This window comes from Coleofasciculus sp. A1-SPW-01 (genome assembly GCF_040217205.1).
GTDB classification, from domain to species: domain Bacteria; phylum Cyanobacteriota; class Cyanobacteriia; order Cyanobacteriales; family Coleofasciculaceae; genus Coleofasciculus; species Coleofasciculus chthonoplastes_A.
In genome coordinates this window covers 1-57671 of the sequence record NZ_JAVJNP010000174.1, presented here as the reverse complement: position 1 = coordinate 57671, position 57671 = coordinate 1, and the positions used below count along the sequence as shown (strand labels likewise).

The 57671-nt window shown below is 46.4% G+C and carries 50 protein-coding genes (1 of these 50 running past the window's edge); 29 read left to right on the top strand and 21 right to left on the bottom strand.

Annotation, left to right across the window (positions count from 1 at the left end):
• The 3 genes from rimO to thrC form a co-directional block, all read left to right on the top strand.
• Positions 1-777 carry the 3' portion of a 30S ribosomal protein S12 methylthiotransferase RimO gene (gene rimO, locus RH949_RS25885; RefSeq protein WP_446357181.1) on the top strand. The gene continues 561 nt to the left of window position 1, outside the view, so only the last 777 of its 1338 coding nucleotides appear in the window; the start codon falls outside the window, past its left edge; the stop codon is at positions 775-777.
• 115 nt (positions 778-892) lie between these two features.
• The gene (locus RH949_RS25880) at positions 893-2287 is read left to right on the top strand and encodes a DEAD/DEAH box helicase (RefSeq protein ID WP_006102098.1); all 1395 of its coding nucleotides are present in this window, start codon (positions 893-895) and stop codon (positions 2285-2287) included.
• Between the two features lie 291 nt (positions 2288-2578).
• Positions 2579-3697 carry a threonine synthase gene (gene thrC, locus RH949_RS25875; RefSeq protein WP_446357209.1) on the top strand — a complete coding sequence of 373 codons (1119 nt, stop codon included), beginning with the start codon at positions 2579-2581 and terminating at the stop codon, positions 3695-3697.
• A gap of 393 nt (positions 3698-4090) precedes the next feature.
• Here the strand turns inward: thrC and RH949_RS25870 are convergent, their stop codons facing one another.
• On the bottom strand, positions 4091-4864 hold the full coding sequence (locus tag RH949_RS25870) for an HAD-IIA family hydrolase (protein ID WP_044208019.1): 774 nt from the start codon (positions 4862-4864) through the stop codon (positions 4091-4093).
• A 387-nt stretch (positions 4865-5251) separates the two neighbouring features.
• Between RH949_RS25870 and RH949_RS25865 the strand changes: the two genes are divergently transcribed.
• The 5 genes from RH949_RS25865 to RH949_RS25845 all read left to right on the top strand — a co-directional run bounded on the left by RH949_RS25865 (position 5252) and on the right by RH949_RS25845 (position 12150).
• Positions 5252-6328, top strand: coding sequence for an ATP-dependent 6-phosphofructokinase (locus RH949_RS25865; protein WP_446357178.1), 1077 nt, complete (start codon positions 5252-5254; stop codon positions 6326-6328).
• A 196-nt stretch (positions 6329-6524) separates the two neighbouring features.
• The gene (locus RH949_RS25860; protein WP_446357176.1) at positions 6525-7250 is read left to right on the top strand and encodes a toll/interleukin-1 receptor domain-containing protein; all 726 of its coding nucleotides are present in this window, start codon (positions 6525-6527) and stop codon (positions 7248-7250) included.
• A gap of 739 nt (positions 7251-7989) precedes the next feature.
• Positions 7990-10944 (top strand): AAA family ATPase, encoded by a 2955-nt coding sequence (locus tag RH949_RS25855; protein WP_446357174.1) that lies wholly within the window; start codon positions 7990-7992, stop codon positions 10942-10944.
• Between the two features lie 31 nt (positions 10945-10975).
• Positions 10976-11473: a hypothetical protein gene (locus tag RH949_RS25850; protein ID WP_446357172.1), complete on the top strand. Its 498-nt coding sequence runs from the start codon at positions 10976-10978 to the stop codon at positions 11471-11473.
• A 422-nt stretch (positions 11474-11895) separates the two neighbouring features.
• Positions 11896-12150, top strand: coding sequence for a DUF2283 domain-containing protein (locus tag RH949_RS25845; protein WP_006101881.1), 255 nt, complete (start codon positions 11896-11898; stop codon positions 12148-12150).
• Positions 12151-12366: 216 nt separating this feature from the next.
• Here RH949_RS25845 and RH949_RS25840 read toward each other — a convergent pair whose 3' ends face one another.
• Positions 12367-12897 carry an NUDIX hydrolase gene (locus RH949_RS25840; protein WP_446357170.1) on the bottom strand — a complete coding sequence of 177 codons (531 nt, stop codon included), beginning with the start codon at positions 12895-12897 and terminating at the stop codon, positions 12367-12369.
• Positions 12898-13090: 193 nt separating this feature from the next.
• Between RH949_RS25840 and RH949_RS25835 the strand changes: the two genes are divergently transcribed.
• Both RH949_RS25835 and RH949_RS25830 read left to right on the top strand, forming a co-directional pair.
• A complete protein-coding gene (locus RH949_RS25835) occupies positions 13091-13378 on the top strand; it encodes a hypothetical protein (RefSeq protein WP_446357168.1) in 288 nt (95 codons plus the stop codon).
• Between the two features lie 3 nt (positions 13379-13381).
• Positions 13382-13594: a hypothetical protein gene (locus RH949_RS25830; RefSeq protein ID WP_446357166.1), complete on the top strand. Its 213-nt coding sequence runs from the start codon at positions 13382-13384 to the stop codon at positions 13592-13594.
• Positions 13595-13917: 323 nt separating this feature from the next.
• On the opposite strand, the gene ftsH3 is transcribed toward RH949_RS25830, so the two are convergent.
• The 7 genes from ftsH3 to larC all read right to left on the bottom strand — a co-directional run bounded on the left by ftsH3 (position 13918) and on the right by larC (position 22575).
• Positions 13918-15756 (bottom strand): ATP-dependent zinc metalloprotease FtsH3, encoded by a 1839-nt coding sequence (gene ftsH3 / locus RH949_RS25825; protein ID WP_446357164.1) that lies wholly within the window; start codon positions 15754-15756, stop codon positions 13918-13920.
• A gap of 163 nt (positions 15757-15919) precedes the next feature.
• Positions 15920-16735, bottom strand: a complete 816-nt coding sequence (locus RH949_RS25820; RefSeq protein ID WP_446357162.1) for an aminotransferase class IV — start codon at positions 16733-16735, stop codon at positions 15920-15922.
• 556 nt (positions 16736-17291) lie between these two features.
• Positions 17292-18902: an Hsp70 family protein gene (locus tag RH949_RS25815; protein ID WP_446357160.1), complete on the bottom strand. Its 1611-nt coding sequence runs from the start codon at positions 18900-18902 to the stop codon at positions 17292-17294.
• A gap of 116 nt (positions 18903-19018) precedes the next feature.
• Complete coding sequence (locus RH949_RS25810; RefSeq protein WP_006101868.1) at positions 19019-19561, bottom strand: nucleotide exchange factor GrpE; 543 nt, start codon at positions 19559-19561, stop codon at positions 19019-19021.
• Positions 19562-19574: 13 nt separating this feature from the next.
• Positions 19575-19787: a DUF2997 domain-containing protein gene (locus RH949_RS25805; protein WP_044207907.1), complete on the bottom strand. Its 213-nt coding sequence runs from the start codon at positions 19785-19787 to the stop codon at positions 19575-19577.
• A gap of 175 nt (positions 19788-19962) precedes the next feature.
• A complete protein-coding gene (locus tag RH949_RS25800; RefSeq protein ID WP_006101990.1) occupies positions 19963-21147 on the bottom strand; it encodes an AAA family ATPase in 1185 nt (394 codons plus the stop codon).
• A 138-nt stretch (positions 21148-21285) separates the two neighbouring features.
• On the bottom strand, positions 21286-22575 hold the full coding sequence (gene larC / locus RH949_RS25795; protein WP_446357157.1) for a nickel pincer cofactor biosynthesis protein LarC: 1290 nt from the start codon (positions 22573-22575) through the stop codon (positions 21286-21288).
• Between the two features lie 429 nt (positions 22576-23004).
• On the opposite strand from larC, the gene RH949_RS25790 reads away from it, so the two are divergent.
• From RH949_RS25790 to RH949_RS25750, 9 genes are all read left to right on the top strand, one after another.
• On the top strand, positions 23005-23358 hold the full coding sequence (locus RH949_RS25790; protein WP_006101893.1) for an ATP synthase subunit I: 354 nt from the start codon (positions 23005-23007) through the stop codon (positions 23356-23358).
• Positions 23359-23554: 196 nt separating this feature from the next.
• Positions 23555-24295 carry a F0F1 ATP synthase subunit A gene (atpB, locus tag RH949_RS25785; protein ID WP_006102037.1) on the top strand — a complete coding sequence of 247 codons (741 nt, stop codon included), beginning with the start codon at positions 23555-23557 and terminating at the stop codon, positions 24293-24295.
• 147 nt (positions 24296-24442) lie between these two features.
• The gene (gene atpE, locus RH949_RS25780; protein WP_006102085.1) at positions 24443-24688 is read left to right on the top strand and encodes an ATP synthase F0 subunit C; all 246 of its coding nucleotides are present in this window, start codon (positions 24443-24445) and stop codon (positions 24686-24688) included.
• A 146-nt stretch (positions 24689-24834) separates the two neighbouring features.
• Complete coding sequence (locus RH949_RS25775) at positions 24835-25326, top strand: F0F1 ATP synthase subunit B' (protein WP_006102101.1); 492 nt, start codon at positions 24835-24837, stop codon at positions 25324-25326.
• Between the two features lie 177 nt (positions 25327-25503).
• Positions 25504-26025: a F0F1 ATP synthase subunit B gene (locus tag RH949_RS25770; RefSeq protein ID WP_044207913.1), complete on the top strand. Its 522-nt coding sequence runs from the start codon at positions 25504-25506 to the stop codon at positions 26023-26025.
• A gap of 2 nt (positions 26026-26027) precedes the next feature.
• The gene (gene atpH, locus RH949_RS25765) at positions 26028-26585 is read left to right on the top strand and encodes an ATP synthase F1 subunit delta (RefSeq protein WP_006102020.1); all 558 of its coding nucleotides are present in this window, start codon (positions 26028-26030) and stop codon (positions 26583-26585) included.
• A 128-nt stretch (positions 26586-26713) separates the two neighbouring features.
• Positions 26714-28231 (top strand): F0F1 ATP synthase subunit alpha, encoded by a 1518-nt coding sequence (gene atpA / locus RH949_RS25760; protein ID WP_446357153.1) that lies wholly within the window; start codon positions 26714-26716, stop codon positions 28229-28231.
• A gap of 74 nt (positions 28232-28305) precedes the next feature.
• A complete protein-coding gene (locus RH949_RS25755) occupies positions 28306-29256 on the top strand; it encodes a F0F1 ATP synthase subunit gamma (RefSeq protein ID WP_006101925.1) in 951 nt (316 codons plus the stop codon).
• 129 nt (positions 29257-29385) lie between these two features.
• On the top strand, positions 29386-29850 hold the full coding sequence (locus tag RH949_RS25750) for a DUF29 domain-containing protein (RefSeq protein WP_006101886.1): 465 nt from the start codon (positions 29386-29388) through the stop codon (positions 29848-29850).
• A 192-nt stretch (positions 29851-30042) separates the two neighbouring features.
• Here the strand turns inward: RH949_RS25750 and petJ are convergent, their stop codons facing one another.
• Positions 30043-30375: a cytochrome c6 PetJ gene (gene petJ / locus RH949_RS25745; RefSeq protein ID WP_006102051.1), complete on the bottom strand. Its 333-nt coding sequence runs from the start codon at positions 30373-30375 to the stop codon at positions 30043-30045.
• Positions 30376-30937: 562 nt separating this feature from the next.
• Between petJ and RH949_RS25740 the strand changes: the two genes are divergently transcribed.
• From RH949_RS25740 to RH949_RS25725, 4 genes are all read left to right on the top strand, one after another.
• Entirely contained in the window at positions 30938-32398 is a 1461-nt protein-coding gene (locus RH949_RS25740) for a PAS domain-containing sensor histidine kinase (protein WP_446357149.1), read from the top strand.
• Between the two features lie 303 nt (positions 32399-32701).
• On the top strand, positions 32702-33718 hold the full coding sequence (locus tag RH949_RS25735) for a serine/threonine protein kinase (RefSeq protein WP_446357147.1): 1017 nt from the start codon (positions 32702-32704) through the stop codon (positions 33716-33718).
• 129 nt (positions 33719-33847) lie between these two features.
• Positions 33848-34198 (top strand): DUF6883 domain-containing protein, encoded by a 351-nt coding sequence (locus tag RH949_RS25730; protein ID WP_446357145.1) that lies wholly within the window; start codon positions 33848-33850, stop codon positions 34196-34198.
• Positions 34195-34509, top strand: coding sequence for a DUF4926 domain-containing protein (locus tag RH949_RS25725; protein ID WP_446357143.1), 315 nt, complete (start codon positions 34195-34197; stop codon positions 34507-34509). The genes RH949_RS25730 and RH949_RS25725 overlap by 4 nt, the downstream gene beginning before the upstream one ends.
• Before the next feature lie 158 nt (positions 34510-34667).
• Here RH949_RS25725 and RH949_RS25720 read toward each other — a convergent pair whose 3' ends face one another.
• Together RH949_RS25720 and RH949_RS25715 are read right to left on the bottom strand one after the other, a co-directional pair.
• Entirely contained in the window at positions 34668-37043 is a 2376-nt protein-coding gene (locus tag RH949_RS25720) for a response regulator (RefSeq protein ID WP_446357141.1), read from the bottom strand.
• A gap of 431 nt (positions 37044-37474) precedes the next feature.
• Entirely contained in the window at positions 37475-41428 is a 3954-nt protein-coding gene (locus RH949_RS25715; RefSeq protein ID WP_446357136.1) for a PAS domain S-box protein, read from the bottom strand.
• Positions 41429-41593: 165 nt separating this feature from the next.
• On the opposite strand from RH949_RS25715, the gene RH949_RS25710 reads away from it, so the two are divergent.
• Positions 41594-42262: a histidine phosphatase family protein gene (locus RH949_RS25710; RefSeq protein ID WP_446357134.1), complete on the top strand. Its 669-nt coding sequence runs from the start codon at positions 41594-41596 to the stop codon at positions 42260-42262.
• Between the two features lie 508 nt (positions 42263-42770).
• Positions 42771-43322: a transposase gene (locus RH949_RS25705; protein ID WP_006102025.1), complete on the top strand. Its 552-nt coding sequence runs from the start codon at positions 42771-42773 to the stop codon at positions 43320-43322.
• A gap of 273 nt (positions 43323-43595) precedes the next feature.
• On the opposite strand, the gene RH949_RS25700 is transcribed toward RH949_RS25705, so the two are convergent.
• A complete protein-coding gene (locus tag RH949_RS25700; protein WP_446357131.1) occupies positions 43596-43772 on the bottom strand; it encodes a hypothetical protein in 177 nt (58 codons plus the stop codon).
• Between the two features lie 179 nt (positions 43773-43951).
• Between RH949_RS25700 and RH949_RS25695 the strand changes: the two genes are divergently transcribed.
• On the top strand, positions 43952-44158 hold the full coding sequence (locus RH949_RS25695) for a hypothetical protein (protein WP_157453213.1): 207 nt from the start codon (positions 43952-43954) through the stop codon (positions 44156-44158).
• A 365-nt stretch (positions 44159-44523) separates the two neighbouring features.
• Here the strand turns inward: RH949_RS25695 and RH949_RS25690 are convergent, their stop codons facing one another.
• The 3 genes from RH949_RS25690 to iscB form a co-directional block, all read right to left on the bottom strand.
• Entirely contained in the window at positions 44524-45852 is a 1329-nt protein-coding gene (locus RH949_RS25690; RefSeq protein WP_446357129.1) for an ATP-binding protein, read from the bottom strand.
• A complete protein-coding gene (locus RH949_RS25685) occupies positions 45824-46168 on the bottom strand; it encodes a hypothetical protein (RefSeq protein ID WP_446357127.1) in 345 nt (114 codons plus the stop codon). Before RH949_RS25685 ends, RH949_RS25690 begins: the two co-directional genes overlap by 29 nt.
• Before the next feature lie 413 nt (positions 46169-46581).
• Positions 46582-47865: an RNA-guided endonuclease IscB gene (gene iscB, locus RH949_RS25680; protein ID WP_044207918.1), complete on the bottom strand. Its 1284-nt coding sequence runs from the start codon at positions 47863-47865 to the stop codon at positions 46582-46584.
• A gap of 299 nt (positions 47866-48164) precedes the next feature.
• Here iscB and RH949_RS25675 point away from each other — a divergent pair, with 299 nt between their 5' ends.
• Positions 48165-49121 (top strand): hypothetical protein, encoded by a 957-nt coding sequence (locus RH949_RS25675; protein ID WP_446357124.1) that lies wholly within the window; start codon positions 48165-48167, stop codon positions 49119-49121.
• 400 nt (positions 49122-49521) lie between these two features.
• Here the strand turns inward: RH949_RS25675 and RH949_RS25670 are convergent, their stop codons facing one another.
• From RH949_RS25670 to RH949_RS25655, 4 genes are all read right to left on the bottom strand, one after another.
• Positions 49522-50154, bottom strand: a complete 633-nt coding sequence (locus tag RH949_RS25670) for a restriction endonuclease subunit R (protein WP_446357122.1) — start codon at positions 50152-50154, stop codon at positions 49522-49524.
• Positions 50155-50236: 82 nt separating this feature from the next.
• Positions 50237-52852: a chloride channel protein gene (locus RH949_RS25665; RefSeq protein WP_446357120.1), complete on the bottom strand. Its 2616-nt coding sequence runs from the start codon at positions 52850-52852 to the stop codon at positions 50237-50239.
• Between the two features lie 221 nt (positions 52853-53073).
• Entirely contained in the window at positions 53074-54402 is a 1329-nt protein-coding gene (locus RH949_RS25660; RefSeq protein WP_006101887.1) for a TldD/PmbA family protein, read from the bottom strand.
• Positions 54403-54470: 68 nt separating this feature from the next.
• Positions 54471-55334, bottom strand: coding sequence for a Tab2 family RNA-binding protein (locus tag RH949_RS25655; protein WP_446357118.1), 864 nt, complete (start codon positions 55332-55334; stop codon positions 54471-54473).
• 67 nt (positions 55335-55401) lie between these two features.
• Between RH949_RS25655 and RH949_RS25650 the strand changes: the two genes are divergently transcribed.
• Both RH949_RS25650 and RH949_RS25645 read left to right on the top strand, forming a co-directional pair.
• Positions 55402-55656 (top strand): hypothetical protein, encoded by a 255-nt coding sequence (locus RH949_RS25650; RefSeq protein ID WP_446357116.1) that lies wholly within the window; start codon positions 55402-55404, stop codon positions 55654-55656.
• Positions 55657-55803: 147 nt separating this feature from the next.
• A complete protein-coding gene (locus tag RH949_RS25645; RefSeq protein ID WP_446357114.1) occupies positions 55804-56487 on the top strand; it encodes a hypothetical protein in 684 nt (227 codons plus the stop codon).
• A 526-nt stretch (positions 56488-57013) separates the two neighbouring features.
• Here the strand turns inward: RH949_RS25645 and RH949_RS25640 are convergent.
• Positions 57014-57463, bottom strand: coding sequence for an SRPBCC family protein (locus RH949_RS25640; protein ID WP_446357112.1), 450 nt, complete (start codon positions 57461-57463; stop codon positions 57014-57016).
• Positions 57464-57671: the final 208 nt, after the last annotated feature.

The following is a 57671-nucleotide window of genomic DNA, read 5'->3' as shown; positions in this document are numbered from 1 at the left end:
CAAGGCGTGCAGGAATTAATCCTCATTTCTCAAATCACAACCAACTATGGCGTCGATCTGTATGGAGAACCCAAGTTAGCTGAACTATTGCGGGCATTAGGTAAGGTGGATATCCCCTGGATTCGGATGCACTATGCCTATCCGACGGGTTTAACCGAGCCAGTGATGGCAGCAATTCAGGAAACGCCTAATGTTCTGCCTTACTTGGATTTACCCCTACAGCATTCCCATCCAGAAGTCCTGCGTGCAATGAACCGTCCTTGGCAGGGGCGAGTGAATGATCAGATTATTGATCACATTAAAACCGCCTTGCCGAATGCGGTGCTGAGGACTACCTTTATCGTCGGGTTTCCTGGCGAGACAGAGCAGCACTTTAATCATTTGCTGCAATTTGTCCAGCATCACGAGTTTGACCACGTTGGTGTCTTTACTTTTTCTCCCGAAGAGGGTACACCAGCCTACAACTTGCCCAATTCAGTTCCTCAAGCCGTCATGGAGGAGCGTCGCCAGACGCTGATGGCAGTTCAACAACCGATTACGTTGAAGAAAAACCAAGGTGAAGTGGGCAAGATCGTTGACGTTCTGATTGAGCAAGAGAACCCCTCAACCGGAAAACAGATCGGTCGCTCAGCTCGATTTGCCCCCGAGGTCGATGGATTAGTCTACGTCCAAGGCGAAGCCCCCTTGGGGACCATCGTGGAAGTAGAAATCACCGATGCTGGCATCTATGACCTCTATGGTTCTGTAGTCCCTAGTCCACTGTTAGTTGTCGGTTAACTAGAGTCGATTCAGGGTAAGGGAATGTTGGCGATTGCCAACTCCTTAACCCAGACTCTTGATCACTGACGACTGACCTTAACCATCACGAAAAACTCACAACAACCGTTAAATTATGACCCTTTCATTCAATAATCTGGGCTTATCTGAAGAGTGCCTCCATCAACTGGAAAAATTAGGTTTTGATACACCAACGGAAATTCAATCTCAAGCCATTCCAGAACTGTTGGCAGGGCGAGATGTGGTCGCTCAATCTCAAACCGGTACAGGGAAAACCGCTGCCTTTTCTTTGCCGATGTTGGAACAGATAGATCCTAATGCCCGAGGCGTACAAGCCTTAATTCTTGCCCCAACACGGGAATTAGCCCGACAAGTGGCAGATGCCATTCGGGACTTGACCAGCAATCGCCGTGTCGGTATAGTCACCGTCTACGGAGGACAATCTATTGATCGCCAAATTCGTCTGTTACAACGTAATGCTCAAATGGTTGTCGGGACGCCAGGACGAGTGATCGATTTGCTGGATCGAGGAGATCTCAAATTAGATCAAGTCAAATGGGTGGTCTTAGATGAAGCCGATGAAATGTTGAGCATGGGCTTTATCGATGATGTCAAGAAAATCCTCAAGCAAGCCCCGAAAGAACGCCAGACTGCCTGTTTTTCGGCAACAATGCCGAAGGCAATTCGGGATTTAGTCAACCAGTTCCTCAAATCCCCGGTGACGGTAACCGTGGAACTACCCAAAGCTACCCCAGCACGGATTGAGCAACGGGTTTATATGATTCCCCGTGGGTGTTCAAAGTCCAAAGCCCTACAGCCAATTTTGGCGCTGGAAGACCCGGAAGCCGCCCTAATTTTTGTGCGGACGCGGCGGTCAGCAGCGGAACTCACCAGTCAGTTACAAGCGGCTGGGCATAGCGTGGATGAGTATCATGGCGACCTCAGCCAAAGCCAACGGGAGCGCTTGTTGTCCCGATTCCGCCAGAGTCAGGTGCGCTGGGTGGTGGCGACGGATATTGCCGCACGGGGTCTGGATGTGGATCATCTCACCCATGTGATTAATTATGATCTGCCTGATCAGGTGGAAAGTTATATTCACCGAATTGGTCGTACCGGACGTGCTGGGAAAACCGGAACCGCGATTTCCTTGATTCAACCCTTTGAACGGCGCAAACTGCACCAGATTGAACGGAAAGTCCGGCAGAACTTACAGGTGTCTCGGATTCCCACGCGATCGCAAATCGAAGCGCGGCGCTTGGAGAAATTGCAAGATGAGTTACGAGAGGCACTCACCGGAGAACGTATGGCATCATTCCTGCCTATCGTGCGGGAGTTGAGTGAAGAATACGACCCCCACGCGATCGCTGCCGCCGCCTTGCAAATGGTCTACGACCACACGCAACCGGAGTTAGCCGCCATCGAGGTTGATAACAAAGTAGAACGTCCGAAACTGGTGAAGCGTCGTAATAACAAATCCAAAGAATCGGTCACTCATAACCGTTCTCGGTAATTGATTGAGTTCATCCCATGACCAATAGGTGTGGGATGAATTTGTTATTTGTTATTTGTCTTATGTCATTTGTCTTATGTCATTCGTCTTATGTCATACTCGCTCCCTTGAGAAGCAAGCTACGTCTTATGTCGAAGAGTTCTTGCACTTAGTTAGGGCGGGTTTAGTGACATCTGGGTGGCAAGCAGCGATAATGGTGAAACCCGCCCCTACATATGTGCTATGGCACGTCTGGTCACTCAAACGTTTTTTCGGGTCATTTGTCATGACCAAAATTCAGTAATAAATCACATGACTCTGTCTGCTACCAATACCCCTCAAACTACAGATACTTTTACTAAGCCTTGTCAATGGTCGGGTCTAATTGAGACCTATCGGTCTTATTTACCCGTCACCGCCTCAACTCCCGTAGTGACTCTCTTGGAGGGAAATACGCCTCTGATCCCTACCCCTGCCCTTTCAGAAGCGGTGGGTAAGGGAGTCAAGGTATTGGTTAAATATGATGGTCTTAACCCGACGGGTAGCTTTAAAGATCGAGGTATGACCCTAGCGATTTCTAAGGCAAAGGAAGCTGGGGCAAAAGCCGTGATTTGTGCCAGTACGGGGAATACCTCTGCCTCGGCTGCGGCTTATGCGACTCGGGGAGATATGCAGGCTTTTGTGTTAATTCCGGATGGCTATGTCGCCTTGGGGAAGTTGGCGCAGGCATTGGTGTATGGGGCGCAGGTATTGGCAATTGAGGGAAATTTTGACGACTGCTTGCGGATTGTCCAGGAGTTAGCGGCAAATTATCCGGTAACGTTGGTGAATTCGGTCAATCCCTATCGATTGGAAGGTCAAAAAACGGGCGCGTTTGAAATTGTTGATAATTTAGGAAATGCCCCAGATTGGCTGTGTATTCCGGTGGGAAATGCCGGGAATATTACGGCGTACTGGATGGGCTTTTGCCAGTATCATCAACATGGGAAGTGCGATCGCTTACCTCGGATGATGGGATTCCAAGCGGCTGGCGCGTCACCGTTAATTCTGGGTGAACCAGTGGCGCATCCGGAAACAATCGCCACCGCGATTCGGATTGGTAATCCCGCCAGTTGGCAGAAAGCTGTTGCGGTAAAAGATGCCAGTCAGGGACAGTTTAATAGCGTTACTGATGAGGAAATTCTGGCAGCCTATCGCCTCTTAGCTTCAAAAGAAGGAATATTTTGTGAACCCGCTAGCGCTGCATCGGTGGCGGGGTTATTGAAAGTGAAAGATCAAGTTCCCACGGGAGCAACGGTGGTTTGTGTGCTGACAGGGAATGGGCTAAAAGATCCGGATACGGCGATTCAACACTGCAACAACCAATTACAGCGAGGAATTGAGCCAACCACCACCGCCGTAGCTGAGGTGATGGGATTCAGTTCAAGCTGAATAGTAAGCTACGGCGATTGAAATCGCTGCTACACAAACAAAGTCCGCCTGCGCGGACTGGAACGGGGGTAGCCAACCCTGATTTGGTACTATAGCACTACGAGGTACGGAAAGGACATCAGTTGATCCCAAGAGGGAAGAAGTGAACACCTCGACTTACCTCGACTCCGCTCGGTAACACGCTCGGTGTGTCACAGGGAACAGGGAATAGTACAGAATGTCCTAACCTGTCTTGGTACTGCTATATATCGTGTCCGGTTGATCACTTGCGATATAGGTTTATATCAAATTGCAGTCTAATGTAGAACTTTCTTTTTCTCCCATCTCCCCCTCACCCCCTCACCCCATCTACTCTATCTGCTATCTTTAAACGCAACTTGCTATTAGTCTATGTCAAGGGACTAAATCCCCCACTCCTGGCAAAATATAGTGGGGACGATAGGCAAAATGGATTAAATCCTCTTGGCGGGTGACTCCGGATAACACCAATGCCGTCTCGATTTCTGACTCAATCCCGGCGATGATATCGGTGTCCATGCGATCGCCAATGATGGCTGTATCCTCGCGACGACAGCCTAGCTTCTTCAGAGCATGGCGCATCATTAGGGGATTTGGCTTGCCGACAAAATAGGCTTTCGCCCCCGTCGTCAGTTCCAAGGGTGCAATTAACGCCCCTGTCGCTGGCACAATTCCTTTCTCACTCGGTCCAGTTAAGTCAGGATTTGTGCCAATTAACTTTGCCCCTTTAATCACTAACTGCGCCGCCTGTTCTAATTTCTCAAAGCTATAACTGCGCGTCTCGCCCACCACCACATAATCGGGGTTGGTATCGTTCATGGAAAACCCAGCATCATACAGCGCATTTGTCAACCCGGCTTCCCCAATCACAAAGGCACTTCCTCCGGGACATTGTTGAGCCAAAAATGCCGCCGTTGCCAAGGCGCTGGTGTAGAAATGTTCCTCTGGGACTTCTACGCCCAACCGTTTGAGCTTCTCCCGCAACTCCCGAGGCGATCGCTCACTGCTATTAGTCAAGAACAGAAATTTCTTTTCCGACGCTTTTAACCAGTCCAAAAATGCCTCCACTCCTGGCAGTAAGCGGTTGCCGTGGTAAATCACGCCATCCATATCACAGATAAATGCCTGTTTGCCGCGTAGCTCATTCATGGAAACAAGGGACTCAAAAGCCTGGACGTTAGAATCAACAACGATGATACCAGCCTGGGTGGAGAAAAGATATTGGTCTTGCCCATCACCAATCACGACTTCTCAATCAGCATTTTCTAAAGCCGCAGTGCTGCTTGATACTCTCAGATCAAAGAAAATTGGCTATCTTGGACTAGATGTTTACAGACCAGCAAGGGTTCATGAACCACGCCTTACTTCGTGAAGACGCGGATTGGCAGAGATAACCTGCCAGTAAGCTGTCACGCATTTAAATTGGGAATGGGTAGCGAGCAAGATGCTCGCACTACAAGGATTTCGCAATTCTTGATGCATCAAACAGCCTTCGTTAAAAACTATCCACAATAGAACACAACTTGAGATCGACCTATGGAAACTCGCAAACGGATTGGTCTACTCACCAGTGGCGGTGACTGTCCCGGATTAAACGCGGTCATTCGCGCTGCGGTTAGACATGCTACCCTGAGCTATGATTGGGAAGTTTTAGGTATTCCCTATGCCACCCAAGGTTTATTGGAAGGCAAAGCAGTCTCACTGAATGTTCATGGTTTAGATAGTCGGGGAATCGACCCACTCCTGAGTACTGGTGGTACTATCCTTGGTTCAATTAATAAAGGGGATACCGAGGCTCAAGCCGATCAGATTATCGCTGGTTATCAGAAATTAGGTCTAGACGCCCTAATTGTTATTGGTGGTGACGGGAGTCTGGCGATTATGAACCAGCTTGCCCATAAAGGGAATATGAATATTGTGGGCGTCCCCAAAACGATTGATAATGATGTGGCGTTCACCAATTTAGCCGTTGGTTTCGATACGGCGGTGAACACCATTGTTGATGCTTTATCTCGCCTCTCCTATACAGCCGCCAGTCACGATCGCGTAATGGTGGTTGAGGTGATGGGGCGCGAAGCCGGACATCTCGCTCTAAATGCCGGGATTGCTGGCGGTGCTGATGTAATCCTGATCCCGGAGATTCCCTATTCTATTAGTGGTGTTTGCAAGCATATCACCGAACTGCGCGATCGCTGGAATCGCCGCTTTGCGATCGTGGTTGTAGCTGAGGGGGCGAAAACCATTGAGGGTCAAGAACGCTACTACACAGACTCCCAGGGTGAGATTCGATTACGGGGTATCGGAGATTATGTCGCGGATCAGATTTCTCACTTCAGTGGGGATACAATTGAAGCGCGGGTGACGGTATTAGGTCACGTTCAACGGGGTGGTGCGCCTTCAGCATTAGACCGTTTGCTGGCTACCTCCTTTGGCAAAGCGGCTGTCGATTTAATTGCCAAGGATGACTATCAAAAAATGGTTGCTTGGCAAAATGGAGTGGTTGTGAGTATTCCCATTGATGAGGTTACCAGCAACAGTCCGATTTTAGTGGATAGTCATCATCCTCTAGTGGAAACAGCTAAAGCCCTCGACACCTACGTTGGCGACTTGTAAATGGCATTTTTACGGCGGTACTTAGACTTCATTTTTTGTCTAAGTACCGTTAGGGGAAGCTGGGGGAGATGAGGGAGATGAGTAAGTTTTAGCAGTACCAAGACAGGTTAGGACATTTTTCTCTGTTCCCTGACAAATGACAAATGACAAATGACAAATGACGAATTAATAATCCCAATATTAATAATCTGAAATAATGAAAGCGTTTATCAGTCATAGCAGTATCGACAAACCCTTTGTTGAGCGTCTGGCAACGGATTTACGCACCCGCGAAGGGATTGATGCTTGGTTGGATAAATGGGAGATTCTGCCCGGTGATAGAATACCGGATAAGTTGGAAGAAGGATTAACCAATGCAGGTATTCTAGTTCTGGTTCTCTCCCCGGATAGTGTTAATTCCCAGTGGGTGAGTTATGAGAAAGACGCATGGCTGATGGCACAAGTTGAGGAAGAAAAACGGGCGAAACTTGAGTCACTGACTCCCAGCCGTCGCTTAATTCCGGTTCTCTACAAAGACTGCCAAAAGCCGTTTTTTCTGCAATCTTTTCTCCACATTAGTATTAATGACGATAACTATGAGGCAGGATTTCAACAACTGGTGAATGGGATGCGGGGGGAGTCAGGGAAGCCGCCACTGAAGGGTGAGACGACGCCTGCACCTGTTCCGGCTTCACCCCCAGCCCAGGTGTCATCCGGCGTTGCACCGAGAATCTTGGCGTTTAAGCTGCTCAAATGTCTCCTTCCAGCCCAGTTTGATGAGGTGATTTTCTACTATGAGGTGGATGAGTCGCAACTGCCAATGAATGTGGCACAGGTACAAAAAGCGAAAGAGATTATTAAATTGGCGAGTCAAAAAGAAGGCGAGTCGCTGTCGGCATTGCTAGACTCGATTTATCAAGCGGCTCCACATCTGAAGAGGTAGGGTGATATCATGTCTGGTTAAATACTTACAGTTTGGTAGTGCAGTCTAAGGTAGAAGCTGTCATGCTGAGCGAAACGCAGTGTAGCGAAGCATCTGCCGAAGGAACTCTAGCGAAGCATTTGTCCAGATTCTTCGCTTCGCTCAGAATGACAGGATAGAACGCTCAAAGTGACATGATAGAACGCTCAGAGTGACATGATAGAACACTCAGAATGACAGGATAGAACGCTCAGAATGACAGGATAGAACGCTCAGAGTGACATGATAGAACACTCAGAATGACAGGATAGAACGCTCAGAGTGACATGATAGAACGCTCAGAGTGACAGGATAGAACGCTCAGAATGACAGGATAGAACGCTCAAAGTGACAGGATAGAACGCTCAGAGTGACAGGATAGAACGCTCAGAGTGACAGGATAGAACGCTCAGAGTGACATGATAGAACGCTCAGAATGACAGGATAGAACGCTCAGAATGACAGGATAGAACACTCAAAGTGACAGGATAGAACACTCAGAATGACAGGATAGAACACTCAGAATGACAGGATAGAACACTCAAAGTGACAGGATAGAACACTCAAAGTGACAGGATAGAACGCTCAAAGTGACATGATAGAACGCTCAGAATGACAGGATAGAACGTTCAGCATGACAGGATAGAACGTTCAGCATGACAGGATAGAACGTTCAGCATGACAGGATAGAAGGTAAGTTGGTATCAGGTGGATAGGGTGAATGGATAGTCGAGGCGAGGTACAAAAGCGTCTGAAAACGCTGAATCCGGCTCAATTTGAGGAAGTGCTGTTCCGGTTGAGAATTGATCCGGCGATTATTCCTAGCCCCTTTGCTGAGCAATCGCTGCGGGCAATCCGAGTGATTCAACGGCTGGAGCAAGAGCCAGAGGGATTGGAGTGCCTCAACCAAATCTTAGATGAACCCGCTATCTCGATTATTGGTGAGCAATATAGCGGACACGAGATAGAAGCTCAAGTTAAGCGAATTATCAATGATTATACTCAACAACCCTTGGAAGGGCGGGAGGAAGAGAAGCGTCAGCTTGATGACTTTGTACTGAATAATTCTAAGGGTGTGCTGTTGGTAACGGGGGCGGCAGGTTTTGGCAAATCGGCTCTGTTGTCTCATTGGCAACAGACAAAACAAGACGATTATTTTATCGCCTATCACTGCTTTAGTTATCGTTACCAGAAAACGCGCTCCGTCTCAGAAGCCTATCGTCATCTGCTCAAGCAACTCTATTTGTATTACAACATCCGCAATGGGCAGTTTCCCACTGATGAGAATCAGATGCGGGAGCTGCTGGTGGGGATGTTACGCAAACCTGTCTCCCCAGAGGGTAAGCGTTTGGTAATCGTTTTAGATGGGTTGGATGAGGCTTCTGAAACTTTTGAGCCGTTTTTTCCATTGCTCCCGGATGGCGTGTTTGTGATTGCTTCAGCACGCGCTGAGGAAGAAGAGAAGCCAACCTACCTGCGTAATTGGATAGACGATGCTGATCAGAGACTGTGCCTGAAACGGTTATCCCGTGAGGCAATTCCCAAGTGGCTAGGGGAAATCAGGGAGTTAGCAATTTATGCAAAAGATGATCAGTTTGTTAACAGGCTGGATGAGATAACGAGTGGGTTTCCCCTATACCTGCGTTATCTAATTGATGAGTTGAGACAGGTGGCAACTCAAAATCAGGATGTGCGGGAAGTTTTGGCACAAACGCCCACGGGATTTGAGGAATACGTCGAGCAACAGCTCAATGGTTTAGATGAACTGAAATTACCCGAGCAAACGTTGCAGTTGTTTGCCCTACTAGCGGTAGCGAAAGGGGTACTAGAGAAAGAGGATATCAAAACATTAACCCAAATGCGCGATCGCGACTTGCGACAGCTAGGCAAGTATTGGCAAGTGACGCGCTGGATGCAGATTACCGAGGGCAAGTTCTACGCTTTTGCCCACCCGTTGCTGGCTAAGACGTTTGGCAACCAGCTAGGAGATGAAGCCGAAGATGCCTTGCAGGATTTAATCGGCTACTGTGGCAAATGGCAGGAACACCAGAGTGCTTATGCTCTACAGTATTATGCCGAACACTTGCAGGAGGGGAAGCGGTGGCAGGAGTTGTATGAACTTGCCCATCATCAAGACTATGTTACGGCTCAACGGCAACAGTTACCAGAGCAGCCGGATTTGCCCCTAAAGACGGTGCAGAGAGCGTTGTGGAGTAAAGCCGAAACCGATGATGGGGCTGGGATGGCAGAGTTTCTGCTGCTCCACGCAGGGCGAGTGATACAGATAACTACTCAAGAGTCACCCTTGGAGGCGTTGCGAGTCGGCAATATCACCACAGCTTGGGCGCTGGTGGAGCAGTTTGATATTGAACGCTGTATCTTGTGGTATCTGCTGCTGGCGTGGGAGTTGGTAAAAGATGCTACTCAGGATAAGGGGAAAATGGAGCAAGCGCGGGAAACCTTGGAGCGATTGCAGCAGAAGAACTTGCCCCGTTTTTCAAAAGTTTGGATGGAGGATTGTGCTGTTTACTTGCTGACGCCCCTATTGACAGCGACAAAAGGGACGTTTATAGCGCTGTCAAGGCTAATTTTAGATGATCAGAGGCTTAGAAATCTTTGCCAGAACCTTGTCGAAGGCAGTGACTTCACTACTGCCCTAAACATAGTTAAGCAAATGCAGGATTCAAGGTACAAGGCAGAGGCGCTCATCGAGATTGCTAAAGCACAGCCAACCGCAGAAAACTTCAGAGCCGCTATCGACACAGCTAAAGACATTGACCATTCATACGACAAGGCATGGGCGCTCATCGAGATTGCTAAAGCACAGCTAACCGCAGAAAACTTCAGAGCCGCTATCGACACCGCTAAAGACATTGAGAATTCAACCTACAAGGCATGGGCGCTCATCGAGATTGCTATAGCACAGCCAACCGCAGAAAACTTCAGAGCCGCTATCGACACCGCTAAAGACATTGAGGATTCATACGACAAGGCATTGGCGTTCAGGGAGATTGCTAAAGCACAGGCACAGGCAGAAAACTTCAGAGCCGCTATCGACACGGCTAAAGACATTCAGGATTCATCCTACAAGGCAGAGGCGCTCATCGAGATTGCTAAAGCACAGCCAACCGTAGAAAACTTCAGAGCCGCCATCGACACCGCTAAAGATATTGAGTATTCATACTCCAAGGCAAGGGCGCTCCTTAAGATTGCTAAAGCACAGCCAACCGCAGAAAACTTCAGAGCCGCTATCGACACCGCTAAAGACATTCAGGATTCATACTACAAGGCAGAGGCGCTCATGGAGATTGCTACAGCACAGCCAACCGCAGAAAACTTCAGAGCCGCTATCGACACCGCTAAAGACATTGACCATTCATACTTCAAGGCAAGGGCGCTCATCGAGATTGCTAAAGCACAGGTAAAAGCCAAACGCATTGAACAGGCACTCTTAACAGCCGAGAAAATTCTCATCAACCGCAATGAACACCTTCCCGATATCGCGGCTGCCTTTGTCGAGACAGGTGATAAAGAACACTTCAAGCATCTGTTGATTCCCTGTGCCTACTACCTAGATGCCGCCTATCAAATGTGCGGACATCTCGCCAAACTCTATCCCACTCAAGTAACCGATATCGCCAAGGTTATAAATAACTTTACCTTAAATTCACCCTAAAAACTAATGACTATAAAAAAGGAATAAACTAATGCTCAACCAAGACCCTGCTAAATTAAAAAAAGTATCGGTAAACCTTCCCTTCGGCATCGGTGGCGCAGAATGGGAAGCCGATGAAACCGAACGCAAAGCCGCTTGGTCGCTCTACGTTGAACTCGTCACCCGCATTCCTGTACAATCCCTAGAAGCTGACCAAGGACTCCTGCGAGAAGCCCTCCACTCCCTCCATAGTATGTTTACCATCACCCGCCAAATCCTCAGAGATGCGGGTCCGGATGTGGGTATCTCTTCTAAATCCGTTGGCGGAATTGCCATTGCCGTTCTCAATAAAGGTTTGCGCCCCTTTCTATCAAAATGGCATCCCTTATTACAAACCTGGGAAGCCCAGAAACCGCCTACCGCCAGTCCCAAACAGCATGAGAAAAATTGGTCGTTAGAACCTCAGATGCATGAGGAGTTGCTCGTACTGGGAAAGGAGTTACAGCAATATGCTGAGGCGTTGGCGGCGATTGTGGGAGTGGAGGGATGAGAGATGGGGTTGTAGAGGTTTCTTGGCATTTTCCCCCTCATCCCCTAACCCCTTCTCCCGACCCCCCTTCCCCCTTTTTAGATCCCCCTCCCGTCCCCCTTTTTAGATCCCCCTTCCGTCCCCCTTAAAAAGGGGGAGACCAGCGGATGCTTCGCTTTTTGTTCCATGGGGAAGCCAGCGGATGCTTCGCTTTTGTTGCACGGGAGAAGGGGAACCGGATTTTCTTGCTCTCATAAGGGTAGGTTTTTAAGAGGTTTTTACCCCTTGTTTTCTTTCCTTCCTTGTCCTCCTTGTCTTGTCCCCACCCTAAAATAAAAAACCTACACCTTTCAGATTTTCTTGCTCCCCTCTCCCCGGAGTGGGAGAGGGGCTGGGGGTGAGGGGTTAAGCGTTTATTTTGATCGCAAGCGTAAGGGGACATTATGAGGATAGATTTTGATCAAGAGACTGAAGCCGTTTATTTCCGACTTAAGGATTCAAGAATTGTTGAATCTGAAGAAATCAGCCCCGGCATTGTTTATGACTTTGACGAAAATGATACTATTGTGGGCATTGAGATTTTAAATCTAAGTCAAAAAAACCCAGACTCGATCAAAAATGTGAATTTTCCTTTTACCCAGGAGGAAAAAAAGCGGTTAAGAGATATTTTAGGTTGGCTTAAGCTGTTCGGCATTTAAACCTTAATATCAATAATGGCGCAATCCTTGCTCGCTGCATTGAGCATCTTGCTCGCTACTAATACCCAATTTAAATGCATGACAGCTTACCCTGGTTTAAATCTCTAAAGCTAGGCGTTGAAGCACTAAAGTGCTTACTACAAACAAAGCCCTTTTTTAGCGGGAAAAGGGCGCACGTCGGTGCGCCCCTACGATTTTAATCCACCACCCCGTATCTTATTCAAGAATAGATTTGAGCCGAAAATACCCAATCTGACAGGCTGAATAATCGCATTGATTCAAATAATCAAACGGATGCCATTCATTATGGCTAATCGATTCAAAATAGCTGCCATCTTGCTGGGCAATCCCCGGTTCTACACCCGTTACATCGGCATAGTACAGATAACAAATTTCATTGGTTTGAGTTCCGACAATATATTTTCCTAAGGGTAGAACCTGAACCGAAAATCCCGCTTCTTCATGCACCTCTCTAATCGCCGCTTCCTCTGGCGACTCTCCGGTATCGATACCCCCAGTAATGGGACAAGGATAGAGTTTATGCTCTTGGTTAATATCGGGAATATGGATACAAAGGGGCTGCTGTCTAATCAAAACCTGATAATCGTCTGGGTTATTCTGACTTTTTCTAATCAGAAATATTGCCACAGAATCTCGTCCCTTGCGTTCTAGGTAGTAATACCCCCAAGCTGTTTCCTTAACCGTAATCCAATCGGTACTAAAAATAATTTTCTCTTTATTCATCATAAGTTATACATCAATTATAGAGTTGTAATTATAGGAGCAATTATAAGAGCAATTGTAGGGGCGGGTTTAGCCACTCACTCTACTTGTCACCCCTAAACAAACAACAAAACCCGCCCTACCCCACCAATCAATCCACGAAAAAACGCCCAAAAATCATACATTAGGATGGATAAGTAGAGTTAGCTTGACAGAAATGCAACGTCGTGTAAAAAAGACAATCCACTTCAACGCTATTACCTTGGGTATCTCAGTAGGGTTAGCCCTATTCCCTGGCAAACTTCTTGCCAACGAACTGCCACCCCTACCCCAAACCAACGCTCAAGGTGATTATACCGCCTCCGCGAATACCTGGTGGAGTTGGCAGGTTGTTGATCCTGATCCCAGAGGCTTAAATTGTCGCATCTCGCCAGAATTCCGCCAATTTTGGCGAGAAGACTTTCGCCCTGGTGGTTGGCAAGATGATTTTAATATCGGAGAATAGTCTGTGGTGCGACGTTTTCCTCAACAGACCGTTCTCATTGCTGACAACGCCGTCGCTGGTGCAACAATTATTAGAGATGAACGCGGTTTACCCTGGGTAAAGGTGATCATTGATATGCCAATCGCCAACAACCAAATGAATGATATTTGTTTCGTGCGGGCTAATTCCAAGTACATTCGCCCAGTGAAAACTAGCGTTCCCTATCTTTCATTTTAAAATTAAGTTACTACAAACAGTTCTGTTGGGTCTCGTTCCTCGACCCAACCTACTATTTTGTTCGTTCGTTCGTTCGTAGTAGGCACTTTAGTGCCTCTATAGGGATTGCTGAATCAGGATTGTGGTGAGGGTGAGGGAACAGAGTCGGGGCGGGTTTACTCACTTATGGGTGCAACCGAAAAGATAGTTGTGAAACCCGCCCCTACATAAAACCAGGTTCTCCTGCTTCCAGACAAGCCATGGCACGTCTGGAACATGGTTAGCAAAAAAAAGGACAGCGTATGCTAACGCTGCCTTAAACATTATTATTATCGACCTGAGGATTAAACGATCGCCGCCATCTTCACGTCGTTTTCGGCTAACAGTTCTTGCAGTTCCTCTGCATCGACGGTTTCTTTCTCAATCAGCATGGCAGATAATTTGTCCAAGATGTGTTTATTACCCACCAAGACATCTTTCGCCCGATTATAGGCTTCATCCACCAACTTCCGCACCTCTTCATCAATCGTCGCCGCCGTGGTGTTGGAGAAATCGCGATCAGAGGCAATGTCCCGTCCTAGGAACATATTGCCATTTTGCCGTCCTAATGCCACAGGACCCAAGCGATCGCTCATTCCGAAGCGGGTGATCATTTGTCGGGCGACACGGGCGACTTGCTGTAAGTCGTTAGACGCCCCCGTTGTCACTTCTTCTTCACCGAAGATAATTTCCTCAGCAATTCGACCCCCCAAAGCAACCGCCATTTGGTTTTGCAGGTAGGAACGGGAATACAATCCAGAATCCATCCGGTCTTCACTGGGCGTAAACCAGGTTAATCCACCCGCCCGACCGCGTGGGATAATACTAATTTTCTGCACCGGGTCATAATCGGGCATTAATGCACCCACCAAAGCGTGACCCGCTTCATGATAGGCGACTAACCGCTTGCGCTTCTCGCTCATTACCCGGTCTTTCTTCTCTGGTCCAGCCAATACCCGGTCGATGGCGTCATTCACCTCATCCATGGAGATTTCGGTGAGGTTGCGCCGTGCGGCTAAAATTGCGGCTTCGTTGAGCAAGTTCGATAAATCGGCACCGGTGAAGCCAGGAGTCCGACGGGCAATTTTCTCTAAGTCTACATCCTTGGATAAAGTCTTGCCGCGAGCGTGAACGTTGAGAATTTCCAAGCGTCCGGCGTAGTCGGGGCGATCCACGACCACCTGACGGTCAAACCGACCGGGGCGTAATAATGCTGCATCCAGAACATCAGGACGGTTGGTGGCGGCAATAATAATGATACCCGTATTGCCTTCAAACCCATCCATCTCGGTCAGTAACTGGTTCAGGGTTTGTTCCCGCTCATCGTTACCGCCGCCTAAGCCAGCACCCCGTTGACGACCTACGGCGTCAATTTCATCGATAAATACGATACAGGGAGCACTATTCTTGGCTTGCTCAAACAAGTCGCGGACACGAGACGCACCCACACCGACGAACATTTCCACGAACTCAGACCCGGAAATGGAGAAGAAGGGTACACCAGCTTCCCCAGCAACAGCACGCGCTAAGAGGGTTTTACCCGTTCCCGGAGGTCCAACCAGCAGCACCCCTTTGGGAATTTTCGCACCAATGGCGGTGAAGCGATCGGCGTTTTTGAGGAAGTCAACTACTTCGTTGAGTTCCAGCTTGGCTTGCTCAATCCCGGCGACATCGCCAAACGTGACCTGGGTTTGCGGTTCCATTTGAACTCGGGCTTTGGACTTACCGAAGTTCATCGCCTGAGAACCCGGACCGTTTTGCGCCCGCCGCAGTAAGAAGAATAAACCCACCAGAAGCAGGATCGGGAAGAAGAGTCCGCTCAGCGTTCTGAACCAGAACCCATCATCACTCTGAGGGCGAACTTTAATATCTACGTTATTGTTGGTGAGAATACTGATTAGTTCTGGATCGTTAGGCAGGTTGACCTGGTATTGGGTACCGTCTTGAGCGGTTACCATTGCCTGAGTGCGGTCAGAACTGAGCTGAACGATCTCAACCTTCTTGCTCTTAACGTTATCAATGAACTGGTCGTATCTCCAGGTTTCCCGCGTTTGGGACGGTTGGTCTAAAAATGCTGTTGCCAAGGCGATGACTACTATCGCTAGTAGTGCATAAAGCCCCGCATTTCTCCATTTTTTATTCACTACTGATTTCCTCCTAAGACTTAGGATGTGATGTGATGGCGTCGAATCGGCTGATTATATTAACTAATGTTAACGTCTATCAGATTATTTGGCGAAGTTGGTTCTTGGTAAACTGGGGTAATTCGCAAATTTCCTCTTGATGTGGTATAATGAGAGGCTGTAATTATTTTTGATACTCCCCAAATAAACGCTGCAACGGTGCTAAACCCCCAGCACAGGAACGATACTCAAACCGTTGATCTGCCGTAATAACGGTATGAATCGGGATGATTTCCATCACACTATTGGTATAAGCGATCGCGTCAAACTCCTGCACTAATTTCTGATTCCAGGGAACTTGGCAAATTTTTAATCCTTGTCGTTCGAGACAATGAATTAGATGCGATCGCGCCACTCCCGGTAATATCCCCACATCAATCGGTGGTGTCCACCAGCAGCCGTCTTTAGCGCCCCACAGATTCCCCGTACTCGTTTCCAACCAATTCCCCTGATCATCAACTAATATAGCCTCCTGAGCGCCGAGTTGTTGTGCCGTTTGCAGCGCCAGCCATCCGCCCAAATAATTCCCCGTTTTATAGGTGGGTAAAGAACGGCGCAAGTGTGACGCTTCCGCTAACCAGGCGATTATTCCGTGCTGTTGGCGTTCGCTTAAATCAGCGGGTAGAGGACGCCCCGTAATCCATTCTCGCCCATCCGGGAAAACCACAATTCTCAGCACCGGAAACGAGGGGAGTAATTGTTCTGCACCGTAGCGGATACGTTCCCAGTCGGGGAATTGCCAGCCAAACACCTGTAAACTGTGACGTAAACGCGCACAATGGGCGTCCCAATGGGTTAAGGGGTGGGTGAGGGAAGAGTGATAAACGCGCAGAGTGGTAAACGTTGTCGCGCCGTAAATTAAACCCGGATCATTGATGGCGAGTTCGATGCGATCGCCTAGAATAAGTTTACCGTTATACCAATAACTGAATTTCGTCATTCGTCATTTGTCATACTCGCTTCGCGAGAAGCAAGCTACTGCCGTGGCACACCTAATTTTGTGGATTAGAATTGTAGGGGCATCATCCTTGCGCCCGATTTAACCATAAATCTATCCCACCATTTTAGCTGTGTCAGTCCAGTAGTGGCGTGGCACACCTTATTTGGTGGATTAGAATTGTAGGGGCATCATCCTTGCGCCCGGTTTAACCCTGAGCGAAGTCGAAGGGTTAAACGTCAAATCTATTCCATAATTTTAGCTGTGTCAGTCCACTAGGGCGGGTTTTGTTGTTCATTTATTGGTGAATAGCCGAATTTAGTCCCTAAACCCGCCCCTACAGTATTTCCGCCACGTTGCAGTAGTCCACCTGCGCGGACTGGGTTATAACGGCGGTAGTTAACCCGAATTTGATTCTATAGCACTACGCACTCTAGTTAGGACATATCCAGAAAAATTCAAATCGTTCAATCCCTTAATGAGTAAGTGTTTTTCTTCACTATTGCCCATTGCCTATTGCCTATTGCCTAGCGCGTAGCGCTATATACAAATAAACCCCCTATTGTAATTTCGCGATCGCGCCTTTTTCTACTAACAGTTTCCCCGTTACTAAATCCTTAACTGTTGCTACCAACACCCGCCGTTCATCTACCTCAAACTGGACGGAAATTCGGTCAATTCCCACTTGTCCCGGTGGATCTAAATGTGCTACACAAACCTGTTCGCGATCGCTATCCAAGGAACGATACGCCGCTTGCTTGGATAACTGACTACTGGTCATCCGTCCTAGGGTATCATAGGTCACTTCAGCTTGTGCCATTTCTGCGACTTCGCCAATATCCAAACGAATTTCCCGTTGTCCTTCAAGGGCGACTTGTAAGGTTAACGGTTCTCCCCGTTCACAGGGATATTGCATCCCTTTTTCAAATAATGTGAAATAGGAATAACTTTTAGCATACGGTTCCCATAAGCGAATGGCATAACTGTGGCGCAAATAATCATCCACACTCGCCACTTGATTTAACGCTAACGCCCCGTATGCCACGGCTTCAAAGGGCTTATCTAACTTAACCTTTGTCTTGCCAAAATAAGACCGAATCAACTGCTGGACAGCGGGAATTAAACAACTCCCTCCCACTAACAACACCTGTTCAATATCACTCTTACTAATTCCTTTCCCTAGGGCAATCATCAAAACTTCATCCAACGCTTCCCGCAACTGTTCCAAAAACTGGCGATTTTCCAGAATCTCTTCTAACTTATCCCGATCCAGTTGCAAGTTGTATGAGGTAAATGTCTCCTCATCTAACCAACTTTCCTTCGCCTCTTGAGTATTGGATAAGCGAATTTTCAATCGTTCAGCTAACTCTAATAAATTCTGCCACCCCACCTCACCAATCTCTTCCCTTGACCATCCTTGCTGATGCAAATAGTCTTCAACAATCCAACTATCCACATCTTCACCGCCAACATAAGCATCGGATTTTGCTAACACTTCTGCCCGTAATACCGTTTCGCGATCGCGCTTGGCTGCATCCAATTGGGGTTGACCGTGAGCGAAGCCGAAGGGTGCAGTGCGAACTAAACTTAAATCAAGCGTTCCACCACCAAAATCTACCACTAATACTAAGGAACTAGGACGCTGTACTGCATAGCCTAACGCCGCTGCTGTGGATTCATCCACCAGTTTAATTTGCTCCACATCCAGGCGACGTGCCACCTCACGAAACCAATCTAAATAGCGCTCGAATGCGCCCACAGGTACAGTTAAAATAAGCTGAGAGGGATTAATTTTTTGCGCTTTGAGTTGCTGCCAGATAGATTGGATAAATTGTTCGGAAACCGATTCAGCGGTGTAGGATTCACCATTAATGATACGCGGAGGCGGTTGAAAATCAGCCGCTAGATCTCGTTTAAAGCCTTTGAAAAAGCGAGTCGGTTGAGATTGTCCTAAGCGCTGGGAACGAACTTGTTCTCCCAGAAGTATTTGGTTATTGTCTTTGATAAAAACTAGGGTGGGAATAACGGGGATATCTGGTTCACTTGAGTTAATTTTAAACAGGCGACAGAGTGAACCGAGTCGGACGGTTTTGGGACTATTGGTATCGGCTTCAAGTATACTGACAACTGTGTTGCTTGTACCGAAGTCAATTGCAACTGTATTTGTCATTTGTCATTTGTCATTTGTTAAATAGTTATCGCAATCAAAAGTAGTCAGGGCAGGTTTTGCACAAAAGTTATCATTAACAGCGAAACAAAGTCCCTAAACCCGCCCCTACACACTCATTAATGTGACACTCCCCTCGGTAAGTTACGACTTACTTTAGCGGGACAAAGTATTCGATCATGATCTCGATAACCAACAAATCGAATATAAACCAGTTCTCCTTCTGTGATATCGTCAACATCAGGTTGGTGCAGTTGGGAATTATAAGGAACCTGTTCCCAAGGTTGACCAATGGGTTCATATCCCCAATTCTGAATCAGATTTTCTAATGGAGTAAAGAGTGCGACTAAATTTTTAGCTGGTAAATCCGGGCGTTCTTCAATCATCCGGCAAGCGGTGGGATAATTGGTCAATAGGGGGCGTAGTTGTTCAAAGGTGGTATCTTGGATGTCTGTGGATAGTTGCTGCGATCGCGCTTCGAGTTCATAGCGCAGCCGCTGACATTGTGCCTCTAATTCCTCGATTTGAGTGGAGTCAGCAACTGAAACTGAGGCTGAATGGTTTTCAGGTCTTTTTTTGGGACCAAAGCGACTAATAAGGAAAGTGGTGAAGATAAACCACAGCAGTAAACCAAGCCCCAAGAGGTTAGGATCATGAGCCATGTTACCACTCCTGTTAATATTGATTTAGGCTCGTGGTTTGATCTGTCGTTATGGTTTCGTCACCTTCATAGTATTCTGGCAGCAATTCTTGGCTTTCTACGTCTCCGAGATCCGCTTCAATCCCTTTGGTGGTTTCGGTACAACTTGATCCGGTAGCACCGATGACGGTTTCGGTGATTTTGCCATCTTTGCCGATGCGATATTCGATCTTTTGATACTCTGCCATACTTCTTGCCGAACCCAACAATCAACTACAGTTCACACTTCCCCTATTCTACAGTACACAGCACAGTAAGATATCGATTGGATTAGATTTTTCTCTAACTCCTGTTCACTCTGGGTCATAACTGACTCTCGCTAAAATTTTTTGGATTCCTTTAAAAAAATAATGTTGTAGCTCATCAGGGGGCAACTCCTTTAAACCAACCTTGATTCCATAAATAGCCAGGTAAGTCTCCAGCTTCAACTAAGGCTTTGATTGTTTGGTCATCGCTGGCTTTGTATACTTTGCTTATGCCTTGTTCTTTGATCAGCCCAAAAATACTGTTTAGGGGAACTGCGTTCAAGAAGTCGGGGGAATGGGTAGAAATAAAAACTTGACCACCGCGATCGCTATAGCTGGCAAATTCTTCGGCGAGTGCTTGAAGTAAGGTGGGGTAAAGTTGGTTTTCGGGTTCTTCGACACAAAGTAAAGGGTGAGGTTTGGGGTCAAAGAGTAAAATTAGGTAGGCAAACATTTTCATCGTGCCGTCGGAGACATAGCGATCAATAAAGGGATCTTTGAATGCTTGGTCTTGAAAACGCAGGATTAATCTACCGTCTGCGGTGTTTTTGGCTTCTACTTGGGAAATACCCGGAACGCGATCGCGCATTTTTTCTAGAATTTGCTTAAATATTTCGGGATAGTCTTGATAAATATATTGGGCAACTATGGCTAGGTTGTCTCCGGTGGGAGAGAGGTGTTCGGCGTAGAGCGCATCTTTACTCCCTCTCGCATCGCTAATATGAAAGTCGGATACATGCCAATTTTCGATTAGGGAGCGAAAAGCACTGGCGGCTTTAAAGCGTTGAAATTGCCCTAAGCCTTTGATGGCTAGAATATCGGGGGATTCTAATTGTTGTTCTTCTCGTTTTAGGTTTTCTTCGGTTTGGTCAAAGTTTTCTTCGTTAATGATGGCGTAGCCTTTGCCTTTTTGGAAGTCAAGGAAGTGATAAGGGGAACCGTATTCGCCGCGTTTGTAGCGTAATATTTCTCGTTTGATTACAGGGCGTTTTTTTTCTTGTCCAACGATTAGCACATAAGTGACGAGGCGTTCTGTTTCCACAATCTTCATGCGAAATTTCAATTCTATTTCGATGTCTTCTTGTTCTTTGCCTCTAGTGATGACTTCATTAAACCCACCTCTAACTTGGAGGGCTTGGCGAATGTTATTTTTGAGGGCATCCCGAAGAAAACCAAAAATATCAAACAGGGTAGATTTGCCTGTGCCGTTGGCTCCGATCATGACACAAAACCCTGGAATATCCTTAATTTCTAGGGACTCAAAAAGGCGGTAATTATTGATTTTGATGGAAACAATTTTCATAATGTTATCCTAATAAACCAGCGCCGAACAACCAGGGGTGTTAATCGGATAAGCTCTCAATGTAATTTCTTCTTCCTCAGCTCCCCCAGCTCCCCCAGATCTTCCTATCTACTATGGAAAGAGCGCAACTCGGTATGATCAAGGCAATTGTGGATTATTGGCACGATACCAGGCATCAAGTGCTAGTTGATGCACCTCCCGCCAGGATAAATTATAGTCTCGTGCGATCGCGGCACAGTCTTCATATTCCGGTTGGACATTGGCGATAGCGTTTTGAACTCCTGAAGCGCGACTGGCAACTTTTACCCGCACTTTGCCATATTTTGTCTCAACTCGCTGAATTTCCCGTTGCAGAATTGTGCGTTGCTGGGTAAAGTGGCGAATACCCAGAGTTGTGGTTTCCCTAAATAAAATATCTTCACAAACGGTTAATTTTTCCGGTGGGCAGATCACCGTGAGTAATACCCCAGGACGAGATTTTTTCATACCAATCGCTTGGGTGAATACATCCAACGCCCCAGCATTGAATAGCACCTCGAAAACATAACCAATCACTTGGGGATTTAAGTCATCAATTTGGGTTTCTATCACACAAACAGTTTCTTGGCAAGGGTAATCATTGATGAGAGTAACCGGATCTCGTCCCTGAAGCTGAATACCAAACTCTGACGCTTCTCCAATCCAGAGTCGCAGGATATTCGGAATCGCTAACTCACTGGTTCCCGCGCCATGACCAATCTTGTGCAGAATCATAGCTGGAGGGAGTCCAAATTGGGTGGCAAGGGTGACAGCAATAGCTGCACCAGTGGGCGTGACCAATTCGCGATCGATGCCGTTACTATAAATAGGGACTTGCCGAGATTCCCACAATTTTAAAACAGCAGGAACAGGAACAGGCAATCGACCATGGGCAGCTTGTACTGTACCGCCTCCTGTGGGTAAGGGAGAACAGTAGAGTCGGTCAATACCTAACCAATCCAACCCTAAACACGTCCCGACAATATCCACTAAGGCATCTGTCGCGCCCACTTCATGGAAATGCACGGTTTCAGGTGTCATCCCGTGAACTTCCGCCTCTGCCTCTGCCAAGTTGCGGAAGATTGCCAAACTCCAATCGACGACTTGTGAAGGTAATCCAGCGGTTGTAATTAAGTGTTCAATATCTGCCAGGTGTCGGCTATGCTCATGGTCTGACGGTTCAGCGTGATCATGGTGATGGGCTTGAGTGAGCAAATTCACATGAACTTTAGTAGCTAATTGACCTTGGCGGTGGACTGATTCTGACTCTAACCGATACTCATGGTCAATTCCCAACCCTTTTAACTTTCCGATCAAATACTCTAACGGCACTCCTGCTGCCACGAGTGCCCCTAAGCACATATCACCAGCAATTCCACTCTGACAGTCTAGGTAGGCGAGCTTTGGCATTACGTTTTGAATCCTGAAAGGTCTACATCTATTGTAGGGAAAGGGGAACGGGGAGCTGAGGGAGCAGGGGGAGCAATGTAGAGACGTGCCATGGCACGTCTGGGAGCAGGGGAAGATGGGGAAGATTGTGTAGGGGCGGGTTTCACTACTATCTTTTTGGTTGCACCCAGATGTAACTAAACCCGCCCCGACTTTACGAAGGACGAATGACGAAGGACAAATGACAAATGACTAATAACGATTAAAAATACTTTAAGTAATGTTACTGGTGCGTGGTATGATCGCCTATGGCTAGATGCGATCCAGCCAATTTTGATGGACTAGCGTTTGCTGCTGCCTGTGAACTTGTCAGACAACTCTGTACAACCTAAGCCCACACTGGAGGAAAGTCCACCAGGGAGTTCTCAGACTTCCCCTGAAAGTTCCTCAATGCAAGAGTACTACCAACTTAAACAAACGTTGTTGGCGGTCACTCTGGTAATGACAGGGGTGATTTTTGTCTCTGTCTGGATTTTCTACTCACTCAACATCGCCTTGAATTATTTGATCGGGGCGTGTGTTGGTGTGGTTTACTTGAGAATGTTGGCGAAAGACGTTGAGCGGTTAGGTGTCCAAAAGAGGCGTCCGAGTTCAACTCGGTTAGCTTTATTGATTGGGCTATTAGTCGTTGCCAGTCAATGGCAGAGTTTACGCATTCTGCCCATATTTTTAGGATTTCTGACGTATAAAGCTGCGCTTATCGCTTATATGCTGCAAAGCACCTTGTTGCCTACGTCGAAGTAAGTTCCCATGGTCAGGGCAGCCAACGCATCCAAACAGTAGGGTAGGCTACACCCGAACTTAACGCCTGTGGACAAAGGAGGCAATTCCTTTGGATGAAGCAGGAAACAGACTCAGCAATTGTTCGATGGACAATTGCTAATCCGCTCTGTGTAGTCGTTTCAACCAAAGGATAGAAGATAGCTGGGGAAATCTCCGGATGGAAATCATAGATGGTTTGGCGTTCTATAATGCTTTCCCCCTTGCTGAATTAGAAGTTGGTCAGCATCTGTACTGGCATATTGGTAATTTGAAGGTTCATGGTCAGGTGTTTATTACCTCCTGGGTCGTGATTGCCATTCTGATTATTGCCTCGATTGCTGCTACCCGAAACATTCAGCGCATTCCTAGTGGTCTCCAAAATTTTATGGAGTATGCCCTGGAATTTTTGCGGGATTTAGCCAAAAATCAAATCGGGGAAAAAGAATATCGTCCCTGGGTGCCCTTTGTGGGGACGTTATTTTTGTTCATTTTTGTGGCAAATTGGTCTGGGGCACTTGTTCCCTGGAAGCTGATTGAGCTACCCGAAGGTGAATTAGCGGCACCAACCAGTGATATTAATACTACAGTGGCGTTTGCGCTGCTGACCTCCTTAGCGTATTTTTACGCGGGTCTGAGCAAGAAAGGCTTGGGGTATTTTGCTGGTTATGCCCAACCAACTCCCATCCTGCTGCCGTTTAAGGTTCTGGAAGATTTTACCAAACCTCTCTCCCTCAGTTTCCGTCTGTTTGGCAACATTTTGGCAGATGAACTGGTGGTGGCAGTATTGGTGCTGTTGGTGCCGCTGTTCGTACCTCTCCCGGTGATGGCATTGGGTTTATTTACCAGTGCGATTCAGGCGCTGATCTTTGCTACCCTAGCAGCGGCTTATATTGGGGAGGCGATGGAAGACCATCATTAGCGATTTGAGGCTAGTGATTAAGATTTGCCACTTCCGTCTTGTGAACAATCAAAAAATTCGGCTGTGTCTAGCGAATTGTTTTAGGGTAAGCGTTTCACGCACGTTTGTTTGTTATTTAGTCAAAAAGTCAAAAGCGAGGAAAATATCATGGACCCATTAATTTCTGCTGCATCTGTTATTGCTGCTGCTTTAGCTGTTGGTTTAGCGGCAATCGGTCCAGGAATCGGTCAAGGAAATGCGGCGGGACAAGCTGTAGAAGGGATTGCTCGTCAGCCTGAAGCTGAAGGAAAAATTCGGGGAACTTTACTCCTGAGTTTGGCATTCATGGAAGCGCTGACAATTTACGGTTTGGTGGTTGCTCTCGTCTTATTATTCGCCAACCCCTTCTCGTAACCCTTGATGCCACAAGAGCATTCAGACCCCAATGACGGAGGTCTGGATGCTATTGATCTGGAGGACTATTGAAATCTAAAACGCTATCCCATCCCAACTAAAAAGCTAACAATTTTGTTTGTGCGCTGTGGGATTACCAAAACATCATGATACATTGGACAATTTTACTAGCTGTTGAAGCAGCAGAAGAGGCAGCCGAAGGAGGGTTATTTGATTTTGATGCCACCCTACCTCTGATGGCATTGCAATTTTTAATTTTGGTGGTGATATTGAATGCGGTTTTTTATAAGCCACTCAGTAACGCCATTGATGGACGGGATGACTACATCCGCCAGAACCGATTAGAAGCACGGGAACGCTTAGAAAAAGCTCAGAATCTGGCGAAACAGTATGAGCAAGAACTAGCAGAAACTCGTCGCAAGTCACAAGCAACGATTGCCGCTGCTCAAGCTGATGCTCAGAAAATAGCGGCTGATAAAATGGCTCAAGCTCAAGCGGAAGCCCAGGCACAACGAGAGCAAGCCCAAAAAGAAATTGACCAACAAAAAGCTGAAGCGATGACATCCTTAGAACAAGAAGTGGATTCGCTTTCGCGTCAGATTCTGGAAAAACTTGTTGGACCAGAGTTGGTTAAGTAATGTCGGCTTTATCCGGGTAGCGAAGCAGGGGTTTGCGAGAGTTTGACCCCTAGTCTTTTGTCTGTGGTGTGATCAAAAATAACGCCGGACAAAAATTCCAGCCCGTTTAAACGTTACCCAGCGTTAGCGGTAAAGCCGCATAGCAGTTTTCAATTAAAGCAGGTGTATATGGCTATTATGGGTAGTTTTTCAATGTTAGCTACCGCCGAAAGAGGCTTGGGTCTCAACCTCGATATTTTAGAAACCAATGTGATTAATTTGGTGATTATTATCGGGGTACTGATTTACTTTGGGCGATCATTTTTAGGGAATACCCTATCGGAGCGACGTTCCAGTATTGAAGACGCCATTAGCGATGCCGAAAAGCAGAAGAAAGACGCCGCCGCCGCCTTAGCGGATGCCCAGCAAAAGCTGGCACAAGCGCAAGCGGAAGCTGAAAAGATTCGGGCAAAGGCAGAAGAAAATGCCAACGTCGCTAGAGAATCAATTTTGGCAGCGTCGGCTAAAGATGTGGAACGGATGAAAGCGTCAGCCGTTCAGGATTTAAACTCAGAACGGGAACGTGCGATCGCACAACTTCGCCAGCAAGTGGTCGCCCTAGCAATGGAGCGTGTCGAGTCGCAACTCAAAAGTCAGTTAGACGAATCGGCACAGCATACCTTAGTTGACCGCAGCATTGAGCGAGTAGGAGCGAGATAATTATGAAAGGAAGTTCATTTAGTGCTGAGGTAGTTGAGCCTTATGCAGAGGCGTTGATGTCTGTGGCTCAAGAACATAACCTCGTGGATAAATTCGGTGAAGATGTTGCCGCGTTGCTGGATACTTTGAAAGAATCAGAGGAATTGCAGCAATTTTTAGACAATCCGATTATCAAAGCCGAGGACAAAAAAGCCGTCTTACAACAAATCAGTGGTGATCAAATTCACCCCTACATGGTGAATTTTTTAAAGATTCTCGTGGAGCGGCGGCGCATTCTGTTTATGGGAGAAATTTGCAAGCAGTATCAAGCACTCTTGCGGGAGTTAAAACAGACGGTTTTAGCTGAAGTCGTCTCCGCCGTTGAACTCAATGACGACCAAAAGCAGGCGGTGCGCCAGAAAGTTCTCAGCATGACCAATGCCCAAGATGTAGAACTAGATACCCAAATTGACGCCGATTTACTCGGTGGTGTGATTATTAAAGTGGAGTCTCAAGTGGTTGATGCCAGTCTGCGTGGACAACTGCGTCGTATTGGTGTGAGCTTGAGTCGTTCGACTTAATGGTCATCGTTCCTGGTTCATGGTTGATGGTTTCTGAACATGACGTGGCTTGCTTCTTTTCGGGAGCGAGTAGGACAAAGGACAAAGGACAAAGGACAAAGGACAAAAAAAGTAGAGGGATTAGTTGAATGGTAAGCATTAGACCCGACGAAATTAGCAGCATTATTCGTCAGCAAATCGAACAATACGACCAAGAGGTCAAAGTCTCTAACGTGGGTACCGTCCTGCAAGTCGGTGATGGCATTGCCCGGGTCTATGGTTTAGACCAGTGCATGGCTGGGGAACTGGTCGAGTTTGAAGATGGTACAGTGGGCATTGCCCTGAATTTGGAAGAAGATAATGTCGGTGTCGTACTCATGGGTGAAGGGCTCGACATCCAGGAAGGGAGTTCTGTAAAGGCTACCGGAAAAATCGCTCAGGTTCCCGTGGGTGAAGCCTTAATTGGTCGGGTTGTCGATGCGTTGGCACGACCCATTGATGGCAAGGGAGAGATTCAAACTGGAGAATCTCGTCTGATTGAATCCTCGGCACCCGGTATTATTGCACGGCGTTCTGTTTATGAACCCCTGCAAACCGGAATTACCGCGATTGACGCGATGATTCCCGTGGGACGCGGACAACGGGAGTTAATTATTGGCGATCGCCAAACCGGAAAAACCGCGATCGCGATCGATACGATTCTCAACCAGAAAGAAGAAGACGTTATCTGTGTCTACGTCGCCGTGGGTCAAAAGGCATCCACCGTGGTTCAGGTTGTCGATGCCCTGGAAGAGAGAGGGGCATTAGATTACACCGTGATCGTTGCCGCTAACGCCAGTGACCCCGCCACACTGCAATATCTGGCACCCTATACGGGAGCCTCGATTGCCGAATACTTTATGTATAAGGGCAAAGCGACGCTGGTTATCTACGATGACCTGTCCAAGCAAGCTCAAGCCTATCGCCAGATGTCCCTGCTGCTGCGTCGCCCACCGGGTCGGGAAGCCTATCCTGGGGATGTATTCTATCTCCACTCCCGCTTGTTAGAACGGGCAGCCAAACTGAATGATGACTTAGGTGGCGGCAGTATGACCGCACTGCCAATTATTGAAACCCAAGCCGGTGACGTATCCGCCTATATTCCCACTAACGTGATTTCAATCACTGACGGTCAGATCTTCCTATCGGCTGACTTATTTAACTCCGGTCTACGTCCGGCGATTAACCCTGGGATTTCGGTATCACGGGTTGGTTCTGCGGCTCAAACCAAAGCCATTAAAAAAGTGGCAGGTAAACTGAAACTGGATTTGGCACAGTTTGATGACCTGCAAGCCTTCGCTCAGTTTGCCTCAGACTTAGACAAAGCCACTCAAGACCAATTGTCACGGGGGGTACGGTTACGGGAACTGCTCAAGCAACCCCAATACTCCCCCTTAGCCGTCTATGAACAAGTCGCGCTGGTATACGCGGGAATCAATGGCTACTTAGATGACATTGAGGTAGAGAAAGTCACCGCCTTTACCAAGGGGCTGCGGGACTACTTGAAAACCAGCAAGCCACAGTTTGGTGAGATTATCAAGGATAAGAAAGTCCTCACCGAAGACGCCGAAAACCTGCTCAAAGAAGCCCTGGCTGAGTACAAGCAGACCTTCTTAGTCTCTGCGTAATGGGTTCATCGTTCATGGTTCATCGGTAATACGCCATGAACCATGGACAATCAATAATTAACAATGAACAGACTATGCCTAATTTAAAAGCGATTCGCGATCGCATAAAATCCGTCAAAAATACTCAGAAAATTACCGAAGCGATGCGTCTGGTGGCAGCCGCCAAGGTGCGTCGCGCCCAACAACAGGTGACATCGACTCGTCCCTTTGCTGATCGATTGGCGCAGGTTCTCTATGGGTTGCAGAACCGTCTCCAATTTGAAGACGTAGACTTACCCTTGCTCAAACAACGGGACGTCAAGTCTGTTGGCATACTCGTCGTATCTGGCGATCGCGGTTTGTGTGGCGGTTACAATAACAACGTGATCCGCCGTGCCGAAAACCGCGCCAAGGAACTCCAGAAAGAAGGCATTGACTACAAATATGTCTTAATCGGGCGCAAAGCCATCCAATACTTTGAGCGCCGGGAGCAGCCAATTGACGCCAAATACACAGGCTTAGAACAAATTCCCACGGCACCTGAAGCCTCAATGATTGCCGATGAATTGCTCTCCTTGTTCCTATCGGAAGAAGTGGATCGGGTTGAACTGGTTTACACCAAGTTTGTCTCCTTAATCAGTTCTCGCCCGGTGGTACAAACATTATTACCCTTAACCGCCCAAGGATTAGAGGCACAAGATGATGAAATCTTCCGCCTCACTACTCGCGGCGGTAACTTTGAGGTACAACGGGAAAAAGTGACGACAGAAAACCGTGCTTTATCCCGTGACATGATCTTTGAACAAGATCCAGTCCAAATTCTGGATGCCTTACTACCGTTGTATTTGAACAACCAGCTTCTGCGGGCATTACAAGAGTCAGCCGCTAGCGAATTAGCTGCCCGGATGACGTCGATGAACAACGCTAGTGATAATGCCACTGAATTGATTGGCACCCTTAGTCTGTCTTACAACAAAGCGCGACAAGCTTCCATTACTCAAGAACTTCTGGAAGTAGTTGGCGGTGCCAGCGCTCTTGGTGGTTAGCCGTAGGGGAGGTAGGGGCGCAAAGCTTTGCGCCCGCGCCCAGCGCTATAGTTTAATATTTATGTAGAGACGTAGCCGGCTACGTCTCTACCACTAATATCGCCCCTTCCCAATAATTGCCAGAAGCTGATGAAAACATCAACAGAGCAAAATACCTCAACCTTATACAATCAAGATTATCACCTCTGGCTAGAGACAACGATACAACAACTCCGCTCCAGAGAATTTACCCATGTTGATTGGGAAAATTTATTGGATGAATTGGAAAGCATCGGAAAAAACAATAGAAGAGCGGTTAAAAGTCTCTTGACCCGACTTTGGGAACACTTGCTCAAGCTGCGTTACTGGGAATCAGAAAAAGAATACAATAAAAATAAGTGGAAATCCGAAATCACTACATTTCGGCAACAGATTCGAGATGAATTGTCAGATAGTCCCAGTTTAAAACCTTACTTAGTCGAAATTTTCCCTAACACGTATCAGGATGCCAAAAAAGTCATAGCGCGTTTAATGGATAAACCCATACAATTTTTCCCAGAAGCTCCTCCCGCATCGAGTGAAGATGTGTTAAAGGAAGATTGGTTTTTTGAATAAACCCGCCCCGATCCAAAGAATTAACAGTTGGTGGGGGTTTGGGGGAGGCGATAAGTCCAAGCTGCGGCAATCCCCTGTGAAGTCAGAAGCCCACGCTATACCCAATAGGGTTAGCGATGGGTAGTTCACCCCACCCCAAACAAGACTGTAGAGACGTGCCATGGCACGTCTCTACAGTGTGACGGATCTGAATTACCAGCCCTTTTCAGCTTGCTCTATAACATAAGCCGCAACGTCTTCAATGTCGGAATCGCTTAAGCGTCCAATAAAGGCAGGCATAGCCCCTTTGCCATTTTTGGCTTGGTAGACAATTTTCTCGATGGAGTCCATACCATACTTCTCCAAGGCATCCTTTTTCAGGGTTTTCTGTGCCATAACAATGTTGTTGCCCCCTATATGGCAAGCGGCACAGTTAGCACTAAAAATTTTAGCACCCTTTGCGGTGTCAGCAGCGAGAGCCGGACGGCTGAATGCCAAACCAAACACGGCGACGGCGAGTAAAATGATGGACAGAATTTTCTTCAAAGTAGTTCTCCTCTTCTCAAAACAGACAGTAAGTATTATTGCTCAATTATCAATTGCAGCAATGTGGGACAGAATTGACCTAATCCATCAATCCGATGCTATAGGCATGATGCAATAGTGTCTGCCTTTCTACAAATTTTACCAGGATACGCGCCTAATCCAGAGTTTCGTGCCAAGTCAAATAGCCAAGACGCCGGGGAGTTGGGGGAGCTGGGGGAGCTGGGGAAGCCATGTAGAGACGTGCCATGGCGCGTCTGGAAGCTGGGGAAGCGGGGGGAGCGAGGAAGCGGGGGGAGAAAAAATTAAATTAGAGCTTGAACGATGAATCAGCAATCCGGAACATTGATTAACTTTTAAGGAAAGATTAAGTTTGAAAACAGTTTGTAATAAATCTCATACTTTTTGATACAAAACTAAAATTTACTCGATTTTTTTTACGATAAATACCGCCAATTAGTGAAGTAAATCACATCTTACTGATTGGAAAACACATAAAATATCCTCAAAGCGGTGGTTAATCCGTAAATCTAAATATATTTACTTAAGTAAAGGGAAACCTAAAATGACAGCAAAAAAGCTTCATCAGCAAGAGAGTTCCTATAATTATCAAACCAATGGACGAATGAATACAGAATTTAAAGACGCTGTAGGTATAGAGACTTTAGCGAATCTAGGGATTGGGCAGCAAAACTTTGTGAATAGGAATTTGGAGCGAACGCTTAAAGAATTATCTGATTTAGAATTTGCCTTAGATCGAGCCGCAATTGTGGCGCTTACCGATAAACAGGGCGTGATTCACTATGTCAATGATAAATTTTGCGAAATATCACAATATCGTCGAGAAGAGTTAATTGGCAAAACCCATCGCCTGATCAAATCGGGTCATCATCCGCCAGCATTTTTTAAAGAATTCTGGACGACGATCGCATCGGGTAAAGTCTGGAAAGGCGAAATCAAAAATAAAGCTAAAGACGGAACCTATTATTGGGTGGATACTACCGTTGTTCCTTTTTTAAATGAACAGGGAGAAATCTACCAATATTTAGCCATTCGCTTTGATATCACCGAGCGCAAGCAGGTAGAACAAGCCTTGCAACAATCGGAACTGAAGGCGCGACAACAAGCCCAACAACTCGAAGAGGCATTAGAGAAGCTGAAACAAACCCAGAGTCAACTGATTCAAAGCGAAAAAATGTCCAGCGTGGGTCAACTGCTGGCTGGAATTGCCCACGAAATTAATAATCCGGTCAATTTTATTTACGGCAATCTGGTTCATACTCGTGAGTATGTTAATAGTGTGTTACAGGTTTTGGCGCTTTACCAGAAACATTGTCCCGTGGAAATACCTGAGATTGAAGCCGTTATCGAGGAAGAGGATATCGAGTTTATTGTTGAAGATTTACCCAAAATGGTGTCGTCCATGCAAATCGGAGCCAACCGCATCCGAGATATTGTACTGTCGTTGCGGAACTTCTCGCGTCTGGATGAGCAGCAGATGCAATCGGTTGATATTCATCAAGGGTTAGACAGTACCTTATTGATTCTGCACAATCGCTTAAAAGCTAAAGCTGAACGCCCGGAAATTCAGGTGATTAAAAATTATGGGGATCTGCCGCCTGTGATGTGTTATGGCAGTCAGCTTAATCAAGTGTTTATGAATCTGATTGCCAATGCGATTGACGCCTTTGACAATCAGCCTGAACCGCGACAAATTACGATTTCTACAGCCGTACAAAGCGGAGAATATTGGCAGAAGCAGGGGATACTTTCAGAGTGCGATCGCGCTTCTCAGACGCCGTGGGCGGTGATTACCATTGCTGATAATGGACCCGGAATGCCAAAAGCGACTCAGGATCACTTATTTGATCCCTTCTTTACCACCAAACCCACGGGGAAGGGGACAGGGTTAGGGTTATCCATCGCCCATAATATCATCGTGGAAAAGCATCAGGGTCAAATCCGCTGTATTTCCCAGGAGGGAAAGGGAACCCAGTTTATCGTGGCGATTCCCTTGGTGCAGTAGGGATGGGAGATGGAAGCAGGAGGAGCAGGGGGAGCTGGGGAAGCGGGGGGAGCTGGGGGAAACGAATGACAAATGACATAGCTTGCTTCTCGCGAAGCGAGTAAGCTGTTCGGCATTTAAACCTTAATGTCAAGAATGGCAAAATCCTTGTAGTGCGTTAAGCGAAGCCATGCCGAAGGCTTTGCATCTTGCTCGCTACCCATTCCCAATTTAAATGCATGACAGCTTATGACAAATGACGAATGACAAATAACGAATGACAAATCTGCCAAAATAGGAACAAAGGGTTTAAATGCACAGGCGATGGCGTGGACAATAGGGCAGAAACTACACAATGGTCAATACACCATTGAGAAAACATTAGGCAAGGCGGGTTTCAGTATTACCTACCTAGCGACAGACGCACAAGGAAACGAACTGGTCATCAAAACGCTGAATGAGGATCGACTCAAAAAGCTAACTCCTTTACGTCGAGAAAGTCTCAAATGTAAGTTTGTCAATGAAGCGCGGCGGCTAGAAGGCTGTCGGCATCCTCATGTCGTCAAGGTGTACAAGACGTTCGTTGAAGGACAGTTTTTTTGTCTGGCGATGGAGTACATTCGGGGAAAGAGTCTAGGGAACCTGTCTCAACGAGTGTTACCCGAAAAGGAAGCGTTGAGTTATATCCAGCAGATGGGGGAAGCGCTGATTGCCGCCCATCAGCAGGGATTGCTGCATCAGAATGTAAAACCTGCCAATATTATGGTGAGAGCGGGTCAATATCAGGCGGTACTGATTGATTTTGACCTAGGCGGGAAATTTGAGTATCCCTTAACTTTGGGATGGCAAGATGAAGTTTTTGCCCCGATTGAACTCAAGTCGAAGACGCGATCGCGCGGAACGTTTACAGATGTCTATTCTCTGGCTGCAACGCTGTATGTACTTTTAACCGGGAAGCTACCCCCCACCTCTAGCGATCGCCAAAAGGGTAAGGCGGATTTAATTCCGCCAAAACAGATTAATTCTCAAATTTCTCAGCGTGTTAATAAAGCGATTTTGGCGGGAATGAAACTCGAACCCGAAGCACGCCCCAAGTCGGTGCTGGATTGGTTGAAATTGTTGGGACTACAGCGAGAGGGTGTGATTTCTGGATTAGGCAAAAAACCCCGTTGGGCGATGGTTGTTGGGATTTTAGGGGTAGTTGGCATCGTCGCTGGCGTGGTATCTGCCAGTCTTGGAGGAACAGGATTTTGGGATAAAATTATTCCAGAATCTTCTCCAGATGTCAACCCCTCTGTCTCATCCCCCTTATACTTAAAATCACCAGAAACCGAAGAATAACTGTGCGATCGCGCGATCGCTCCTATGACCCCCTATCCTTCTGAGTGGCATCAGAAGAGAGTTTATCATTAGTAAATTTGTCATGAGGTAAAGTTATGTTTGTTAAAGGGATTAAAAGAGGAAAAACCATTGAAACTAAGAGAACTGGTCGATGAAATAGTTATCGATCCTCGTAAACTAACCAATTATGCCCTAGATCCAGAAAACCCCAAAGGCAAAAACAAAGCCTTAATGTTTGCTCAACACTTAGGCTATACTAAAGACAATTATCAACCCTTACTCGAACAAATTAATCAAAAAGTTCTTGATGCTGAAGCTATCCCCCAAAACCAAGATCAGTATGGCACAAGATACCAAGTCGATCTCGATATTCAAGGAATCGAACCCCAACAAATCGAAACTGTGCGGACAGGTTGGTTAATTCCCGAAAACTCTAAACAAGCTCGATTAGTCACTATTTTTATTAAAAAAAGATCATGATTAAACCAGAAATCCTTGATATTATAGAATTGCTGGTAAACCTGCCAGAACACAATCTATTTATTGGCAATCAAGGCACAATTGTTGAATGTCTAGATGAAAACCACTTTGAAGTAGAATTTATCAACGAAACTGGGGAAACAACTGCCCTTTGTCCCCTTTCCACTCAGCAATTTATTGTTGTTTGGCAAGCCCAAACCAAACAATGGCTCACCACAGCCGATAAAGTAACTTTTATGATCAATCATTTGTCCGAAGAAAAACGGAAAGAACTGCTAAACTTTGCCTGCTTTCTCTATCAAAAAGCATAAATCCTCCTAACCCTTGAAATACCTCACTGAAAGCATAATCGTAGATTATTAGATACAGCATATTTCAGGTTTCTAAGTTAGGACACATCATTTATGTAGAGACGCGCCATGGCGCGTCTCTACAATGGTGCCGAAAGTCCTAATCGATGTGTCTACTGCTATAAGGGAATTTCTAAGATAAACTCGGTTCCTTGATCCGGTACAGAAAAACACAGAATATTACCCTTATGTTTGTCCACGATAATCTGGTGGCTAATCGCTAACCCCAAACCTGTACCACTTCCCACAGGTTTAGTCGTAAAAAACGGGTCAAATATTTTTTCTTGTATCTCCTCACTCATACCGATTCCATTATCAGAAATCCGAATCACGACAACCTGCGGGGCAGCAGGAATAGCACTTGAAAACCCTTGACTCTCAATACTGCTCGGATAAGCTCTAAGTTTAATTTTTTCTCCCCCTGCTTCCCCTGCTTCCCCTGCTTCCCCTGTTTCCCCTGCTTCCCCTGCTTTCGTCTTACTTTGCCTGAGTTCGGTGCTAACTGTAATTGTGGGAACCAATCTTAATTTTAAATTGTGAAATTTGCTATCGGTTTGTAACGCATCAATCGCATTTTCAATCAACATCATAACGACTTGATTTAATTGACTGGCGTAACAGGTAAGCAAGGGAATTTGACTATACTCTTTAATCACTTTAATATTGGTTGCACGCAATCGGTGTTCCATCAAAACCAGCGTTGTATCAATCCCCTCATGAATATTCACGGCTTTCAGTTCGGCTTCATCTAGCCCAGAAAAGCGCCGCAGTGAAGTAACAATCTGATGAATTCGATTCACACCGACATTCATAGAGTGAATGATTTGCGGAAAATCCGCTTGTAAGAACTCTAATTCAATGCCTTCAAGACAAGCTTGAATCTCGGAATGATGATTCGGGCAAACATCCTGGTAAAGTTTGATTAATTTGATTAAGTCATTAAAATATTGGTGAGCGATTGGGATATTCCCAGCAATAAAAGTAGCTGGATTGTTAATTTCGTGGGCAACTCCAGCAACCATTTGTCCCAAACTTGACATTTTTTTGGATTGAATCAGTTGAGATTGCGTTTGTTGTAATTCCGATAGCGTCAGTTTCAATTCTCGTGCTTTTTGCCGTTCTCGTGCTTCCGATTGTTGCAATTCTGCTTCAGCGTGCAGGCGTTCCAGTTCTACCCCAGCACGGGCGATAAATATTTGTAAAATCATCCGTTTTTCAACGGTTAACGGCATTGGTTTCTCGTCTAACACGGCTAGAAAACCGATGACATTGCCGTCAGAGTCTTTCAACGGACTGCCAAAGTAACTGTGAGCATTAATTTCTTGTAAAATGCGATCCTTAGGAAACAGTTGTTGCAAGTTTTTAGGATAGTGGCAAGCCTTACCCAGCAACATATCTTCACAGGGGGTATCTTTCAAATCATACTCAATGTTTTCATGCCAATTTTCACCTGTCCAATAGGATAATGTGCGAACTCGCGTACCCGCAGGATTGGCAAATGTCGCAATTAAGGCGTAACGAACTTGGAGAACTTGTGCTAAATAACGCGCACAGGAACTCATAAAGGTATCACCCGTTGTGGCTGCGGTTCCTTCTACGATTAATCGCAACGCTTGTTGTCGTCGTTTGCGTTCGGTCATATCCACGGAAATACCGAAGAGTTGAATCACTTTACCTTGATCATTGAGAAGTGCTTCTCCTCTAAATTCAAGATAGCGAATTTGCCCATTGGGGCGGATAACTCGAAACTCGATATTGTAAGGTTGTCCTGAGGCGATCGCATCCTGGACGGTTTCTTCAAATAGGGGTTGATCATCCGGATGAATGCGTTGGATAATATCCTCGTAGGTAATCGCTGACGAATTGGGATCAAGTCCAAAGATGCAATATTTTTCTCTTGAGCAAGTAACATGGCGAGTGCGGACATCAAATTCCCAACTCCCGATTTGGGCAATTCTTTGGGCTTGCAGCAGAGACGCTTCACTTATACGCAGTTTGGCTTCAGTGTTTTGGCGGTCTTGGATTTCCTGGCTTAACCGGGCATTTTCTTGCTTCAGTTGCCGTTGTAATCGTAAGATGTGTAACTGATGTTCGATTCGGGCTAAAACTTCTTGGGTTTCAATCGGTTTACTGATGTAGTCAGCCGCCCCAATCTCAAAGGCTTTGACTTTATCAAAGGTTTCTTTGAGGGCGCTGATAAAAATGATCGGAATGGCTTGAGTTTCCGGATTGGCTTTTAACTGTTGACAGACTTGATATCCATCCATGTCGGGCATTAAAATATCGAGTAAAATTAAATCAGGCTGCATAATATTCACAGACTGAAGTGTCTGTCGCCCATTCAGGGATACTCTGACGTTATATCCTTGTTCTGTTAAAACATTTCGTAATATACTTAAATTATCGGGAGAGTCATCAACGATTAAGATTGTTTCTTTGAGTTGGCTGTTTTTGGAAACTGGCGTCTTTGAACGCGACAATAAGTAGTTGGTCATTCGACTGATTGCTGGGTATCTAAATTTACTAGCTGATATACTATTATTTTTTTTTCAGTGTTCATTGATATTTTCTTAATTTATATTAACTCAATCGGACATCACACTCAACTAGACCGCAGATATTGGAGGAGATTGGCGCAAATCTTTGTCAAATCTTTACAAAGCAGCCCCTAGTGTGAAGATTCTGTAAATTTTTGTTAACTCCCCCCTTGTTGATAGAAGTAACCGTCTGGTAGATCCCCGACTTCTGAATCCAATTTATTTGGGATAATCAGGGTTTCAACAAAGAAGTCGGGGATCTGGAGTAGCGTAAGCTTATCTCAATTCTCCGATAGTCCCCCTGATCCCCCCGTCGCCCCTGCTTTTGGCGCTTAAGTTGACACGGATGAAGTCTTTGCCCCCCTACAGTTTCTGGGCGTGGGGTGAATCTAATTAATTTCGGTTAAGGTTAACAGCTTCTCCAACTCAAACCGATTCGTCAACTCAGTCAAGGCGTTAGCAAGGGATTCGTGAGGGGTGCGAATTTCCTCAATCAGACTCAGCATCAAATCAATATCACCCAATATTGTCGCTTGACGAAAAGCCTGTAACCAATCGGCGGGTAAGACAGCTAGAGAGTCTGGGGTTAAGGAATGGGCTGGGGTTTGGCTGAGTGGAGTTGATGCTGTTGTATCGTCATAAACATAGTTCACACCCAAATGCTGGTGAATCGCGTCAAAAATCTCCACATCCCGGAAGGGTTTGCGGATAAATCCATCACACCCCATGGAGAGGATAATTGCCTTCTCGGAGTCGAGACTGCTAGCGGTGACGGCAATAATCACCGTGGCTTGACCTTGAGTGGTGGCTTTAATCTGTTGGGTGGCTTCATACCCATCCATAATCGGCATCCGCATATCCATAAAGATGAGATGAGGTTGCCAATTCTGCCAAATCGCGATCGCGTCTTTGCCATTCGTCGCTTCTTGGAGGAGAAATCCCAGGGGATTGAGGAGTTGGATCAACAGTTTGCGGTTATCCACGCGATCGTCAACAATTAGAATTCGATAACAGGGTTGGTTCGGTTCTAAAGCAATAATACGCCGTTTCGGTTTTAAGGTAGGAACTTGGCTGGCGTCTGCTAATTTAACCCTAATCTCAAACCTAAAAACTGTACCTTGTCCCACTTGAGACGCCACTGTCAGATCACCGCCCATGAGTCGGACAAATTCACGACTAATCGATAACCCTAACCCCGTTCCTTCCTGATGCTGCTTCCCGGTTTGACTTTGAATAAACGAATCAAAGATATCCTCTAATTCCTCCGCCGCCATTCCCGCCCCTGTATCTTCAATTTCAAACTGGAGGGTGATCTCATCGGGTTCCTTGGTGGTGGGAGTTTCTCTGGTATCAGTAACCCTTGAAACTCTCACCGATATCGCCCCTGACTGGGTAAATTTAAAGGCATTCGCGAGTAAATTAATTAAAACTTGGCGCAGTTTTACTGCATCATTTTGCACATATTCAGGAAGCTGACTGGAATAATCAAAGAGTAGCTGTAATCCTTGTTCCCTTGCCTTGATTCGGAACAGGATTTCCACATCCTGTAATAAGGCATACAGGTCAAAAACGGTTTCATTTAGGGTGATCCGTCCGGCTTCAATTTTGGATAAATCTAACACCTGGTTAATCAGCGTCAGCAGATGTTCGCTATTGCGGTAAATAATCTCAACATTCTCTTGATAGTCAGCCGGAAACGTACTGCTGCGCTGCATCAATTGAGTAAACCCCATAATCGCGTTCAAGGGGGTTCGCAATTCGTGACTCATATTCGCCAGGAACGTACTTTTCGCCCGGTTCGCTGTTTCAGCCGCGTCTTTGGCTTCTGTTAACGCCAGTTCGATTTGTTTGCGATCGGTAATATCTTCAGCAATCCCGACAAAGCGGTAAGTCTTTTGATGAGGAACCGGGAACGAACGGGCGCGAATCCACCGGATTTCTCCATTGGGTCGAGTAATCCGATAGAGGTGATCAAACTCAGTCGCATCCTGTAATTGTCGTTCCATCGCAGCAACCGTTGACGGATAGTCCTCTGGGAAAACCGAGTCTAACCAAGAACGAGGATTATCATATAAACTTTGGCGAGTTCTCTGCCAAATTTGTTCGTAGGCGGGGTTAATATAGAGCATTTCTCCGGTGTGGGAGAGAATAAAGAAAACATCTTGGATGTTTTCTGCCAGTTGGCGGAATTTTTCTTCACTCTCTCGTAATTGTTCCTCGATCAATTTGCGATCGCTAATATCCTGTACTGTGCCAAACAGTTGAACCACCTGTCCGGATGAATTCAATATGGCTTCTCCCTTGCCCAAAACATACCGCATTGAACCATCACTTAGGAAAATTCGCAGTTCATGTTCGTAAGATTTTCCTTGAGTCATTGCGGCTTCTACCTGGTGCTGAAACTGGGCAACATCATCAGGATGGATTTGTTGCACAAGCGCTTCGTAGCTAGGTTCACTCTGACTCAGATCACGTCCATAAATTCGGAAAATTTCATCCGACCAACTAATTTTTTTACTATCCACATCGAATGACCAGCTGCCCAAATGAGCGAGGCGTTGGGCTTCATTGAGTTCTACTGTTCGTTCGCGAACTTGAGTGGCTAAGGTGCGGTTATAGTCGGCTAAAATCTGCTCCGTTTGCTTACGTTCCGTGATATCGGAAAATGTGGCGATCGCGGCGACAATGGTTCCGGTTTCATTCCAGATTGGGGTGCCATAGACTTCCAGCAGAATCCTGCGATCGGGTAAGCGAATTTCCATATCATCAACTTTCACTTTTTCACCCTGAAATGCCCGAACCAGAGGCGTTTGTTCTACAGGATACAATTCTTCGCTTTCCGCCTGATAAACGTGAAACGTTTCTGATAAGTCGGCGGTTGTCGCTTCCGGTAAGGTGTCGATCCCCAGTAATTGCTTTGATGTCTGGTTGGCGTAGATAATTTGTCCGCTAACATCATGAACGGATATACCAACCGGAATCGCTTCTAGGATTTGATTCAGGCGGTTTTCACTCTCAGTTAATGCTGTATTTAGAGTCTGAAGTTCAGTAAACGAGGTTTGTAGTTGAGTTGCCATCTGAGCAAAGGAGTTTGCCAATTCTCCGACTTCATCGTGGCGCTGGATTACAATAGGGTTGTCCCATTCTCCTTGAGTCAGTTTTTGGGCAGATTGGTTTAATTTAAGTAGCGGTTGAGTCACCCAACGGGCAGTGATAATACCCAATCCTGTGGCAATAATGAGAGTAGCGATACAAAGGATAATTGTGGTGCGGATATTGGCATTAATTTGCGCCATAAAGTCCGACTCTGGCACAACAGTAACAATCAACCAATCCAAGCCATAGTCATTTTTATAGGGTTCAACGTGAACAAAATGGCGTTGGGATAAGGTTGGGATAGAATTATCACCAATAAAGGTAAAATTTGCGTTTTGAATTGATGCCAGATTATCGTCTTGATTGAGTAAAGCTTGCATCGTCGTCCGCGTTAACTGATCACGGCTTTTAGTGGCTTTGAGTCGGATTAGTTGTTTGCCCTGAATATTTTTGACAAAAGCCCGTTCTTCCGTTGAGGTGGCGACCAAATCCCCAGAACGTTCTATAATAAATACCTGTCCAGAGGTAGAAACACCCAATTCCCCCAAGAAAGAACTAATATAAGAAAGAATAAAAACACTATCAAAAATTCCTTGAAATTGCCCATGTTTATAAACAGGAGTAGACAGATTGATCGCTGCAACAGGTATTCCAACAAAGGGATAAATGTCTGTCCAAATTAGTGTATTGTTCTGAATCGTTTCTTGATACCAGGGTCGTTCTCTAGGGTCCCAGTTGGGTAGGGTGGCTAGGATTTGAATCACCTTACCCGATTCATCAAGTAGGGAATGAATTCGTGTTCCTGGAGCAGTCCCTTTTAACTCACCTTTAATATAGGAACCTTCAGGAAAAGCCAGACCAAACTTATCCTGTCCCACCCCAATATACGTTCCGACAGGACTGGTATAGGTTAGTGCAGTAATAAAAAAATCAGATACTTGAATTTGCCGCCAGAGTCGCCAGTAAACTTGATCAATATCGGTTGGATCTAAATCTCCTTGTTCAACCGCTAATCGATTTAGAGTAACAAATTGATAAGATTGCTGCAAATAACTGTTGACGCGATCGCTGACTCGTTGGCTGGTTTCTTCAAGTAATTGATTTGCCATATCTTCAACAGATTTTTGCCCACTGCGATAGGACAAATATCCAACTAATCCCACAGCGGTAACAATTTGTAAAACGAAGGGAACAATGAAAACCGTTTTCAAAGAAAATGGGCGGATTTTTTTGATAATGTCTCGCATAATTAGTCGTCGAATCGAGTATCTTATACTGTATTAATTTTGTGTAAGACGTTAACTTAAATGGTCAAGAGTAGTATGACGCTGATCAGCTAAACTGATTGATATACATTAAAATGAGGTGTTCCCCGTTCCCTGTTCCCGATTGCCTCAAAGGACAAGTAACGCATGACAAATGACAAAATTCTCAGTTGGCAAGACATCCGCCAACACCTCAAGCACCCCTTTATTCTATCAACTCCGGTAACTTTACACATAGTCCGCCATGCCCAAAGCACCGTCAATGCCGAAAAGCGAATTGCGGGTTCTAAAGATGTAGACTTAACGCCGCAAGGTGAAGCACAAGCCAGGGTATTAGGAACTAAACTTGATCCAGAGTACAGTTTAGCCTTTGCATCTGGATTAAAACGCGCCTATAAAACGTTAGATATTGCTATAAATAGCGGCAATATTAGCGTGGGCAGTATCCACAAAGATAAGCGACTAAATGAACGTAATTTGGGCGTATTAGAAGGCGGTAAACTCCGATTTATTCCCGAATATGCGGCTGGTAATTTAAACTATGCGCCAGAAAATGGTGAAAGTTATGCCCAATTAGCCCAACGGATTTTCTCGTTTTTGATTGAGCTAGCTCAGGTTACGCAAACGAGTGAGGTGAATAATATTTTGATTTGTAGTCACATCGGTTCAATCCGAATTCTGGTTGGCATCATCACGGAAAATACCAGTTCGGTGGATGTCTTGGATCAGAAATTTGGTAATACGGAGTTGATAAAACTAGAATGGCATCGTTTAATTATCCCAGAATTTATCGAGAAAGGTGGAATTTTTCAATAAATGAACATGTAGGGGCGGGTTTAGGGACAAAATTGACGGGAAAACCAATAACATTCATACAAAACCCGCCCTGCGTCACCAATAACATTCGATTAATGGATGCGATCGCGTGAAAGATTAGGATAGGTTTCGTGGTTTGGTGGTGGGGAAGGGCGGGTTTCGTTGTTTTGTTGGGGGTGTTGTCTGATGATTTAATCCCTAAACCCGCCCCTACAGGATGGGGATGATTGGCGTGCGATCGCGTGAAAATTAGGATAGATTTCGCGATCTGGTGGTGGGGATAGGGCGGGTTTCGTTGTTTTGTTTGCGGTGTGTGTGATGATTGAATCCCTAAACCCGCCCCTACATGATGGGGTAGATGATTGGTGTGCGATCGCGTGAAATATTTCGTGGTTTGGTGGTGGGGATAGGGCGGGTTTTGTTGTATTGTTTGAGGTGTGTCTGATCATTAAATTCCTAAACCCGCCCCTACACGTTTTGTCAAAGGAAAACCTCGTGCGATCTGATCATGAAATACAATCTGGATCAACATCATCGACGTTCAATCCGCCTTAAAGATTATGATTATACACAACCGGGATTTTATTTTATTACCATTTGTACTTGCCAACGCCAAACCCTGTTAGGTGAAATCATCGATAGTCAAATGCAGTTAAGCGATTCCGGCAAATTTGTCTATTTACATTGGCAAAATTTGCTTCACTATCATCCTAATTTAAAATTAGATGAATTTGTGATCATGCCCAATCATCTCCATGGCATTCTGATATTGACAGCGGATACTACTGATCAAAAATACCATGGCTTGCCAGAGATTATCCGGGGATTCAAAACCTTTTCTGCACGCCGCATTAATAAAAATCGTCGCCAGAGGGGTGTCCCCGTGTGGCAACGTGGCTATTATGAACATATTATCCGCAATGAACAATCATTAACCGCAATTCGTGAATATATTGTGAATAATCCCATAGCCTGGGAAGAAGACGAATTGCATCCTAGTGGTTCTAAAGAATGGGATGGAACCATTAAAAATTTAGCCTTGCATACAAATCGAAGATAAATCTAATGTAGGGGCGGGTTTAGGCACAAAATTGACAGGAAAACCAATAACCTTTATACAAAACCCGCCCTGCGCCACCAATAAGATTCGATTAATCTGTAGGGGCGGGTTTAGGCACAAAATTGAAGGAAAAACCAATAACCTTCATACAAAACCCGCCCTGCATCACCAATAAGATTCGATTAATCTGTAGGGGCGGGTTTAGGCACAAAATTGACAGGAAAACCAATAATATTCATACAAAACCCGCCCTGCATCACCGCAAACATTCGATTAATCTGTAGGGGCGGGTTTAGGCACAAAATTGACAGGAAAACCAATAACCTTCATACAAAACCCGCCCTGCGCCACCAATAACATTCGATTAATGGATGCGATCGCGTGGAATATTTCGTGGTTTGGCGGTGGGGAAGGGCGGGTTTCGTTGTTTTGTTTGCGGTGTTGTCTCATGATTGAATCCCTAAACCCGCCCCTACAGGATGGGGAGGATTGGCGTGCGATCGCGTGAAAGATTAGGATAGATTTCGTTATCTGGTGGTGGAGAAGGGCGGGTTTCGTTGTTTTGTTTGCGGTGTGTATCATCATTGAATTCCTAAACCCGCCCCTACAGGATGGGGTAGATGATTGGTGTGCGATCGCGTGAAAGATTAGTGCGATCGCGTGGAATATTAGGCGGGATTTCGTTATCTGGTGGTGGGGATAGGGCGGGTTTTGTTGTTTTGTTTGCGGTGTGTATCATCATTGAATTCCTAAACCCGCCCCTACAGGATGGGGAGGATTGGCGTGCGATCGCGTGGAATATTAGGATAGATTTCGTGGTTTGGTGGTGGGGATAGGGCGGGTTTTGTTGTATTGTTGGGGGTGTTGTCTGATGATTGAATCCCTAAACCCGCCCCTACAGGATGGGGAGGATTGGCGTGCGATCGCGTGGAATATTAGGATAGATTTCGTGGTTTGGTGGTGGGGATAGGGCGGGTTTCGTTGTTTTGTTTGCGGTGTGTATCATCATTGAATTCCTAAACCCGCCCCTACAGGATGGGGAGGATTGGCGTGCGATCGCGTGGAATATTAGGGTAGATTTTGTTATCTGGTGGTGGGGATAGGGCGGGTTTTGTTGTATTATTTGCGGTGTTGTCTAATCATTGAATCCCTAAACCCGCCCCTACAATTACTGTTAACCAGGATTACAGCAACAGCCATTTTAGGTGTTTTCTCTCAACCAGTCTTGAAACTTCTGTGTCTCTTCCAGCGCCGGATTGATGGAAAACCAATTCCCATAGCGATCGCGGTATTCATAGACGAACATGCTACGCAGCAGAGTGGTGTATTCCACGTCTCCTTTCACTGTCTGTTGTTGTACCACCTGAAACAGTAACTCCCACTCCTCATCATCAATGGATGAGGTGAGGTAATCCCGACTTTCGCGAATTACGCCTTCTAGACAATCCCGCGAAATCGGCGGGTCCATTTGTCGCAAACAGCCAAATAGAAGTCCCAGTAAGTTCCGCAGATGCCCACCGCTGATTTGACAGAGACGATCTAAGGTTTCAGTATTATCAAAGACTTCGGGAAGTAAGGCGAATCGTTGTGCTGGAGTATAGTGCGGAAATGCTCTCACTAAGACCATTTGCCGCAACAAATCCATCCCTTCTTTACATTCTGATCCATCCCGTTCGCGCACAGGAACCATGGGTAAAATTGTCGGCGGTAATCCACCCCCTAACCGATTTTTCAGAATTTCCACATCATTGGAAAAGGTTAATGATAACGGAAGGGTATAAACGACATGACAATTCAGTTTCCGTAATTGGTCGCCTCGGTCAATAAATAAATATTCAGGTTGTAAGCGTTCCGAGGGAAGCGGACGATTATCTACCCGATCCAAATTATCGACAATCACCACCAGTCCAGCCTTTCCCCGTCGCCGCAGTTCCGTGGTTGCCAGTCCTAATAGTTCGGTGTTAATTGATTCTAAAATACCACTGGTGCGGGGTTCTAGATATTCCCGTAAGCGGCGGCGGAGTTTGGGACTTTCTTTGGTTTTGGCGGTAATTTTACCAATGCCAATCGAGAGTTCTGCTTCGGCATTTAGTTCAATCGGCGTTTGCAGAAAGTCGGCAATCTCACTAAACAAATTGGCAAAATAACCGGGTTTCAGTTTAATTTTAATCCCTTCTAAACTTTCACTGACCCGACCCGCTACACTGAGGAGAATATCCGTAATATCGACATCCGCCATATCTAAGTCTTGGGAAGACTCAAAGTAAACTACATAGTAGCCCTGCTTTTCTAACTCGGCTTTGAGTCGTAGCAATTCGGTGGACTTCCCGCAGCCAATATGACCTGTAAACAGTTGGCAAGTGGGTTCATCGGGTGAAATTAAGGCAATGGTGCGTTGCAATGACTGAATAATTCGATTCCCTCTCACCGGGGAAAAATCAATATAATACTGCTGATCTTCAACTTCCCCTACGGTTAAGGGCTTGCTTGGATTGCACGCTTTATAAAATCTCGGTAGATCTAGTCCCATAAGTCCTCATCGTCCTGATTCTATTGTCGTTGAAAGACAGGGCATCTCGCCACGCGATCGCACTTGTCGCATTATCCTGGTTATCCTCGTCGTCACAATAACCCGCCCACCGACAGGTTTTGGGTTTTTCTTTCCTAGCAGCCAGGAAAAATGGGGGAGACTCTTGCCTATCGAGTGTAACCTGAGACGTTCTCGGGCTAAGTCTGGAAAATACGAATGCTTGATTTGCTGTGCTTCCAGAATGCGCTGAACTGTGACCTGCCTCAAGCAGTAAAATAGGGAACAGGAGGCTGACACTCAATAGTCGTTTATTCATTTTTTCCTACAAATTGCTAGATCGATGTGAGGATTGCGATTACTCTTTCATCCGTTTTCTCTTCACTATTCTGGACGCCTGACCCGAAATCAGGATACTATAGGTGTCTTGTTGTCAAGAAATTATCAGGATTGGGGACAGGTGACGTTGGTTAAGAAATGTAACGACACTCGCGATCGCACATATAATCCAAGACCTAATTCTGAGTAATAGACAGAGACTGACCCCCAGGCGTCCGGTTTAAACAGTCCTTAAATACTACAAGTTACAATAGTATCCATGAAAAATTATTTAGGAGCGGTTATGAGTACGCCACCTTAAATGCGGCAAGGGGGCGGACGCCTGTACCTGAAAGGTCAGCGTCTGGGGAATTGCCGCCAACAAATAAATTGAGTGACAGCGAATCCTTGTGTTTAGAATGCATATTCATATCCGTCAGCTCTATGAATTGTTTTCAGATATTTTGGATGCACGTCGAATTTTTGACTTCCTGTGGTTAACTTGAAGCTTGGTTTGAATCGAATCGCTATTCGACCCCTGTAGGCTCCTGCATACTTTCCAGTTAAAACATTAGCTTCAACCAAGTCTCCAGTTTGGAAACCCATGAAGAATTTCTTTCGCGGAGCATGACGAATTGGGAACCCAAATTTATTGGTTCCGCAACGTTGTCTTTTTCCGTGACCTTTGGCTTTAACGCTCAAAGGTTTAATTCCGTTAAGAAGAAGTTTTTTAGGCGTTGAAGTACCAACACAAGCTGCATCAGTCCAATGAGTTTTTTCGATGCCTTTCGTTTTACGGTTGAACTTTGTTCGACCTCCAGAACCTACCTCTACTGGCAAACCAGTTGACTGAAGCCTTCGATACAGTTCCCAACGGGTAGCATTAACGGCTGCGGCATCTTTAAGAGGTGCTTTGGCTTGAGCTAATACCCGCTTGAGGACTTCTGGTTTCTTTTTCAGGAATTCTTCAACGGGTTTGTTCCCCTTAGCTTGGTTGCAGGAATGACAACTAAGGCAGAGATTACTGACTCTATTGGAACCTCCCTTACTTCTAGCAATTATATGTTCAATCTCGAAGGGGACATTTTTAACGCCACAGTAAGCGCATTTTCTTTCCCATTTGGCGAGTAAATACTCTTTGACCTCAAAACCAAACAGTTCACCTCGTTGGTACTCAACCCCGTTAATTTCAGGGTTTTGGATATGCTGCAAATCGAACCTGACTAGCTCTTGAGAGATTGTGGTAACTGGGCAAAGTTTTCTGATTCGCCTCACCCAAGTTTCAATATTGGCAATTCGACTCTCAAGGGATGGTGGTAGCCATCCATTTTTACGGGTTCTGTTCAGGAAGCGGGGTTTGCGGTAACGAGTTTTGCGATTGCGTCGCCCCCTCCTTAATGATCTGCGGGATTCAAGGGAATCTTTAACCTGTTGCCCTCGGTGTGAGATTTCAAAAGCGCTTGTTACACGTCCTGTTTTCTCTTGAACAACCGCAATACCCGTTGTCTTGCTGCCAGGGTCTATTTTAATTCGGTGCGGATGAGTAACAGACTCTGACTCGGCTCTGTCTTGCAAAACAATAGTGAATGGATAGCGCTTAAATACCTTAGCCCTCTCTTGCGAGAGTAGTTCTCTAGCCCTTGCTGGATGACAAGGGTCAAGAGGTTTCAGGTTTTTATCTAGAACGAAAACACGCATTACTGCATCTCTCAATTTCTTGGTAAAGTTTGCCTCGACGGTGTTAAGACCCGGTACTTTCTGAGTAACACTGGCTTTTCCGAATGACCTGTTTAATTACCCAGTTGTAGAGCAAGGAACTGGCACGCATCCCTTGGTACGAACGTTAACTCTTAGTCTTAACGGCTGCTCGGTTCGGCTCCGCTCACCGAGCGAAGTCGAGGTGAGCCGTCTGGTCAACAGGCTTTTTCAAGCCCACACCATACCCCTAAGGGTTGGTGTGCGGTAGTTGACGTCGAACGTTCCGCAAATTTACTCCCGTGCTTCTCAGTGTAACGCTGTGTTGGACAACACTGGCTTGTCAGGATGCAACTAACTATTCTCAGCCTGTAGGACAACAGAACACCAACACTGTATCGTCTCAGACTCGACTCACAGATGGGAAGTATCCTCTCCAGCAAGTGACCTACAATGACGCCAATGGGCAGTATACTTTATTTTTAATGAACTCCACGCCCCCGGTTTACAGTACCACGAACCCGCAAATGATACCTCTGACGCCAGAGGAACTCAACGCTGGGGAACAAAGTTATCTACAAATGCAGAATAACCAAGCCGTGTTGCATTTGAGTCCAGAGTTTCAGATTGAATATATCCACGCCGTTACTGAACCCGCCGGGAACAATGAAATGGTAATTGTGCGTGAGGAATCAACCTATTGGCAACCCTTTGAGAGTAATGGAGAGATTGAGATTGAACTGGACTTTTATTCTCCTCGATACTATATTCCACCCCCCTATCAATCCGGTCAAGTGCTGCATAGTGGTTATCATGCCTCAAGTTATGACCAAGCGGTAGCTAAATATCAAAGCAACCACAATACACCACCGCCTGTAGTGCGGAACAATCAGTTACGTACATCAGGAGTCTTGCGGAAGTCAACCACGAGTCAAACCACAACTCCGAGAACCTCACCCGCATCCACGAATTCATCCAGTACAACCCCATCAACACCAACGGATAAATCAACAACGCCTCAAGCTTCACCGGGAACAACGAATCCAGCTACAACCACTCAATCTGCACCACCATCGACAGGTTCCTCAACAAGTTCCTCCCCGTCTTCATCAAGTAGCAGAACCACGGGTTCGGGTTACGGGAGTAGTAATTTAAGACAGTCTAGCCAATCAAAACCTAAGCCAAGTTCATCCCGAAATCGTTCCTCTGGTTTTGGTAGTAGTAGCAGCAGATCTTCTGGGTCGAAGAAAAAACGTTGAATAATTTTATTGGAGAAGTTACATCTACATAAGTATAGCGGTTCTCAATTACGAATCGCACACCAAAATGTAGGGGTGCAAGGCTTGCGCCCTTATGCAATTAAGGACTCATTTAATTTAACGGTCTAGGTTCCAATTATGGATAATGATTTAGTTATTTTTCTAGCAGGTGTTAGCTTTCTCATCCTCTATTTAGTCTTCTCAGCGCTAACTGAGATGGGGACAAAGCTTCCTTGGAAAAAATAACGGGAATCCTGGGGACTGGAAGTCGCTGCTACACAAAAAAAGTCCGCCTGCGCGGACTGGATTGTCTGGATTACAAAGTCAATATAGTTTCATCAATGGTAAGCTAATAAAAGGTTTCAGGACTTTATCTAGACTTTTTATCTTGAACATTTATTCAAAAATCCCTAATTACAATTTGACTTAAGCGCTTCAAAATTTTGAGAACGCTGTACAAATCTCCAGGGTTGCGAGTGGCTAACAAGTTTGATGTCGCGTATTTGGGATAGTCTTCCTGAACACATTTGACAAATATGAACGTTCCTCCACTGGTAATCATGCCATAGCTAGGTTTTTCTGGATTGGGATTTCCTAGCATATACGCCAACATTTGGGCAAGTCCGGCTTCAATGGAATAGGAGGCTCGTTTCGACTCGATAACCATGACCCAAAGCTGGTTTTTTAAGACTAATGTATCAATTCTTCCCCTGATAATTACGACATCATCTTCCTCGACAATATCAATGGATTGTTCGGATTTAACGTAAAAGGGAGCCAGATAAAAATCACCAATGAAGAGAATAGGGTCTAAGACAGCCATTCTCACCCCATCCTCTAGTAAGGGGGGATAGTTAAGCAGATTGAGATAACCCGCTTTTACTTTGTCTAATTGTTGTTTGTCGGAATCAGATAGCTCGGGTAAATCTTCCTGCCACTCGGTAAAAAATTGGTTGTCTTCAACCAATTGGAGTCTATAGTTTTCTAGGAGATAACGCAAGTCTATATCTTGGGATTGAATGATTTGTACCATAACGAATTGGTGACATTTATTGTTTGTTTCCCGTTCTATAATACCCGTCGATGGAATCTAATCTTTTAAGTAGGTGGACATATTATGTCGCACTGCGAACTAAAATAACAGTACTCTTAACCCGCCGCGCGATCGCTTCCGGTATATTCTCCTGAATCATGAGCTGTAATAGCCCTTCCCGACTTGCGCCTAAAACCACGACATCGCATAATTGGTTATTAGCGATATAAACCACCGCATCAGAAACCTCACTGGCACGAATAGGAATCCGGCGAATCCGACCCTCGGTTTGTTTCTTTAAAAAGTCGCTAGCTTCTTCTATCGCGGTTGTATCCATAATCGTATCTTCTGGATCAAAGACTTGGCATAATCGAATATCGGGTGGCTTACTACTTAAGGGAATTAACGCTGGCAGAAATTCCAAAGCGCGTTGCGAATTCGGACCGCCTGCGATGGGAATCAACCAACGCTGAAAGAAGGGAGGGATATAAGGCGGATGCATCATTTCACCCAATTTAACGACCATCACATCACAGGGCGCTTGTCGAATCACTGCATCCACTACCCCGCCAAAAATGCGTCCAGGGGTTGAGGTTGAGCCTTTCCACCCCATCATCATCAAATTAATATGTCGCTCTTTAATGGTGTCTAGAATCCCTTGAGTAATATCCTGACTCACCCGTATTTGAGTGTGAACGGGTATATTCCAATCTCGTCCCCACTTTTCCGCCTGACGTAATAACCGACGACTTTTTGTGGTTGTTACTGGCGTTTCTGCAGGAGACGTGCTGCGGGAGACGAGAATCACTTGTAGACATTCCAATTCATAGTCGCGATCGCGGGCGATGGCGGCGGCGAGTTTGACTAATATGGGGGCGGTTTGGGGATTAGCGATGGGAACTAATAACCGTCCTCGTCCCGTTTCTGGCGATCGGGTTTGATAAACTACATAAGAGGGTTCTGATTGTGATCTAGTCTGAGTTGTCTTACTATCAAGCTGATCCAATTCCGCCCGAATAATATCGCTGCGGGTAATAATTCCCAATAACTTCCGCCCTTCAGTGACTGGGAGGCGACTGAGGTGATAACGGTTGAGCAGATAAAGCACATCGACTAAACTCGCTGTCGGCTTCACCGTTATCGGGTGCGATGTCATAATCTCTGCTAGAGGTGTGGTGCCGGGAAACGGACAACGGGGCGGATTGCCTTGCATTTTTGTCGCCTGTGTAAGATCTGATTGACTAATAATCCCCACTAGCGTCCCTTCATCTACCACAGGAAACCCTTGGTGCGTCGAACGAGATACCATCTGCAAGGCGTCATCCAGAGTCATGTGCAGCGATAAGGTTTCTACCTGTCGTTGCATCAAATCCTCTGCTGTTAACCCAACCAATGAACCCTTGTCTACTTTTTGAGTGGGGGAGGTATACCCTCTCCATTCCAACAGACGCTGATAAAGTGAGCCTTTGGAGAGTTGATCGGCAATTAGATAAGACACCACACAGGTGATCATTAACGGTAAAACTAGATTAAAATCCGCCGTAATCTCAAATATGATCACAATCGCGGTTATAGGAACCTTAGATACAGCACTAAAAAACGCCCCCATCCCTGCCAAGGCGTAAGTCGTCGGTTCCCCAACCCCTAAAAACGATAATTTAGCAACGCCCACCAGATAACCCAAGGCAGAACCCAAAACCAGTGACGGGTGAAATAAACCCCCAGGAGCGCCTGATCCATAAGAAACTAGGGTGAGAAAAAAGTAGGTTACTAAAGCGAGGCTAGTGAATTGCCAACTTTCTGCGCCTGTAATTAACAACTCCCGCAACCCACGATTGTTGCGAAAATCCGGGGGTAACAGAGAAACCACACAACCACAGATTAATCCCGCTAGCCCCATTTTTACCGCCAAAGAGACATGAAAGCGGCGTTGTAGCGTCAATGAAAACAGAATCCCACGATTAAATAAGGTTGCCAGTAATCCGGCTAAAAGACCCAGGATTAAATAAAAGGGAATCTCCGGAGCAGAAAAACTACTGGTTGTTTGAGTTAGTTCCAGGTTCAGGTCGAGACTACGACCCCCTAAAATCCGGGAAATCACCGCACCGATAAACGAAGCGAGAATCGCTGTTCCTAGCGTTAAGCCGGAAAAATCATGGATTAATTCCTCAACCACAAACAAAATACCCGCGATTGGGGTATTAAACCCCGCCGCTAAACCCGCCGCTGAACCCGCCGCAATGAGCTGGCGTCGATGGCTCGGAGAGGTAGGAAACCAACGGCTAAACTGAGCCGCTAACGCTGCACCAATATGAACTGTGGGTCCTTGACGTCCCAGGGTCAGTCCTGCCGCGATCGCTAAAATACTACTGACGAGTTTAACCAGCGCTAAACGCAAATCTAGAGCGATGGGATACCCTCCAAGTGCGGCTTTAATCTGAGGAATACCACTCCCGGAAGCATCGGGTGCTAAATACTCAACCAAGAATCCAGACAGTGCTCCCAATACCAGTCCGAAAGCGGGTAAAACTAGAAAGGGCGGAAATTGTTCAGAAGTTTGAACCCGCCATGAACCGAGCCAACCAATACTGTGTTGGAGTAACACGGCGGATAGCGCAGAAACCACCCCAATTAAACAAGCTTCTGCGATCGCCAAACGTCGCTTGGGCAGTAACCATTGACGTATGGGATTGATCATTTGTCATTTGTCATTTGTCATTTGTTAGGGAAAAGGGAACAGGGAATAGGCAATAGGCAATAGGCAATAGGGAATAGGCAATAGGCAATAGGCAATAGGTAAGGTAGAGTTTTGAGTTAACTTCCTCAGCTTCCCCAGCTCCCCCAGCTCCCCCAGCTTCCCCAGCTCCTCCAGCTTCCCCGGCTCCCCATCACCCCATCACCCCCTCATCTCCTAACGAGCTAAATCAAAATAGAGGTTTGCTCAGATGCAGTGACTGAGAGTCCTTCTAAAATTAAAGAGGGGGTATAACACGGACCATTCCATTCTGCATCTTCACCCAGAGCAACAATCTGCTTGAGGGCAGTGTAGACGTTACCCGCAACCATAGTGTCTTTTACCCGACCGATGATCATACCGTTGCAGACGCGATACCCTAAATCTACATTGACAGAAAAGTCTCCAGATATGCCAGCCCCACCACCGAGGATTTGGTCGATGACTAATCCATCATCGAGTTGCATCAGTAAGTCTCTCAATGAGCCTTTACCGGGTTGCACCATGATATTGACTAAACCTGGGGTGGGATAACTGCCTAAGCTGGGACGAAATCCATTCCCTGTACTGCCTGTTCCCAGTAGTCGCCCAATGGTGCGATCGCCATAAAATTGTTGCAATTGTCCTTCGCGAATTAATAATAGGGGTCGGGTGGGTGTCCCTTCATCGTCAAAAGGACAGCTATAGGGACCCGTATTCGGTTGTTGAGATAGGGTAAGGTTGAGGGAACTGACCACTTGACCCAAGCGATCGCTCCAAGGGGAAGCCCTTTCCCATACCTGTTTTCCATTTAATGCGGTTTGGACGGTATCCCAGAGTAAATCGGCGGCTTTGGCGGTGAGCAAAATTGGGACTTGACCGATAGGGGGATAAACGTTATTTTGCGCCCAGTTGAGGCGTTGCTGAATCGCTTGTACGATTTTATCGGCGTTAAGCTGTTCCCGTTGGGTTTGACCATCCGAGACGCATAAAAAGTCATCGCCGCGCACCCATTCGACGGAGACAAAACAGTTGAGTGTGGTGTCGGTGTAGTGACAATCTAAGCCTTGAGAGTTGATCAAGCGGATGGTTTCGGCTTCACATTCCAATTCGGCGGTACACAGAACCTCTGGATTCGCGTCCCGAATTTTGGCGATCGCTTCTTTGCCCATGACGACCAATTCTTCTACCGCCACGGACTTGCCCAAGTCGGGATAACCTTCGGTACGTCCCGGTGTGAGTTCCACCGATTCCGATTCATTCAGAGTGCTAATGGCAATGGCGCGATCCACTAAGTCTTGGGGATTCACTGCACCATAAGCAACCGCCAATCCGGGACGACCGTTTTTCCATAAGCGTAGCGCCACCCCTTCTGATTGACTACTTTCTAGCCGCTTGAGGCGATTCGCTTCAAAGAGTACAGGTCGAGACAGCGATTGCGACTGATAGACCTCAGCATCCTTGGCTCCGGCTTTGAGTGCCAGATCTAAAAGTTGTTCGCAGGGCAGGGCGGGTGACAAATTCGGAGACTCCATAATGTTTAGGGTTAATTATTCTGTTTATAGTTCCGGCTCATGGTGATAAACCCCTAACCCATTCAGGGCTACGTTAATTCTTGCAATAACCAAAATCCAGCAAAGGTTTCTGAGGTTGGTGTTGACTGCACGGCGAGAAAATGTATGGACTGGGCGTTTTCTTTGGCAGATTCAAAGCCTTGAGCTTCCGCTAGGGTTTGGGCATCGGTGAGGTTGGCTAAAGCCCAGCTATCACTAGCACCCGTTTCCAGTAATAACCGAGGAGTGACACCTCCTTGAAATTTAACAAACGCTAGTTCTAAACCTGACATCCACGCGGCTAGGGCTTTGGCGCGATCGGAGAAAATAATCACTCCAGGAATGCGCGTATCTGGAGCCAGATTCATCATTGAGAGGGGAAAGGCTTCGCCAAAGTCAATCTCCCACTCCTCCATCTCCGCAAAAGCAGCAGCTTCTAAGCTCACCAATGCCCATTTTTGTCCCTGGATGGCGTCGGGTAAGGGTTGAGGAACTTGAGGTTGGTAGCGCACAAAGGCAGAGGCGGCGGCTGAGGACTGATATCCGGGTTGCTGGGGATAAACGTCCTTGATCCGCTGGTTGAGCCAGTGATCCAGCGTGTATGTCCGACGACTCGTGATCGCAGGAATGCCTAACTCCTGGCAGGCTTTAGTAATCATGTTGTTCATCTGACGCCGGAAAAAGCGAATTTTGGTCGGTGCTTGTCCAGCTTTCGCGATCGCCTCTTCTAGGGATTGCCGCAACCATAAGGAGTTGACCTCCTGGTTGGAACAAAACTGCGCGTACTGAAATAAGTCGTCTGTGGATTGGTGGATGTTTAAAGGACTCTCACAAATTAAGACTTCCCAGAGCTTCTTCTGATTGTCGTCCAAGATTGGACGTGAATAGAAATCGAGTTCCCAAATAATCGTCATGCCAAGACTGTATAATCTAACCCCTCTTCTAATAATACGGGTTAGCGATCCGCTCCCTGAACGATTTATGCCAAGTTGCGGTCAAATCGAGTGGATAGGAGATGGGGGAGATGGGGGAGCAGGGGGAGCAGGGGAAGTTAACTCAAAACTCTACCTTACCTATTGCATATTCCACACCGAGCGTGTTACCGAGCGCGGTTCGGCTGAACTTCGACAGGCTCAGTTGCCGCGCTCACCGTCGAAGCCTCACGCCGAAGTCCCAGGTGTTGTCTATTGCCTAGCGCGTAGCGCTATAACGGATCAGATGTTAAGAACGCGGTAAGTTAGAGGTAAGCGCTCTATCCATACCTGTAAATCACTAATCATGCCTGTGAATCGAATTGTCCTGTTATGCGTAGTTGGAGGTGGACTGGCTATATTTGTGTTGTCAAATTTGTCAGCCCCCGCCTTGTCTATCGTATTTTTAGGAATGCAAACGGTTGCATTGCCTCTGACGGTATGGATAGGATTGGCGATCGCACTCGGCATACTCACCAGTTTAGTCTTACAATTGCTCAGTTTTCGACCCAGGAGGGTTCAGAGGTTTGATCGCGCCGCCCAAGCATCGCCTCCAAATCGCTGGCGATCAAATGCTGAGTTTGAGCAGGAGGAACCTGAACCCGAGGAAAGTGAACCAGAAATGCCACCTCCCCCACCCCCTCCACCACCACCTCCTCCTCCCAAATCTTCCCCCTCTGCTTCCGGTTCTGATTGGGATCAAGCTGTTGCTCCAGAGTGGAACTTTGAAGGAGAATCGGCAACCTCGATAGAGGACGAGTTTGACTGGGATGAGTTGGAGAGTCAGCCAGAGGAAGAGGTGTTAGAGGAAACAGAGCGCGATCGCGAAGAGCGCAGTATCGGAAGCGATCGCAGTAGTTACGAATCACCTCAAGAACCCAGCCGCCGTTCTCAATCCGACTCGGTTTATTCCTACAGTTACCGGGAATCTAATACGTCTAAATCGAGGATTGGCAAATCTGAGGCAGTGTATGATGCTAACTATCGAGTAATTACCCCGCCGTACCGCCAACCCCCACCCCAAGTGGAACCGGAGGATGAGGATGAAGGTGAAGACTGGGGATTTGAGTTTGATGAGCAAGACAGAGGTTCATAGCTGAAACTCGATCTAATGAATGGGATTCAGTAGGAAGACAAGGAAACAGGGAATAGTGATTGGATTCATCAAGCCTGATCGTGTGTGGTTCGCCCACCCATATTCGACGCTGGATCAAGAGGAACACCAGTTCCATAAGATTCAGTCACTTCTTGGGGTAGATCTATAACTGCAACCTATCTTAAGAGTCGAGTTAATCGAATCTGCAAATAGGATGAAAATTCATCAGTCTCGATCGTGATTGGGTTTTGAGAAAATAGTCTTGACTCAGATACCGGGCGAACGGCACAACGGGTATTAAACGAGGCGAAACATATATCGAAGCCGACTTCGTTGGCAAATCCGATACAGTGCGATCGGCGCATAAGGGGGAGAATTCAAAGCCTCTCTCCTTGCAGGAGAGAGGTTTGGAGAGAGGTTTTCCAGATCCCGACCAAAAGTAAGGTTATAAGCCAGTCCGCGCAGGCGGACTTTGTTTGTGTAGCAGCGATTTCAATCGCCTCCTCTTGCTCAACAATCAACGTTCTTAAGTTTGGATTTTAAGCGCATAGTCCCGGAACCGATCCAAATCAGCTTGAATCGTAGACTCGACAATTCGACCTAAAAACAAACCATCCATCAACTTACCTAAGATGCCGGGAATATCGTAAGCCACCGTAAGTTTAACAACACTACTTCCATGGCGATCATAAAAGCGCACTGCACCCCGATTCGGTAAACCATCAACAGATTCCCACTGAATAATCTGATGGGGCACTAATTTCAGAATGCGAGAGATCCAGCTAAATTCAAAGCCACTGCTGGCGAGTTTCCAACGGGACAAATCTGGATTATCTTCTAATACTTGTACCGAGTCAATCCACTTCATCCAGCGTGGCATTTGCTCTAAATCAGACCAGAGGCTCCAAACGGTTTCCATTGGCACCTCGACTTCAACTTGTACACTGTGTTCTAGCCAGTCAGAGTTATTCGTCATTTGTCATTCGTCATTCGTCATTTGTCAGGGACTAGGAAACAGGGAACAGGTAATTCAAATTCATAATTCATCAAAAACCTCGTGAGACTCCACCCTCAGCAGATCCTTCGCAGGCTCAGGAGGGTGGAGAGGGATAGAGGAGTCAAACCGCGCCGCTCGATGCGGTTAGGTTTGACAATCCAACTGAAGGCGCGACAATTAATCCCGT

Excerpts from the sequence above, each read along its gene's own strand:
- larC (WP_446357157.1), bottom strand. The coding sequence starts at position 22,575 with ATGCCAAAGCTCGCCTACCTAGACTGTCAGAGTGGAATTGCTGGTGAT.
- RH949_RS25845 (WP_006101881.1), top strand. The coding sequence starts at position 11,896 with ATGAGGATAGATTTTGATCAAGAGACTGAAGCCGTTTATTTCCGACTT.
- thrC (WP_446357209.1), top strand. The coding sequence starts at position 2,579 with ATGACTCTGTCTGCTACCAATACCCCTCAAACTACAGATACTTTTACT.
- RH949_RS25655 (WP_446357118.1), bottom strand. The coding sequence starts at position 55,334 with ATGACGATTATTTGGGAACTCGATTTCTATTCACGTCCAATCTTGGAC.
- RH949_RS25770 (WP_044207913.1), top strand. The coding sequence starts at position 25,504 with ATGGGTAGTTTTTCAATGTTAGCTACCGCCGAAAGAGGCTTGGGTCTC.
- RH949_RS25755 (WP_006101925.1), top strand. The coding sequence starts at position 28,306 with ATGCCTAATTTAAAAGCGATTCGCGATCGCATAAAATCCGTCAAAAAT.
- RH949_RS25685 (WP_446357127.1), bottom strand. The coding sequence starts at position 46,168 with ATGAATAAACGACTATTGAGTGTCAGCCTCCTGTTCCCTATTTTACTG.
- RH949_RS25690 (WP_446357129.1), bottom strand. The coding sequence starts at position 45,852 with ATGGGACTAGATCTACCGAGATTTTATAAAGCGTGCAATCCAAGCAAG.
- RH949_RS25715 (WP_446357136.1), bottom strand. The coding sequence starts at position 41,428 with ATGCGAGACATTATCAAAAAAATCCGCCCATTTTCTTTGAAAACGGTT.
- RH949_RS25855 (WP_446357174.1), top strand. The coding sequence starts at position 7,990 with ATGGATAGTCGAGGCGAGGTACAAAAGCGTCTGAAAACGCTGAATCCG.
- RH949_RS25880 (WP_006102098.1), top strand. The coding sequence starts at position 893 with ATGACCCTTTCATTCAATAATCTGGGCTTATCTGAAGAGTGCCTCCAT.
- RH949_RS25800 (WP_006101990.1), bottom strand. The coding sequence starts at position 21,147 with ATGAAAATTGTTTCCATCAAAATCAATAATTACCGCCTTTTTGAGTCC.
- RH949_RS25775 (WP_006102101.1), top strand. The coding sequence starts at position 24,835 with ATGATACATTGGACAATTTTACTAGCTGTTGAAGCAGCAGAAGAGGCA.
- RH949_RS25860 (WP_446357176.1), top strand. The coding sequence starts at position 6,525 with ATGAAAGCGTTTATCAGTCATAGCAGTATCGACAAACCCTTTGTTGAG.
- RH949_RS25835 (WP_446357168.1), top strand. The coding sequence starts at position 13,091 with ATGCAACGTCGTGTAAAAAAGACAATCCACTTCAACGCTATTACCTTG.
- RH949_RS25815 (WP_446357160.1), bottom strand. The coding sequence starts at position 18,902 with ATGACAAATACAGTTGCAATTGACTTCGGTACAAGCAACACAGTTGTC.
- RH949_RS25840 (WP_446357170.1), bottom strand. The coding sequence starts at position 12,897 with ATGATGAATAAAGAGAAAATTATTTTTAGTACCGATTGGATTACGGTT.
- RH949_RS25820 (WP_446357162.1), bottom strand. The coding sequence starts at position 16,735 with ATGACGAAATTCAGTTATTGGTATAACGGTAAACTTATTCTAGGCGAT.
- RH949_RS25665 (WP_446357120.1), bottom strand. The coding sequence starts at position 52,852 with ATGATCAATCCCATACGTCAATGGTTACTGCCCAAGCGACGTTTGGCG.
- RH949_RS25865 (WP_446357178.1), top strand. The coding sequence starts at position 5,252 with ATGGAAACTCGCAAACGGATTGGTCTACTCACCAGTGGCGGTGACTGT.
- RH949_RS25650 (WP_446357116.1), top strand. The coding sequence starts at position 55,402 with ATGCCAAGTTGCGGTCAAATCGAGTGGATAGGAGATGGGGGAGATGGG.
- RH949_RS25710 (WP_446357134.1), top strand. The coding sequence starts at position 41,594 with ATGACAAATGACAAAATTCTCAGTTGGCAAGACATCCGCCAACACCTC.
- atpH (WP_006102020.1), top strand. The coding sequence starts at position 26,028 with ATGAAAGGAAGTTCATTTAGTGCTGAGGTAGTTGAGCCTTATGCAGAG.
- RH949_RS25640 (WP_446357112.1), bottom strand. The coding sequence starts at position 57,463 with ATGACGAATAACTCTGACTGGCTAGAACACAGTGTACAAGTTGAAGTC.
- RH949_RS25725 (WP_446357143.1), top strand. The coding sequence starts at position 34,195 with ATGATTAAACCAGAAATCCTTGATATTATAGAATTGCTGGTAAACCTG.
- RH949_RS25705 (WP_006102025.1), top strand. The coding sequence starts at position 42,771 with ATGAAATACAATCTGGATCAACATCATCGACGTTCAATCCGCCTTAAA.
- RH949_RS25850 (WP_446357172.1), top strand. The coding sequence starts at position 10,976 with ATGCTCAACCAAGACCCTGCTAAATTAAAAAAAGTATCGGTAAACCTT.
- RH949_RS25790 (WP_006101893.1), top strand. The coding sequence starts at position 23,005 with ATGCAAGAGTACTACCAACTTAAACAAACGTTGTTGGCGGTCACTCTG.
- RH949_RS25740 (WP_446357149.1), top strand. The coding sequence starts at position 30,938 with ATGACAGCAAAAAAGCTTCATCAGCAAGAGAGTTCCTATAATTATCAA.
- RH949_RS25670 (WP_446357122.1), bottom strand. The coding sequence starts at position 50,154 with ATGGTACAAATCATTCAATCCCAAGATATAGACTTGCGTTATCTCCTA.
- RH949_RS25700 (WP_446357131.1), bottom strand. The coding sequence starts at position 43,772 with ATGAGACAACACCGCAAACAAAACAACGAAACCCGCCCTTCCCCACCG.
- RH949_RS25870 (WP_044208019.1), bottom strand. The coding sequence starts at position 4,864 with ATGAATGAGCTACGCGGCAAACAGGCATTTATCTGTGATATGGATGGC.
- atpA (WP_446357153.1), top strand. The coding sequence starts at position 26,714 with ATGGTAAGCATTAGACCCGACGAAATTAGCAGCATTATTCGTCAGCAA.
- RH949_RS25750 (WP_006101886.1), top strand. The coding sequence starts at position 29,386 with ATGAAAACATCAACAGAGCAAAATACCTCAACCTTATACAATCAAGAT.
- RH949_RS25720 (WP_446357141.1), bottom strand. The coding sequence starts at position 37,043 with ATGACCAACTACTTATTGTCGCGTTCAAAGACGCCAGTTTCCAAAAAC.
- atpB (WP_006102037.1), top strand. The coding sequence starts at position 23,555 with ATGGAAATCATAGATGGTTTGGCGTTCTATAATGCTTTCCCCCTTGCT.
- atpE (WP_006102085.1), top strand. The coding sequence starts at position 24,443 with ATGGACCCATTAATTTCTGCTGCATCTGTTATTGCTGCTGCTTTAGCT.
- RH949_RS25810 (WP_006101868.1), bottom strand. The coding sequence starts at position 19,561 with ATGGCTCATGATCCTAACCTCTTGGGGCTTGGTTTACTGCTGTGGTTT.
- iscB (WP_044207918.1), bottom strand. The coding sequence starts at position 47,865 with ATGCGTGTTTTCGTTCTAGATAAAAACCTGAAACCTCTTGACCCTTGT.
- RH949_RS25660 (WP_006101887.1), bottom strand. The coding sequence starts at position 54,402 with ATGGAGTCTCCGAATTTGTCACCCGCCCTGCCCTGCGAACAACTTTTA.
- RH949_RS25735 (WP_446357147.1), top strand. The coding sequence starts at position 32,702 with ATGGCGTGGACAATAGGGCAGAAACTACACAATGGTCAATACACCATT.
- RH949_RS25645 (WP_446357114.1), top strand. The coding sequence starts at position 55,804 with ATGCAAACGGTTGCATTGCCTCTGACGGTATGGATAGGATTGGCGATC.
- RH949_RS25805 (WP_044207907.1), bottom strand. The coding sequence starts at position 19,787 with ATGGCAGAGTATCAAAAGATCGAATATCGCATCGGCAAAGATGGCAAA.